Below are 57,671 nucleotides of genomic sequence, written 5' to 3'. Positions count from 1 at the left end.
GCGAGGAGGGATTCGAATTGCGATGGAAATCCTGCTCGTCGAGATCGACTACCGGGCCTGATTTCTTACCGCCCGGGGAGGACCGGTCGCCGTCGTAACGGTAGCGCGTGCTGCTGGACGTGCGGACCACCACGATGCGGCGGCCGATCAATGACCAGAGGCCCCCGCGCACGAATGGGATGAAGAGCGCCAGACCGATAATGTCGGTGATGAAGCCTGGCAGGAGGAGCAGGATGCCGGCAATCACGATCATCGCGCCGTCGATGAGGGTCCGGCCGGGCACCCGGCCTTCCCGGCCTTCCGTGGAAATCTCTCTTAGAATATGCATGCCCTGCCTGCGGAGCAGGAACGCGCCAAGTACCGCTGTGCCGATCACCAGGCCGAGCGTCGCCCATAGGCCGAGCGCACGCCCCACGAGCACAAAGCCGGCGATTTCTGCCAGAGGCCAAACGATAAGAAAGAGCGGCACGAGAAAGAAACGCATGTTGTTCCCAGTTCTTAATGGTCCTGCAGTATTTTGCGCTGACGTCTTCGCTATTTGAATGATTGGTGGATGCGGACTATATGAGAAGGTGCAACAAACATTTAAACGGCAATTGCGGGTTAAGATGGGCTCTAACGACTTTATAACACTCTTTTTCCTTGTCGCCGCTGTTCTGATCTTCCTGCAACTGCGCAGTGTGCTCGGCCGGCGGACAGGAAACGAGAAGCCGCCACTCGATCCCTATAGCTCCCGTGATGCTGCGAAGAATTCGAACGGCGACGACAGCAAGGTCGTGACCTTGCCGGGCCGCAATTCCGAGGTTGATGAGCAGCGTTATGCCGATATCGATGCCGTCGCCAAACCGGATACCCCGCTCAACACTGCGCTCAGGGAACTGCTGAGGGTTGATCCTTCCTTTCGTCCGCGCGACTTCCTGAATGGCGTCCGTATGGCATATGAGATGATTGTCATGGCCTTCGCGGATGGCGATCGGAAGACGTTGAAAGGTCTCCTCTCCAAAGAGGTTTATGATGGCTTCGACACCGCGATCTCTGAACGGGAAGCCAGGGGTGAAGTGGTGAAATCCACTTTTGTCGGAATCGACAAGGCGGATATCACGCATACGGCGGTCAAGGATTCCGAAGCGCAGGTCACGGTCCGTATCGTCAGCCAGTTGATCTCCGCCACCTACGACAAGGCCGGCACGCTGATCGAGGGCGATCAGGAAACGGTCGCCGAGGTCACCGACATCTGGACTTTCGCACGTGATATCCGCTCCCGCGATCCGAACTGGAAGCTGGTTGCCACCGAATCCGAACAATGACAGGCGTTTTTGCGGATTATACGCTCCGGCCGCTATCCTTTTCAGATCTGCCCGGATGGGAAGAGGACGATCCGACCTCGCTCTTTGCCGGCATGCGGGCCTGCCTCGATCATATCCGCAAGGTCAAACCCTATCGCACCGGCGCACTGGGCCTGACAGCCGATGATCTGGCGAGGTTTCTGGAAAAGGCCGGCGAAAGCCCGTCGGATGCCGCCTCCGCACGTGCTTTTTTCGAGACCCATTGCACTCCGTTCCTGATTTCCCGCCTGGATGGCCGGCGAGGATTCGTCACGGCTTTCTACGAGCCGGAAATCGAGGTCTCCGGCACTCGTGATGAAACCTGGGCCTATCCCTTCTATTACCGTCCCAGCGACCTGATCGATCTGGACGGCGCGAACCGCCCGCCGGAATTGGATCCCGGCTATGTATTCGGGCGGCGGACGGCGGACGGCATCGTGCCCTATCCGGATCGCGGCGAGATCGACCGCGGCTTTCTCGAGGGGCGCGGCTTGGAAATCGCTTATGCGAAATCGAAGGTCGACGTCTTCTTCGCTCATGTGCAGGGCGCGGCGCGGTTGAAATATCCGGGCGGAAGGGTCGAACGCATCACTTATGCCGCCAAGGCGGGCCATCCCTTCTCGCCGATCGGCAAGCTGCTGATCGATCGTGGCGAAATCGATCCCGCGGAAATTTCCATGCAGAGCATTCGAGCCTGGCTGGCTCGGAATCCGGCTAAGGTTGACGAGGTTCTCTGGCATAACCGCTCCTACATCTTCTTCCGGAAGGCGGAAGTGTCCGATCCGTCGCTGGGTCCGGTAGCCGCCGCCAAGGTGCCGCTGATCGCGGGACGATCGCTCGCGGTCGACAGGCAGATCCATACCTTCGGCTTTCCCTTCTTCATCCGCTCCGAAACGCTAACGCACATGGACGGCGGAAAGCCGTTCGCGCGGTTGATGTTGGCGCTCGATACCGGCTCGGCAATCGTCGGCCCGGCTCGCGGCGATATCTTCACCGGCTCGGGGTTTGAAGCCGGTGAACTGGCGGGAGCGGTGCGCAATGATGCGGATTTCTATATTCTCGTCCCGAAGGCGGCTTCTGTCAGGTTTGTTGAATGAAGGGCGGTCGGAAACTCGATCCGGAAGAACGGATTCTCTGGGGCAAGGTGGCGAAAACCGCCAACGCGCTGCCCGGCCGGATGAGGGAGATTCTCGAATTCGAAGAGGAGGAAGCGGCAAAGCTCGCCGTGGAGGAGACCGTCAGGCCGAAGCCTACGCCGGTGCCGGAAAACCAGGCTGTTGAGAGCGCCGCCGCGCGATCGAGAAGATCCAACATCCATCATCCTCTCGAAAAGCCGGTGAAGAAGAAGCTTGCCAAGGGCCGCCTGCCGATCGAGGCGCGTCTTGACCTCCACGGTCTTTTTCAGGACGAGGCGCATGACCTGCTGCTCGATTTCCTTCTGCGGGCGCATGAGCGGGGCCTCCGCCACGTCCTCGTCATCACCGGCAAGGGCCGCTCGATGGGAAGCGAAGGGGTACTCCGCCGTGCCGTGCCGCTGTGGTTTTCGAAAGCGGAATTCCGGTTCCTGATTTCGTCCTATGAATGGGCGGCGCGCCATCACGGCGGCGAAGGCGCCATGTATGTCCGGCTCTCGCGGGGCCGGGGGGCCTATGGAGGGGAGCGCGAATGACGCCCTTCGGCCAGGCATTGCGCGAACTGCGCCGGCGCAAGGGTGTCACCCAGCGTGACCTTGCTGAGGCGATCGGCGTGACGCCAGCCTACCTCTCGGCCCTGGAGCACGGTCGGCGCGGCAGACCGACCTTCGAGCTCCTGCAGCGGATTGCCGGCTACTTCAACGTTATCTGGGATGAAGCGGAGGAGCTTTTTTTGCTGGCAGAGGCCTCTCATCCGAAGGTCGTGCTGGATACGTCGGGCCTTCCGGCGCCCTATACGGCCTTTGCGAATCGCCTTGCGCAACAGATTCGCACTTTGCCGCCGGACGTGATAGAGAATATGGACACGCTGCTGAGGAAAACCCCCCGCCCGGATTGACTTCTGGCACGCATCCACGGCTTTCGTCCCTGCCAACCTTTAGAAACCGCCCCGATTTCCCTATATTTCAGGGTGGAAAGGCCGGTGATTCGCTCAACCGGCATCTCAAACGAACTGGAAGATATTTGATGACCGATACACCCGTCAGCGAGAATGGCGCGAGTGCCGAATATGGTGCCGATTCGATCAAGGTTCTCAAAGGCCTCGATGCCGTCCGCAAGCGTCCCGGCATGTATATCGGCGACACCGACGATGGCTCCGGCCTGCATCACATGGTCTATGAGGTCGTCGACAACGCGATCGACGAAGCGCTGGCCGGCCATGCGGATCTGGTGACCGTTACCCTCAATCCGGATGGTTCTGTCAGCGTGACCGACAACGGACGAGGCATCCCCACCGCCATCCATTCGGGGGAGGGCGTTTCCGCGGCCGAGGTCATCATGACCCAGCTCCATGCGGGTGGCAAGTTCGACCAGAATTCCTACAAGGTCTCCGGCGGCCTGCATGGCGTCGGCGTCTCGGTCGTGAACGCGCTTTCCACCTGGCTGAAGCTGCGCATCCGCCGCGACGGCAAGGTCCACGAGATTTCCTTCACCCATGGCGTCGCCGATGCGCCGCTCAAGGTCGTGGGGGAATATGAGGGCCGGCCCGGCACTGAGGTCACCTTCCTGGCAAGCCCCCGGACCTTCACGATGACCGAGTATGATTACAATACGCTCGAACATCGTCTGCGTGAACTGGCCTTCCTGAATTCGGGCGTCCGAATCCGGCTCACGGACAAGCGCAAGCCGGATATCAAGGAAGAGGAGATGATCTATGACGGCGGCCTCGAGGCTTTCGTCCGATATCTCGACCGCGCCAAGAAGCCACTCGTCGACAAACCCGTCGCCATCAAGGGCGAGAAGGACGGCATTACCGTCGAGGTCGCGATGTGGTGGAACGACAGCTACCACGAGAACGTGCTCTGCTTCACCAACAACATCCCGCAGCGGGATGGCGGCACCCATATGGCGGGGTTCCGCGGAGCCTTGACGCGTCAGGTGACGTCCTACGCGGATAGCTCCGGCATCACCAAGAAGGAAAAGGTGACGCTGCAGGGCGAAGATTGCCGCGAGGGCCTGACGGCGGTTCTTTCGGTCAAGGTGCCGGACCCGAAATTCTCGTCGCAGACCAAGGACAAGCTCGTTTCGTCGGAAGTCCGGCCGGTGGTCGAAAGCCTCGTCAACGAGGCACTGAGCACCTGGTTCGAGGAACATCCCACCGAAGCCAAGATCCTCGTCGGCAAGGTGGTCGAGGCGGCCGTCGCCCGCGAGGCGGCCCGCAAGGCGCGCGAACTCACCCGCCGCAAGGGCGTTCTCGACATTGCCTCTCTGCCCGGCAAGCTTGCCGACTGCTCGGAGCGCGATCCGGCCAAGTCCGAGGTTTTTCTCGTCGAGGGCGATTCCGCTGGTGGTTCCGCCAAGCAGGGGCGTTCGCGGGAAAATCAGGCGATCCTGCCGCTGCGCGGCAAGATTCTCAATGTCGAGCGCGCCCGCTTCGACAAGATGCTGTCGAGCCAGGAGATCGGCACGCTGATCACCGCGCTCGGCACCTCGATCGGCAAGGATGAGTTCAACGCCGACAAGCTGCGCTACCACAAGATCATCATCATGACGGACGCGGATGTCGACGGCGCCCATATCCGCACGCTGCTTCTGACCTTTTTCTTCCGCCAGATGCCGGAGTTGATCGAGCGCGGCCATATCTATATCGCCCAGCCGCCGCTCTATAAGGTGACCCGCGGCAAGTCGATCCAGTACCTGAAGGACGAAAAGGCTTTCGAGGAATATCTGATCGGCATGGGCCTGGAGGAAGCGACGCTGAAGCTCGGCTCGGGCGAGGTGCGCGCCGGCCAGGATCTGCGGGAAGTCATCCAGGATGCGCTCAGGCTGCGTTCGCTGACCGACGGCCTGCATTCACGCTACAATCGGTCGATCATCGAACAGGCGGCGATTGCCGGTGCATTGAACCCGGAACTCACCGACAACCGCGAGCGCGCCCGGCAGACTGCCGACGAGGTCGCCCGCAGGCTCGACATGATCGCCGAGGAAACCGAACGCGGCTGGTCCGGCCATGTGACGGATGAGGGCGGCCTGCGCTTCGAGCGCATGGTGCGCGGTGTAAGGGAGATAGCGGTCCTGGACGTGGCCCTGATCGGTTCGGCCGATGCCCGCCATATCGACCAGATGACGACGCGTCTGCAGGACATCTATCGCACGCCGCCGGTTCTCGGCCGCAAGGACGGTGAGCAGGAAATCTCCGGCCCGCGGGCGCTTCTCGACGCAATCTTCGCGGCGGGCCGCAAGGGCCTGTCGATGCAGCGCTACAAGGGGCTGGGCGAAATGAACGCCGAACAGCTCTGGGAAACCACGCTCGATCCGAACGTCCGCTCGCTGCTGCAGGTGAAGGTGAACGATGCGACCGATGCCGATGGCCTCTTCTCGCGCCTGATGGGCGACGAAGTGGAGCCGCGCCGCGAGTTCATCCAGGACAACGCGCTGAACGTCGCCAACCTCGATATCTGACCCATCCGGTGTCGCAATCAAAAAAGCGGCGGCCCCTGCGGTCTGCCGTTTTTTATTGTCCAGCCCGAAAATGTTTCACGTGAATCTTTCCTGTGGATAGGGGATTCACGTGAAACAAGGCGACGCTCTCCCTGGTCGCCGCGTCTCCGCCGTCATGGTTCTCCGGTAAATTTCCCCTCGAAGGCGATTTCGGAAACCGGCTTGCGCTTGCTCGGGAACTCCCGTTCGGCGAGATCGTCGGGCAGGGTGCTTCTGTCTGCCATCCGGCCGATCGCCGCGGCCGCTTCCACGCGGTACCCTTCCGGAATTCCAAGCACCTCGCCCGCCTTCTCTTTGTCGAAACCCTCCATGCCGTGGGCGTGATAGCCGAGCTTCATGGCCTGGCAGATGACCGAGAACCAAGCGGCGCCCGTGTCGTAGGAATGGGTATAGGCGAGCCGCCGCTCCCCATCCTTCGAGATCCGGTAGGTCTTCGAGATCACGATCATCAGCGCTGCGGCATTCTTCGCCCAGCGCTGGTTGCCGGGGCTCAGGATATCGACGAGGACCGGGAAGGAAGGCGTGCCGCGCAGAGCGTAGACGAAACGCCAGGGCTGGTTGTTGCCGGAAGACGGCGCCCAATGTGCAGCATCGAGGATCGTCAGCATCGTTTCCTGTGTGATCGTCTCGTCGGTGAAAGCGCGCGGCGACCAGCGGTCCAAGAAGAAGGCATCGATCGGAAATTCCGATTCGCGGGTATTGCTGCTGGTCATGGTATCCTCTGAATTTTCACAGTTGAGTTTGCGGTAAGGCAGAAAGAATAGGCCGATTGGCCTCGCTGGCAACCAGTTGTCGCGCCGCAAAACAGGGTGACAAGCCGCGCGACTTGATCCATAAAGCGGCTTGTCTGACAACCGGAGGAGATTCCTTGAAACTGATGCGCATTGGCGAGCCGGGCCATGAGAAGCCGGCAATTCTCGACAGCAAGGGCAAAATCCGCGATCTCTCCGGCCATGTTGCCGATATCGCCGGTGCGGCGATTTCCCCGGAAGGGCTGAAGAAAATTGCCGCGCTCGATCCCGAAAGCCTGCCGGAATTGCAGCCGGCCCGCATCGGCCCCTGCGTCGCCGGCACCGGCAAGTTCATCTGCATCGGCCTCAACTATTCCGACCATGCAGCCGAGACCGGCGCCACAGTCCCGCCGGAGCCGATCATCTTCATGAAGGCGACGTCGGCGATCTGCGGACCTAACGACGACGTGATCATCCCGCGTGGTTCGGTAAAGACCGATTGGGAAGTCGAGCTTGGCGTTGTCATCGGCAAGACCGCGAAATATGTCTCCGAGGCAGACGCGCTTGATTACGTAGCCGGCTACTGCCTGACGAACGACGTGTCCGAGCGGGCCTTTCAGGCCGAGCGCGCCGGCCAGTGGACGAAGGGCAAGTCCTGCGACACTTTTGGCCCGATCGGCCCCTGGCTTGTCACGAAGGACGAAGTCGCCGATCCGCAGAAGCTCGGCATGTGGCTGAAGGTCAACGGCGAAACCATGCAGAACGGTTCATCGAGGACGATGGTCTACGGCGTCCGTTATCTCGTCTCCTATCTGAGCCAGTTCATGTCGCTGCATCCCGGCGATATCATCTCCACCGGCACTCCGCCCGGCGTCGGTCTCGGAATGAAGCCGCCGCGTTTCCTCAAGGCCGGCGATGTCGTCGAGCTCGGGATCGATGGCCTCGGCACTCAGCGTCAGACCTTCGTCGCGGACGATTAAGTGATCGACGGACTCGTGTCATGGCGGACATGAGTCCTTTACCTGTCTTGGGAGGCGGAACCTTAAGGCTTACCTGTCATTATAGGTCATCAACGAGCAGTCCGCGGATGATCCGCGGTCCCGCTTTCCAATGGCAAAACCCGCCGGTATCCCTTCTTCATGTTGCACCGCGATAAAAAACCGTTAATTTGTCTCTGCCCTGCTGCTGAACCGATCGGTTCGATGTTTTTGCTGAACGCCGTCGAAAATCACGAGAGGTGGCACATCCATGTTCTATCAGTTTTATGAGATGAACCATGCCGCCATGGTACCGTTCCGCGCCGCGGCGGATGCCATGCGTTTCTTCTATTCCAACCCGCTCAACCCGCTTTCCCAGACGACGGTCGGACGGACGCTTTCCGCCAGCCTCGAAGTCTTCGAACGTGTGACCCGTCGATATGGCAAACCGGCATTCGGGCTTCCGCAAACGGTGGTGGACGGCCGAAAGGTTGCGGTGACCGAGGAGATCGTCTGGGAAAAACCCTTCTGCAATCTCTTGCATTTCCGCCGCGATCTGCCGGCAGATCGGCCGGAGGACCAGAAGATCCTCGTTGTCGCACCCATGTCCGGCCACTATGCGACGCTGTTGCGCGGCACGGTTGAGGCGCTTCTGCCGCATGCGGATATCTATATCACCGACTGGATCGACGCCCGCACGGTGCCGCTCACGGAAGGCCATTTCGATCTGGACGACTATATCGATTATGTCATCGAGATGCTGCATGCCATCGGGCCTGGCGCGCATGTCATCGGCGTCTGCCAGCCCTCGGTCCCGGTCCTGGCCGCCGTCGCAGTGATGGAATCGCAGCGGGATTCGATGCTGCCGGCGTCCATGACCCTGATGGGTGGTCCGATCGACACCCGCATCAACCCGACTGCCGTCAACAAGCTGGCGGAAGAGCACCCGATCGAATGGTTCCGCGACAACGTCATCATGAATGTGCCCTGGCCGCAGTCGGGCTTCATGCGCCGCGTCTACCCCGGCTTCCTGCAATTGTCGGGCTTCATGTCTATGAACCTCGACCGCCACCTGATCGCCCACAAGGAATTTTTCCAGCATCTCGTCAAGAACGACGGCGAATCGGCGGAAAGGCACCGCGATTTCTACGACGAATACCTGGCGGTCATGGATCTGACGGAGGAATTCTATCTCCAGACCGTCGACACCGTCTTCATCAGGCACTCGCTGCCGAAAGGCGAGATGATGCACCGGGTCACTCCGGTCGATACGAAAGCGATCCGTAATGTCGCGTTGCTGACCATCGAGGGCGAGAACGACGACATTTCCGGCCTCGGCCAGACGAAGGCGGCGCATGCGATCTGCCCGAACATTCCCGAAGACATGCGCATGCACTACATGCAGCCGGACGTTGGTCACTACGGCGTCTTCAACGGCTCGCGTTTCCGCCGCGAGATCGCGCCGCGCATCGTGGCTTTCGCGCAGAAACATGCAAGGGCGCCGGGAAAAAGGACGCCGGTAAAGCGGGTCATCCGGGGCGGCAAGGCGGTCTGAATTCGCTCCCTTCCGATTTCCCTCTTATATTTCAGCATCTTCTTGGATTTAATGTTCCGTCTTCTTGAAGGCGGATCATGGGCTCACCAAATCGGATTCAGTCGGGCTGGCATGTGGCCACCCGCTGAAACCATCAGGTGTGACCTATGAACCAGTCAGCATTGATTCGTCCGGATTGGACGCCGGCCACCATCGCTCTCATGGTGCTCGGTTTCGTGGTCTTCTGGCCTCTGGGCCTGGCCATGCTTGCCTACATCCTCTTCGGGGAAAGGCTGCGCGGTTTCAAGCGCGATGCGAATGACCGCGCTGACCGCATGTTCGCCGGCTGCCGTCGGGCGGGCCGTCGCTATAATACGCATTTTACCACCGGCAATGTCGCGTTCGACGACTGGCGCAAGGCCGAGCTTGAGCGGATCGAGGAAGAACGCCGCAAGCTGGACGAGATGCGCGAGGAATTCGACAATTATGTCCGCGAGCTTCGCCGCGCCAAGGACCAGGAGGAATTCGACCGCTTCATGCGCGAACGCAGGAACAATTCTTCCGGCCCCGGCCAGAATCCGGTAGTGGACCTCTGATCGCGCGGTTGGATTCACGTGAAACAGTCCAAGCTGCCACCCAAAAGGGTGCAGCAGTTTGCGGCAACGACATGCGATGAAACCAGGAACAGCCGGCGTCTCGCACGCCGGCTTTTTTATGCAAGGGAATCGGCTAGAACGTAAGAATGTTCGCGCTTCTGAAAAAACCTGTCCGTTTGAAGTCGAGACCGCTCGAAACGGTGAAGCGCACACTGCATGTCGGCGACCGGGCGATGCCGCTGACGATCCGGGAGAACCGGCGCGCCACCCGGATCACGCTCAGGATCGAGCCCGGTGGAAGGGCGCTCAATCTCACCGTGCCGGCCGGTTTGCGCAAGCACGAGATTGATGATTTCCTCGACCGGCATCAGGGCTGGCTGCTCACCAGGCTCGCCAAATTTTCGACCGAGAACCCCGTCCGTCATGGCGGCCGCATTTCCTTCCGCGGCGTTTCCCATCGCATCGAGCATACCGGAACCCTGCGCGGCCTCACTGAAGCCGTGACGGTCGATGGCGAGCCGATACTGAAGGTGAGTGGCCTGGAAGATCACATGGGCCGGCGGCTTTCTGCTTTCTTCAAGAAGGAGGCGCGCAAGGACATGGAAGTTCTGGTCGCCCGCCATGCGGCAGCGATCCGCAAACCGGTCAAATCGGTCAGCATGAAGGATACCCGCAGCCGTTGGGGATCCTGCTCCTGGGATGGAAACCTGAGCTTTTCCTGGCGCATCGTCATGGCGCCGCCGCTGGTCATCGATTACCTCGCAGCCCATGAAGTGGCGCATCTGAAGGAGATGAATCACGGGCCGAAATTCTGGGCGCTGTGCAAGGAGCTCTGCCCGCGCATGGAAGAGGCCCGCAAATGGCTGAAGCAGCACGGCTCGCAGCTCCACGCGATCGATTTCGAGTAGTGAGAAGCGGTCGGGCGTAGCCCGAGCAATCGATCCGGTGAATCGATTGTAGCGCCGAACGCACTGAGCCTTAGCGAAGGGCCGAAGCGGTTGCCTCGCCTTCCGGCCTCATCCAGCGCCTGCCGGGTAGAACGGTTTCTTGTTTGGGGAAGCCGGTGCGCTCCCCCCTTGAGGGGGAGATGCCCGGCAGGGCAGAGGGGGTATGGCGAGGCAAATCAAAACCTTGGCAAAAATCGACAGGAAAAATCACTCCCGTTCATCCCCGCCCTCGCGCCTTGTGCCTACAATCTTCGCGTTCCGTTTCGGCTACACCGGTTCAAGCATCGCCGGCGAGATGGGACCGGTGCCCTTTCGGTCTGCCGTTGATGCAGGCGGGTCGTCAGGGGCTGCGCAGAAAATGGTCCCCCTCTCGCCTCAAGGCGGGGCGTGCGTGTGTCGCACCCAACCCGGTATGGCATCTGCAAGGACGTAAGACCATATCGCCGCAGAGGAACCGGAGTTGCGCAGCACAAGAACACTGAACGGGACACGTCGCGTGTCATTTATAAAAACTCAAATCGAGGCACCCGACGTGTCCCGGCCGAACTTGAAATTCCAACCATCGCCAAGGGGGGAATCCGTCCCTTGTCATTCTTGTACCGGGCTAGACCCGATGAGAGACTCGAGAACCCGAAACGCTCGATTTGGCTCGACTCTTGACGCATTTCGTGTCACTCCGCGCATCATGAAACCTGATATCAAGATTTGCGGTCTGAAGACCCCGGAGGCTGTCGATCGTGCCGTGGCGCGGGGGGCGACCCATATCGGCTTCATCTTCTTTCGCAAGAGCCCGCGCAATATCGAGCCGGACATCGCCGGTGAGCTAGCCGACCGTGTCCGCGGCCGGGTGAAGATCGTCGCGGTTACGGTCGATGCCGATGACGAGGAACTGGACGACATCGTTTCGCTGCTGAGGCCTGATATCCTTCAGTTCCACGGCCATGAAAGCCCCGAACGTATCCTGCATGCGAAGGCCCTCTACGGCCTGCCGGTCATGAAGGTCTTTTCGGTGAGGGAAGCCGCCGATCTCGACAGGGTCGGACCGTTCATCGGCGTTGCCGACCGTTTTCTTTTCGATGCCAAGGCGCCTGCGGGCTCCGAACTGCCGGGCGGCAATGGCGTCTCCTTCGACTGGAGCCTGATGGCTTCCCTTGACGAGAGCGTGGATTACATGCTTTCGGGAGGTTTGAACAAGGATAATGTCGCTCTCGCGCTCGCCTCGACGCGGGCAAGCGGTATCGATGCTTCGTCCGGGGTGGAATGCGCGCCGGGCGTCAAGGATCCTGGAATGATTGATGCGTTTTTCGACGCCGTCGCGGAAGCCCGGCTTCAAAAGGCGCGCAGGGAGTAGAAAGTGAACCAGACGCCATTACCCAATTCGTTCCGATCCGGCCCCGATGAGGATGGCCGTTTCGGCATTTTCGGCGGACGATTCGTTGCCGAAACCCTGATGCCACTGATCCTGGACCTGCAGGGCGAATGGGAAAAGGCGAAGAACGATCCGGCCTTCCAGCAGGAACTGGCCGAACTTGGCGCCCATTATATCGGCCGTCCGAGTCCGCTCTATTTCGCCGAGCGCCTGACCGAGCATCTCGGCGGCGCGAAGATCTATTTCAAGCGCGAGGAGCTGAACCACACCGGTTCGCACAAGATCAACAACTGCATCGGACAGATCCTGCTTGCCAAGCGCATGGGCAAGACGCGCATCATTGCTGAGACTGGCGCCGGCCAGCACGGCGTGGCTTCTGCAACGGTCTGTGCGCGTTTCGGCTTTCCCTGCGTCGTCTATATGGGCGCCACCGACGTCGAACGCCAGGCGCCGAACGTCTTCCGCATGAAGCTTCTCGGCGCCGAGGTGAAGCCGGTGACTGCCGGACACGGCACGCTGAAGGACGCCATGAACGAGGCGCTGCGCGACTGGGTCACCAATGTGGAGGACACCTATTATCTGATCGGTACCGCAGCCGGCCCGCATCCCTATCCGGAAATGGTTCGCGATTTTCAGGCGGTCATCGGCAGGGAAGCCCGGGAGCAGATTCTCGAAGCCGAGGGCAGGCTGCCCGATCTTGTTGTCGCTGCCGTTGGCGGTGGTTCGAATGCGATCGGCATCTTCCATCCGTTCCTGGATGATGAAGGTGTCCAGATCGTCGGTGTGGAAGCCGGTGGCCGAGGTCTTGAAGGCGTCGAACATTGCGCTTCCATCACGGCCGGCAGCCCGGGCGTTCTGCATGGCAACCGGACCTATCTCCTGCAGAATGGCGACGGACAGATTCTCGAGGGTCATTCCATCTCGGCCGGGCTCGACTATCCGGGCATCGGTCCCGAGCATAGCTGGTTGCACGATATCGGCCGCGTCGAATATGTGCCGATCATGGACCAGGAAGCGCTCGATGCCTTCCAGGTGCTGACTCGCCTCGAAGGCATCATCCCGGCACTCGAACCGAGCCATGCGATCGCCGAAGTGATCAAGCGTGCGCCGAAGATGCGCAAGGACCAGATCATCGTCATGAATCTCTCCGGTCGCGGCGACAAGGACATCTTCACCGTCGGCAAGATCCTTGGCATGGAGCTTTGATATGACCGCTCGTATGGACAACCGTTTCGCGGCCCTCAAGGCTGAAGGCCGCCCCGCCCTGATCACCTATTTCATGGGCGGCGACCCGGATTTCGAAACCTCGCTCGCCATTATGAAGGCGCTGCCTGCCGCCGGCGCCGATATCATTGAGCTCGGCATGCCTTTTTCCGACCCGATGGCCGATGGTCCGGCGATCCAGATGGCCGGTCAGCGCGCGCTGAAGGGCGGACAGACGCTTGCCAAGACGCTCGATCTTGCGCGAAAGTTTCGCGAGGCCGATAATGAAACGCCGATCGTCATGATGGGCTATTATAACCCGATCTACGTCTACGGCGTTGACCGGTTCCTCGATGACGCGCTCGCCGCCGGCATCGATGGCCTGATCGTCGTCGATCTGCCGCCGGAGATGGATGATGAACTCTGCATCCCGGCGCTGAAAAAGGGTGTCAATTTCATCCGCCTTGCGACGCCGACCACCGACGACAAGCGTTTGCCGACGGTCCTGAAGAACACGTCCGGTTTCGTCTATTACGTGTCGATGACCGGCATCACGGGCTCGTCCCTGCCGGATCCGTCGCTGATCTCCGGTGCCGTGAACCGCATTAAGGCTCACACGAATCTGCCGGTCTGCGTCGGCTTCGGCGTCAAGACGGCCGATCATGCCAAGGCGATCGGTGCGGCAGCCGATGGCGTTGTCGTGGGTACGGCGATCGTGGCGCAGATCGCCGGTAGCCTTACCAAGGACGGCAAGGCCGGCCCGGATACCGTCGCCTCCGTCGCGACGCTGGTGCGGGGTCTTGCGACCGGCGTACGTGCAGCACGCCTTGTTGCTGCCGAATAATCCGCCCACATTAGGTTCGAATTCCAACAGGAGTACGCCCAAGTGAACTGGCTCACCAATTACGTCCGGCCGCGCATAAACTCCATGCTGGGCCGTCGCGAGGTTCCGGAAAATCTCTGGATCAAGTGCCCGGAAACCGGCGAGATGGTCTTTCACAAGGACCTGGAAGAAAACAAATGGGTTATTCCAGCCTCCGGCTTCCACATGAAGATGCCGGCCAAGGCGCGGCTCGCCGATCTTTTCGACGGCGGCATCTATGAATCGCTGCCGCAGCCGAAGGTTGCCCAGGATCCGCTGAAGTTCCGCGATTCGAAGAAATATGTCGATCGCCTGAAGGACAGCCGTCTGAAGACCGAGCAGGAAGACACGATCCTTGCCGGTGTCGGCCAGGTCCAGGGCCTGAAGCTGGTTGCCGTCGTGCACGAGTTCAATTTCATCGGCGGCTCGCTGGGCATGGCGGCCGGCGAGGCGATCGTCAAGGCCTGCGAGCGGGCTTTGGCGGAAAAGTGCCCGCTGGTCATCTTCCCTGCCTCGGGCGGCGCGCGCATGCAGGAAGGCATCCTGTCGCTGATGCAGCTTCCTCGCACCACGGTTGCCGTCGACATGCTGAAGGAAGCGGGCCTGCCTTATATCGTCGTGCTGACCAACCCGACCACGGGGGGGGTCACCGCCTCCTATGCCATGCTGGGCGATGTCCATATCGCTGAACCTGGCGCAGAGATCGGCTTTGCCGGAAAACGCGTCATCGAGCAGACGCTTCGTGAAAAGCTTCCCGAGGGTTTCCAGACGTCGGAATACCTGCTCGAACACGGCATGGTCGATATGGTGGTGAAACGCCACGATATCCCGGCAACGCTTGCCAAGCTTCTGAAGATGCTGACAAAACAGCCGGTCCAGGATGCGCGTCCGGTGCCCGTTGCGGTCAGCGCCTGATCGCCGGGGAATTGATCGGGACTATCGAAGGGCCGGAGCGGCGGTATGACTATCATGAACGAGGCCGCGGTGAGCGAAGCCGAAAAGGAAATCGAGCACTTGATGACCCTTCATCCGAAGGGTTTCGACATGTCGCTGGACCGGATCACCCGACTCTTGGAGGTTCTCGGTAATCCGCATCTCAAGCTGCCGCCGGTCATCCATATCGCCGGCACGAACGGCAAGGGGTCCGCGACGGCCTTCTGCCGGGCGCTGCTCGAAGCCGGTGGCTATTCGGTGCACGTCGATACGTCGCCGCATCTGGTCAACTGGCACGAGCGTTATCGGATCGGCGTGAAGGGCGGCCGGGGTCAGCTCGTGTCGGATGCTGATCTCGCCGATGCGCTGCGCCGTGTCGGAAAGGCGAATGCCGGCCAGCAGATCACCGTCTTCGAGATTCTGACGGCGGTGAGCTTTCTCCTCTTCTCCGAAAAGCCGGCTGATGCCGTTATCCTCGAAGTCGGCATGGGCGGGCGTTTCGACTCCACCAATGTCGTCCCGAACCCTGCCGTCTCGGTCATCATGCCGATTGCACTCGACCACCAGGCTTATCTTGGGGACAGAGTTGAATTGATCGCGGCGGAAAAGGCCGGCATCATGAAGCGTGGCCGGCCGGTCGTCGTCGGCTACCAGGAATTCGAGGCGGCGCGCGACGTTCTTGTGTCGACCGCTGAACGGCTCGGCTGTCCGGCTTCCGTCTACGGTCAGGATTTTACCGCCCACGAGGAGTTCGGCCGGCTGGTCTATCAGGACGAGTTCGGACTTGCCGACCTGCCTCTCCCGAAACTGCCCGGCCGGCATCAATATGCCAATGCGGCGGCGGCGATCCGTGCGGTCAAGGCGGCGGGCTTCACCGTTACCGATGCAATCATGGAAAAGGCCATGACCACCGTCGAATGGCCGGCTCGTCTGCAGAAGCTGACCGAAGGCGACCTGCTGCGGCATGCGCCTGAAGGATCGGAAATCTGGATCGACGGCGGCCACAATCCCTCTGGCGGCGAGGTGATCGCCGAGGCCATGGTGGCCTTCGAAGAGCGCCAGCCACGGCCGCTCTATATCATCGCCGGCATGATCAACACCAAGGACCCGGTGGGTTACTTCCGCGCCTTTACCGACATCGCCGAACATGTCTTCACGGCACGGATTCGCGGCAGCGATGCGGCTTTGGATCCGGTTGTTCTGGCGCATTCGGCCTATGATGCGGGCCTGGTCGCCGAGCCGGCCGGCTCGATCGTGGAAGCGCTGCAGGAGATCACCCGCCGCCAGGTGCCGGGCAGTCCGCCGCCGCGCATTCTGATCGGAGGTTCGCTTTATTTCGCCGGCAATGCATTGGCTGATAACGGCACGCCGCCGACCTGATCCCTCAGGGATAGGCAATAAAAAAAACCGGCTGCAGGGAGACAGCCGGTTTTTCATGAGGTCACTGCACTTTACAGCTTAAGCGGCGCTGGAAATCCAGGCCGAAAGGGCGGTTTTCGGAGCGGCGCCAACCTTGATGTCGGCGACTTCGCCACCCTTGAACATGGCGAGCGTCGGGATCGACCGCACGCCAAACTGGGCAGCCAGCTCAGGATTTTCATCGATATTCAGCTTGGCAACCTTGACCTTGCCGGCAAGCTCGGTGGCGATTTCCTCAAGGCTCGGGGCGATCATCTTGCACGGACCGCACCATTCGGCCCAGAAATCCACGATGACCGGCTCGGCAGAGTCAAGGACTTCGGCCTGGAAATTGCTGTTATCGACTTTCACGGTAGCCATAGGGCTCTCCTTCACGATTCTCTGTTGAACCAAATGTGAGACGCGCGCTCAAAATTTTCAATGGCCGTCATCTCACTTTGTTTTGAGTTCCGCAAGCGAGCGCGACAGAAGGTCCGGCGGCAGCGAGATCATCATAGCCGATTCGGTATAGACCAGCATGCATTCAAAGGTCTTGTCGGGATAAAGCGGTTTCAGGATCTCGCGGTAGATGGCAAGCTGGGCGCGGTGCGCAAGCGGCACCTCGTCCGGCCCTTTCGGCGGCACACGGTTGGTCTTGTAGTCCAGGATGATGACTTCGGTTTCAGTTACCACCAGCCGGTCGATCCGGCCGGAAATCGCGTAATCCTTCCCCTCGAGTGTCAGCGTTCCCATGATCGAGACTTCCGACTGGCTTCGTTCGGAAAAGATCGGTCCGAGTTCTTCATGCGCAAGCACGGACATGACGGAGGCGACGAGGCTCTCCCGTTCAGTCGCCGGCCAGAAGCGGGCGGCTCGCTCCGCATAGCTCCGTGCGGCCGACTCCCGCTCATGCCGAGGGAAATCCGTCAGCATCTGCAGCATGCGATGGACGAGTTTTCCTTTCTGCAGTGCAAGCCCGGCCTTTTCTCTCTCGCTGAACAGCGGCGACGTGACGATAAGGTCGTCCGCTTCGTCATCGATCATTGTACCGGCCCCGGACGGGCTCAAGGGCCTCGGCAGCATCTTTTGAGCCGGCACGGGGCGGAAGAGGATTGGCGGCAAAGGTTGCTTCTTGCCTGAACTGGTTTCCTTTTCCTCCGCCTTGGCGACGCGGCTGGCGGATGCGGGGAGCCGCCACTTGAAGCCGCTCCATTCCCCATCCGGGCCGGTAAATTGCGCGGGGCTGCAATGCTGCTCGTCAGCCGAAAGTGCCGTGGAGATCATCGACTGCCAGGTGCCCGGATTTTCCCGGCTGCCCCTGTAGCCGCAGACGATCAGCCGGTCGGCAGCCCGCGTCATACCCACATAAAGCAGCCGGCGATATTCCTCCTCCGTCGCTGTCCTGATCCGCTCGTCGTCGGCTGTCGTGAGGGAGTTGCTGATTGTTTTCCCCGGCACCCAGGCCGGCACCTCCCCATTGCCGGTCCGTAGCAGGCGAAATTTCGGCACGTGCGAGGAGATAAAGGCTTTCGAGCCGCTGTCCACCAGGAAGACGACAGGTGCTTCCAGCCCCTTGGAAGCATGCACGGTCATGATTCGTACTTCGTTGCGGCCGCCGTCCTGCTCGCGTTTTACCTCCGGAGATTCGAGTTCCAGCGTCGAGATGAAGGCTTGCAGGCCGGGCAGGCCACTGGTCTCGTGGTCAAGCGCGAAGGTCAGGAACTCGTCGAGGATATCGCCAGCCTCGGTGCCGAGCCGGCCAAGGAATTTCCGACGTCCGCCATATTGGCCGAGAATCCGGGCAAAGAGATCGTGCGGGCTGAGTTGCTGCGAAAGAGCAAGCAGATGACGCAGCCCGTCTGACGCTTCGCGAAAACGCAACGGTTGTTCATCGGCGAGCCGGTTGATCTGGTCCCACGCGCCAGTCCCGTCCGACCGAAGCGCTGCGACTTCAAAGACGTCTTCTTCCGAGAGATTGAAGAGCGGGCTTTTCAGGAGCGCGGCGAGCGAAAGGTCGTCCTGCGGCAGAAGCAGGAAACGTCCGAGCGCCAGCAGATCCTGCACGGCGATATGGCTGGTCAGCCGCAACCGGTCGGCACCAGCGACCGGAATGTTGTCACGGCGCTTCAGCGCCCGGGTCAGCGCATTGACGAAAGCATCGCGTTTGCGGACCAGAACGAGGATGTCGCCGGGCTCTACCGACCGTTCGACACCCTTTTCGATGATCGTCTCCCTGCCGATCATCTCACCGATCCGATTGGCGATCCGGCTTGCGAGAATCGCGGATGGCGCCTTGTCCGGTGTCGAATCAAAGGGAGCCGTCCAGTCTTCCTCCTGTTCGGAAACTTCCGGCACCACCACGTCCCAAAAATCCACCGCGCCGGGATGGCCGATGCGATTGGACCGGTGCTGCACTAGCTCGCCAAGCGCGCTGAGACCCTTGGCGTTTTCTTCCAGCGAGAACACCTGATCGACGGCGGCAAGCACATCGGCCGTGGAGCGAAAGGAGAGCGGCAGTCGAACCGAATGGAACGGTTGTCCGCTCGCCGTCACCCGGTTTTCCATTTCGCCGCGTTCTTCCGCAAATCGCTCCGGCCGCGCACCCTGGAACGAGTAGATCGACTGTTTTTCGTCGCCGACGGCAAAAATGGTGCGGCGTGTTTCCCGGGCACTTGCGCCCGAATAGAAGTCTTCCGCGAGCGACTTGATCACCGTCCACTGGATAGGACTTGTGTCCTGTGCCTCGTCGACGAGGATGTGGTCGATGCCCTGATCGAGCTTGTAATGCACCCAGGCGCCGACGCCGTCACGGGTGAGCAGGTCGGCAGTGCGAGCGATCAGGTCCTCGAAGTCGAGCAGGCTGCGTTGCTTTTTCAGATCCTCGTAATCGCCGTTCAGCCGCTCGGCCAGCGTCAGCGCCCCCTTGGTGGCGGAAAGCATGCGCGCGATTCGCAGCCGGTCGCGACAGGCCACGACATGGGTGCGGGCGCAGCCGATCGCGTCTGCAAGTTCCGGCGCGGTCGTCACCATCGCCTTTGCAACAAGCGAACTGTCCGCTTTCGGCTTGCCCTCGCGCGTCAGAAAGATCTGGTCGAGATATTGGACGCGTTTGAAGACGTCCGGCTCCCTGGTGGCCATCCGAAGGCCATAGGCGACCTCGGTCACTTTCTGACCGCCCTTCTGATCCGCGAGCGCCAGATAGAGGTCGAGTGTCAGGCCGGAAAGGCCGGGCAGCGGCCAGTAGCCGGCTGCGATGCTCTCCTCCGTATCGGCCGGATCGAGCCCGAAGGCGCGCTTCAGTTCGAGGCCGATGCCGCCCTGCCGTTCGGCTTGCGCTATGAAGCGGCGGATCGCCGTGCGGTTGGCGATGATGTCGGACAGCAGGGTTTCGAGGCCGAACTCATCGCCGAGATCGAGCACATGGGCGAAGGCCTCCGCCAGTTCCGGATCGTCTTCCGCGGATGTGGCAGTCAAAAGCGAACGTCGGGCTTCGGCGAGCAGGGCGGAGGCAGCACGATCGTCGAGAACGGAAAAATGCCCGGCGACATTGGCTTCCAGCGGAAACTGGTGCAGCAGCGCCTCGCAGAAGGCGTGGATTGTCTGAATCTTCAGGCCGCCCGGCGTCTCCAGCGCCTTGGCGAACAGCCGTCGCGCCTCGGCAAGCTTGAGCGAATCCGGCTCAATACCCTCAATGCCGGCGATCCTTTTTCCGAGCTCGTCGTCGGAGAGCACCGTCCATTCGGAAAGCCGCTGGAAGACACGGTTCGACATTTCTGACGCCGCGGCCTTGGTATAGGTGAGGCAGAGGATTGAGGAAGGGCGGCAGCCGGAGAGCAGCAGCCGGATGACACGCTGGGTCAGCACATGCGTCTTGCCGGAGCCGGCATTGGCGGAGACCCAGGCGGAGCTCACCGGATCGGATGCGAGCGATTGCTGCACCGTCGTCCAGTCGATCCATTTGATCGGATCGTCGTCTTCGGGGAGAAGGTCACTCATCCGTTTCTGCCTCCCCGTCATCGTCCGCCGTCGACCATTCCGCCACGCGCGCAAGATGATCATATTCCCCGCCGAAATCGCCCTGCATGAAGGGGATCAGGCGCGATGCGAAGCCGGCTTCGCCGTTCCGCAGCGTGATGACGAAACGGGTGAGCTGTTCGAGCGATTCCTGGGCAAGATCGAGCGCCGATTTTGGCTGGCGCCTGGCGTTCGCGGAGGAGTCCTCATTGTTGACCTTGTCCTCGCGGAACCGATCGCCGGGCCGAAGCCGGACGTAGAGCAGCCGGTCGGGCGTGAGCGGCCCGACATCCTTGAACGCACCGGCCTTCAGGGCCGCCGCTTCCAGCGCAAGTTGCGGATCGAGAAGCGCTCGGGCCTGTGAGACGGAGGGGCTGAGGCCGGTCTTGTAATCGACGAGATCGGCGAGGCCCGAGCCCTTGATGTCGATCCGGTCGGCTATGCCGGTGATGCGGATGCCGGCGGGCTCCAGCTCCCAGCCGGCGCCGGCCTCGGTCAGCGTCCTGCGGATATCCGGCGCGCGTTCTGCTTCCCAATCGAGGAAGGCTCGCGAGACTTCGAGGAAGCGCGGCCGCCAGACGCGGTCGATATGCGGCGGCAACTGTTCGGCATCGAAAAGTTCGTGGGCGATCCGCAGCATCGCCTCCCTTGCAGCCGGCGAACCGGGCCTGTGGCCTTCGCGCGTGTAGCGGTCGATGATCGCGTGATAGAGCGTGCCACGTTCCGAAGCGCCGGGGTCCCGGTTGAACGGGCCCAGCGGGTCGAGTTTCAGGATACGTCTGGCATAGACGGAATAGGGATCGCGGCGCAACCGCCCAACTTCGCTGAAGGAGTAGCGTTTCGGCTGCAGTTCGGCTGGCGGCCTCGGGGCGGGGCGCTTGGCGCCGGGCTGGTTCTCGCCCGCGTCGATCGCGGAGGCCCAGTGGCGGTAATCGTCGCCGCGCGCCTTCAATTCGTCGGCGAACGGCTTGCCGCCGAGCGCCAGCAGCCTTTGCAGCCAGCGCGAGGCGACGGTCGGTGTCGCGCCCTGCCGCGATGAGCGCGACAGGATGAGGTTCCGGGTTCCGCAGGCCATCTGGAAATCATGGGCGAGCTGGCCGATCCGCCGCTCGGGCGGTTCGAGGCCGATGTCGATTTTCATCGTGCGCGAGAGGAAGGGATTGTTGACTGTCTGGCCAGGCCAGGAGCCTTCGTTCAGTCCCCCGAGGATCATCGTGTCGACGCTCTGCAGCCGTGCTTCCAGCGTGCCGAAGATGAAGACGCGCGGATGACTGAGAGAACGGGGTTTCACCGCCTCGCCCGTCGTCAGTGCCATGACGATGTCGATCCACTGCGGACCGTCCGCCTCCATCTGCCCGTCAGTCTCGATGACTTCCGAAAGTAGCCCGGCCAGTCTTTCGCCGGCTTCACCGGACCAGAGGCCGGCCAGATTTTCGCGTTCGTCGATTGCGATCGCCTCAAGCGCACGGCCGGTTCTCGTTGCCCATTCGGCCAGTGCAAGCTTGGTGGTTAGGCCGCGGCCATCGGGCGGGCGGCGCACGAAGGCCGAGGCGAGCGGTTCGACGGCCTTTGCCAGCCGCCGGGCGAGATCGCGCGCCTTGTCCGCCGCGCCTTCCGGTAGCGACAGCCGCCAATGCGGCGGGTGCCTGTCGTTCCGTTGTTCCGCAAGCTGCTCTTCCAGGAGAGGTTCCAGTGCCGAGATATCCATGTCGCCGGTGCCGCCGCGTAGCGCCAGCATTTCCAGGGCCTCGATCGCCGAGCGCAATTCCTCGGCCGGAAAGCCGAGCCGGACGAGCGGATGCTTGATGAGCCCGACGATCGCAACTGGGTCGCCCGGCCTCAGCGCCGCTTCGAGGAGAAGCTGGATTAATGTGCCCTGCTGTGTGCCGGAAAGCGGAGAGCCCGCAGAATCATCGGCTATGATGCCGAACCGGGAAAGCTCGGCGGTGACGCGGCGGGCCAGCGCCCGGTCGGGCGTGATCAACGCTGCCTGGCTTTCACCGCCCTCCCGGCCCGGCTGTTCCAGCGCGAGGCGCAAAGCGATCGCGATCGCGACCGCTTCCTCGCGTTCGTTGGCCGCCTCGATCAGCGAAACGTCCGCAAAGGCTTCCCGCAAGAGAATCTGGTCGGTGGATTCCCGCCAGATGTTCCAGTGATCGGTGGCCTTGGCGGGCGCGAGTGCCTGGGAAATGGTCGTGGTCCGGAAATCGAGATCGTCCGGAATGTTGCCGAGGATGCCCACGTCCTCCCGTACCATGCCGAGCTTCTTCAGGAGCCGTGACAGGCCGAACTGTGGATGGCTTCGGCTTGCTGGTTCAATCTTTCCATCAGGAGCTTCCTCGCCGATCATCGCCCATTGGTTCGCCGGCATGGAAAGATCGAGCCCGGGCAGCACGACGGTACCGTTCGGCAGGCGGGAAATGGCGGCGATCAGGTCGGCCGCGGCCGGTACCGAACCGGTCGAGCCGGCAACGATCACCGGCCCCATGTGGTCCTTTTCCAGGATGCGGCGGGCCTCGCCGCGCAGGATTGCCGCCTGGTGTCTTGCCGGCGAGGAACGTTTGAGCTCTTCCAGCCGCGATGGCCAGAAGGCGCTCGCGATCGAAAGAAACTCGGCGGTGAGCTGCCACCAGAGCGCATGTTGGCCGGTGTCGAGCGTCTTGAGATCGGCCCAGTCGCGCTCCTCTGTCTCGATGGAATCGATGAGTTCGGCAAGCGCCCGGGCGAGCCAGATGGCATCCGCCGGGCTGGCAGGCGCGATGAGCGGCGATTGCGAATGCACGTCGAGAACGATCTTCGGCAACTGGTTGCGCCAGGCAAGGATCAGCCGGCCGAGTTCCAGGAGCCGTGCGGTGCCGCCGATCGGTAGGGCAAGGTCCATTTCTTCCGGAGCCACGAGATCGAAATAGCCGCTGTCGTCATCCGTTTCGCCGAGTGGCCGGATGACCGGCAGGATGGCCGAGTGGCCACCGAGCAGATCGACGAATTCCGAGCGTAGCACGCGGGCCGAACGGCGCGTCGGCACGAAGATCGTCACGTCGGCGAGTGAGAGCGGGTCGGAGGGATTATATCGAAAGCCGTCCGTCAGCCGACCGTCGCAAAGCGAGGCGGCGACGGTCTTCAGAAACGGCGCCGCGGGGGGGATCGTGAAGATGCGTGGCTGATGCCGCCCCGTCATGGTTACACCGACGCCCGGAATCGCCGGATCGTATCCTCCGCTTCGCCGATCGCCTCCGGCGTCCCGACCGTCAGCCAATGACCTTCGAGCATCATGCCGTAGAGCCTGCCGTGCGCGATCGCCTTGTCGAAATAGATGTTGATGTTGAACGCCTCGGTGGGCGCATCGTCAAGAAAGGACGGCTTCATGGCGAAAGCACCGGCATAGACGACCGGATTGGAAGGATCGTCGCGATAGCGCGTCAGCCTGCCGTCAGGGGCCATGCTGAAATCCCTGACGCCGTTGTGCCCGGTCGTGTCCTCGATGCGGACGCAGAGCATAGCCATATCCATACGGTCAGGATCGAAGAATCCGGCCAGGCGTTCGAGATTGGTCGGCATGCCCGGCTTCTCGCCGATCCAGAAGAGATCGGCATTCATGACGAAGATGGGTTCCCGATCAAGCAGCTTCAGACCTTTGACGATGCCTCCGCCATTGTTCATGAGCCCGCCGCGCTCGTCGGAGATGAGAATTTCGAGACCGTCATAGGATTTCAGATGGTCTTCCATCTGGTCGGCGAAATGATGAACGTTGACGACCGCGCGTTCGACGCCGGCGTCTCTGAGGGCGTCCAGCGCGTAATCGATCATCGGCTTGCCGTCGATCCTTACCAGCGGTTTCGGCATCGTATCGGTGACCGGGCGCATGCGGGTGCCGAGACCTGCGGCCAGAACCATCGCCTGCTTGATGGGGGCTTGTCTGATGGTCATCTCAAACCGTGTTTATGATTCGATGAGCTCTATTCCAGCCCGCCGGCACCAATCGCGCAAAGGAGCGAGCACTTCATGCTGCAACGCTGCCGAGAGATAACGAAGCGTCCGCGGCATATGCTTCAGATAGCCCGGCTTGCCATCCCGCTGCAAGAGCCGCACCCAAAGGCCGGCGAGTTTGCAGTTGCGTTGCGCCGCCATGATCGCCCAGGCTTTCAGGAAGGTCGGCTCGTCGAACGAGCCCTGCGACCGGCGCAGCGTCATATAGTCGAGCATCAACCGGTCGGCGAGCGGCTTTGGAACGTCCGAGCGCGCGTCCTGCACGATCGAGGCGAGGTCGTAGGCCGTCGGGCCGATCATCGCATCCTGGAAGTCGATGATGCCGACCCGCCGCACGCCGGGTTCCTGCGGGCGCCAGATGATGTTTGGCGAGTGGAAATCGCGCAGCAGCAGGTTCTTCTCCGCACTGGCGAGTTCACGGATCAATCCGTCCCAGATGGCGAGATAGTCCTCGCGTTCCGTATCGGTCGCCGGCGTGCCGCGCTTCCAGGGGAGATGCCAGTCGAGGAGGAGCCTCGCCTCCATCTTCATGGCGGTCGGATCGAAATCCGGGATGTGGTGGACGTGGGTCTTGTCGATCCGCAGGTCCTGCGGCATCCGGTGGCCGTGCAGGAAGGCGAGACAGGTAACGCTTTCCCGGTATCGTTCGGGTATCGGCCGGCCTTCGGCGTCGAGAACGCCTTCGTCGCCGAGGTTTTCAAGCAGCAGGATGCCCTGGTCGCAATCCGCATACAGCACTTCCGGTGCCGCGAGCCCGATCTTGCGAAGATAGCCGGCGATCGCCACGAAGGGATAGACGTCGGTGGCAAGGTGGGCCACCTTGGGATAGGGCTTGCCGTCGAGCACGGGCGGACCTTCCGGCGGCTTCGGCCAGTCCATCAGGACAAGCTTTTCGCCAGTTGCCGTTCCGATTGTCTCGTAAGCGCGCATGACCGAGGCGTCGCCAGTCAAGAATCGGCGGCGGGCGCGGGCATAACCGTGCTTATCGAGGAATTCCCGGATGGCCAGCACCCGGCGGATGCGATTCACCTGGGGTTCCGGACCGGTGATCGTCGCCCTCCGGCCGTCGCCTTGATGTTCCAGCCTCAGCATGACGCGGGTTTCCGGCAGCAGGTCATCGGCCATTTCCGGCCATTCCACCAGACAGATGCCGTCCGAGAGCGCTTCATCGAAACCAAGTTCATCGAGTTCAGAGGCGTCGCCGAGGCGATAGAGATCGAAATGCGAAACCGGAATCCGAAGCTCGTAACTCTGCACCAGCGTGAAGGTTGGGCTCGGCACTTCGAGCGTATCGTCATCGGCGAGCGCCCGTAGAAAGGCCCGGGCGAGCGTCGATTTGCCAGCGCCGAGATCACCGGAAAGGGCCAGGCAATCGCCCCTCTTCAAGGCAAGCGCCAGATCCTCGCCGAAACGGATCGTTTCGGCTTCGTCTGCAAGTGTCAAAGTGAGCGTGGCACCATCATTCATTCGGCAGCGACGGAATGCGTCTTCAAGGCACCGCTTGGGATGCGGCAGGTGACAGTTGTGCCCTGGCCCGGCTTGCTGTCGATCGTCACGTCACCGTTATGCAGCTGGACAAAGCTTTCGACGATCGAGAGACCGAGGCCCGCGCCGCTGCGCTTGCCGCCTTTGGAATTGGAGGAAAAGCGGTCGAATACGCTTTTCAGCATGTCTTTCTGGATGCCCGGGCCCCGGTCGGTCACCGAAAAGAAGATGTCGTTCTGCATCCGCCAGCAGTTGAGCTTGATGGTGGACCCTTCCGGCGCGAAATTTGTGGCGTTGGTGAGCAGCTTGATGAGGATCTGCTTCAGCCGCTGCTGGTCGGCGATGATCGTGCCCAATCCAGCCGGTGCGGTAATCGCGAGCGTCACGCCGTTCTCATGCAGCCGGTCGGCGATCTGCATGGCGACGTCATCGAGCAGGTCGTCGATTGCCATTTCCGAATAGTGCAGCTGCATGATGCCGGCATCGACGGTTGTAAGATCGAGGATGTCGTTGACGATCGTCAGGAGCACGGAGGAGGAGGTGGAAATATGGTCGATATATTCGGCTTGCCGCTCGTTGAGAGAGCCGACACCCGGCGTTTTCAGAAGATCGGTGAAGCCGATGATATTGGTGAGCGGCGAGCGAAGCTCGTAGGAAACGTGTTGAACGAAATCGTTCTTGATCTCGTCGGCCTTCTGCAGCGCCTCGTTCTTCTCCTTGAGCGCCCGTTCCGCCCTCGCGCTGGCCGTCATGTCGACGAAGGTGAACATGGTCTGCGCATTGGGCAGCGGGGTCACCGCATAATCGAGGATGAGACCGGAATAAAGCTCGAACGTGCCCTGCAATGATGGCCGTTCGTCATCGAAATTGGTGAGCATCTGGCCGAAGCGCCGCCAGCCATCCGGCTTGTCGTAGGATGGTCCGCAGGCCGCCCCGATCGCCTTGATGTGGGTGCCGGGCTTTGCTTCGTCTGCCGTAATGCCCCAAAGCGCCCGGAAAGCCGGGTTGGATAGTCGCATACGCCCGTCCGGTCCAAAGACTGCGACCCCCTCGGAAAGGTGGTCGATCGTTTCGCCTTGCACCTTCACCAGCGTGTTGTAGCGGGTTTCGAGGGCTACCTGTTCAGTGAGATTCTCGAAAACCCAGGTGGCGCCTCCTTGCGGATGCGCGGTTGCGATAACGCGGAGCGTCTGGCCGTTCGGCAAATGCCAGAGATCGGTCTGGGTATCGGGCGAGCGATAGACGGAAAGCGCCGTCTCTTTCCAGCTCCGCCAGTTGAGCTGTTCCGGCAGCTTGCCTTCGCTGCGCAGCCTGTCGAGCAGTTCGCTATTGTCCGGCCGCGAATCCAGGAAGGGAAGGGAGAACCCCCACAGCTGCACAAAGGCCTGATTGTAGAATTGCAGCCGCCGTTCGCCGTCGAAGATGGCAACGGGGGTCGCCAGGTGATCGAGGGTCTCGGCATGGCTTTTCAAAGTCCGCTTCAGCTCCTCGCGCACCGCTTCTGCTTCGGACACGTCGATCGCCATGCCGGCCGAGCCGCCGGGCGCCACGACATCAATGACATCGAATATCGTGCGATTGCCATGCACGACCGTGGAAATCCGGTCGTGGAACGGCGAGGCGGAGGTTGTCGTGGCCCTGATCTTTTCGCGGGCGATCGTGCCGAGGAATTCGCGTCCTTCATCAACGGCCTGGGCGGGTGCCGTCGTTTCGACCGCATCGCCATAGGCCTGGTTCACCCACGTGAGCCTGCCTTGCGCGTCCCGGTGCCAGACCGGCTGTTCGATTGCATCGAGCAGCGAATGGAAGAGGGCGATCGAACTTGCCAGCCGCTCGCGCTCGATCTTCAGTTCCGCTAGTTCCGCCCTCAGATTGTTGAGCGCGATGAAGCGGACGAAGGCCTTGCCGCCCGAGACGCGGCCCTGCACTTCGAGGATTTCATCACGGTTCGTCTCGACCACTATGTCGAAGGAGCGGGCCTCGTTGCGCAGGAGCTCGATCGATCTTTCCAGTTCGCCGGCGGATAGGCCGCGCAGCCACCGCCCGAAGGCCAGGAAATCAACGTCTTGCTGCGGAGCTCCGGTCTCCGGCGGGAGCTGGCCCAGGAGTTCCGGTCGCGACGCCCCGCCTTCCCAGATGACGATGCGCCGATTTTTGTCGGCAATGAGGGCTTCGTATTTCGAAATGCGCTGCTGCGCATCGGACAAAGCGCTGCGCATTTCCTGGGTCTCTACTTCCATGTTGCCGCGCTGGCGCACCAGCCAGACGGCGGAGAGCAGGGCGGCGCCGAGCGCACCCACGACCACCGAGGAAACGATGACTTCGGTGGAGGAAAAGAGCCGGACGGCTTCATTGCCCGATTGCTGCGCAAGCGCCGCGGTCGCAAGCCCGGAAAGGGCGGTGCCCGAAAGGAAGGCGCTGCCGAAGCGGGCGAGACGACGAAGCCCACCGGCCGTCGCGCCGCCATCCCGGGAGCCGGAAGCGGATAGCGAAGCCGGAGCGTCCACTCCGTCGCAAGAAGGATCGGCCTGCTTGAACAGGCTCATTATTTTTACCGACATACCCGGTCTGTCTCCGTCCAATTGCCGCTCATCGACAAGACATACCACTTCGTGCCTTGCCCGGAGCCGGACCGATTTTAGGTCTCGGCAAGCTCCTGGGCCTGCGCGAATCAAGTCCTAAAACAATACTTGCTTAGGGAATCGGCGGGAAGGGATGCGCCCAAAAAAGAAACCGCAGCCTTTGTCAAGGCTGCGGCCACTATATCTTGTGGATTGACCGGCTAGTGATTAGTACCGGTAGTGTTCTGCCTTGAACGGACCCTGCTGCGAGACACCGATATAGGCAGCCTGCTCTTCAGAAAGCTCCGTCAGCTTCACGCCGAGCTTGGCGAGATGCAGGCGGGCGACCTTCTCATCGAGGTGCTTCGGCAGGATATAGACCTCGTTCTTGTACTGGCCCTGCTTGGTGAAGAGCTCGATCTGCGCCAGCGTCTGGTTGGTGAAGGAGGCGGACATGACGAAGGACGGATGGCCGGTTGCGTTGCCGAGGTTGAGGAGGCGGCCTTCGGAGAGCAGGATGATGCGGTTGCCCTTCGGGAACTCGATCATGTCGACCTGCGGCTTGACATTGGTCCACTTGAGGTTCCGGAGCGCCGCAACCTGTATCTCGTTGTCGAAGTGGCCGATATTGCCGACGATCGCCATATCCTTCATCGCGCGCATGTGTTCGATGCGGATGACGTCCTTGTTGCCGGTGGTGGTGATGAAGATGTCGGCGGTCGAGACGACGTCTTCGAGAACGACCACCTCAAAGCCGTCCATGGCGGCCTGCAGCGCGCAGATCGGATCGACTTCAGTGACCTTGACGCGGGCGCCGGCTCCGGCGAGCGAAGCGGCCGAACCCTTGCCGACATCGCCGTAGCCGCAGACGACGGCGACCTTGCCGGCCATCATCACATCGGTGCCGCGGCGGATGCCATCGACCAGCGATTCCTTGCAGCCGTACTTGTTGTCGAACTTCGACTTGGTGACCGAATCGTTGACGTTGATCGCGGGGAAAGGCAGGAGGCCCTTCTTGGAAAGCTCGTAGAGACGGTGAACGCCGGTGGTTGTTTCCTCAGTAACGCCTTTGATGGCATCGCGCTGCTTGGTGAACCAGCCGGGCGAAGCCTGAAGACGCTTCTTGATCTGCGCGAAGAGGATTTCCTCTTCCTCCGAACCCGGATTGGAAAGCACATTCTCGCCGGCTTCGGCACGGGCGCCGAGCAGGATATACATGGTGGCGTCGCCGCCGTCATCGAGGATCATGTTGGAAAGGCCGCCGTCGGCCCACTGGAAGATCTTGTCGGTGTATTCCCAGTATTCGGTGAGCGACTCGCCCTTGACCGCAAAGACCGGGATGCCGGCAGCGGCGATCGCGGCAGCGGCGTGATCCTGCGTCGAGAAGATATTGCAGGAGGCCCAGCGGACTTCGGCGCCGAGTTCTTTCAGCGTCTCGATCAGCACGGCCGTCTGGATGGTCATGTGGAGCGAACCCGAGATGCGGGCGCCCTTCAGCGGCTTCGTTTCGCCGAATTCGGCGCGGCAGGACATCAGGCCCGGCATTTCGGTTTCCGCAATGTCGAGTTCCTTGCGGCCGTAGGCGGCAAGATTGATATCCGCGACGACGTAATCCTTCTCAGTGCTCATAAAGCTCTCCAGTGTTCGGTAGCGCCTGTGCCGACGGCGGACCGACGGACATGGCAGGACCCGCCTGTGGCCAAGCGGAAGCTGGCCAGCGGTTTAGCAGGCTTCCTGCAAGCTGGCAACGGGGACATAAAGAAGTCTTTATATGTTTATGTCTCGGCGACCTCGAAGGACCGCCGGCTCAGGCTTCTTCGCCGAATTTATTGGCGATCAATTGTTCCAGCGCCTCCAGCGCTTGCGCCGCCTGTTTCCCGCTCGCGGAAACCTCGATCGTGCATCCCGGGCTGGCGGCGAGCATCATCAGACCCATGATGGAAGTGCCGCCGACCGTCGTGCCGTCCCTGGAGACGGTGATTATGGCGTCGAAGCCCTCGACCATCTGGACGAATTTGGCCGATGCGCGTGCGTGAAGACCGCGCTTGTTGACGATCAGGAATTCGCGGGAGAGTGTGGATGGCATCCGGTGTTGGTTCTCATTTGCCGCTCAGGACGCGGCTTGCGACATTGATGTACTTGCGCCCGGCTTCAGAGGCTTCCGCGAGCGCTTTGTCCATATTGTTGTCGCTGCGCACGCCGGCAAGCTTGATCAGCATTGGCAGGTTCATGCCGGCGATGACCTCGGTCTTGCCGCTGTCCATGACCGAAATAGAGAGATTGGAGGGTGTACCGCCGAACATGTCGGTCAGAATGATGACGCCGTGCCCGTCGTCGGCTCGGGCAACCGCATCGACAATGTCTTGCCGACGTTGATCCATGTCGTCTTCGGGGCCGATCGATACGGTTTCGATGAATTTCTGAGGTCCAACAACGTGTTCGACCGCATGACGAAACTCTTCAGCCAGCTTGCCATGGGTGACAAGCACAAGTCCGATCATGAAAACTGCCCCCTGCTATCGAAACTCGCGGCCATTATCGCATTGCAACAAAGCCGTCTAGCGGTGGGAAGCCATCTTCTCCATGTAGAATTGAAGTTCAAGTCAAAAACAGGCTTCCGGATGATCAAAATGGCATTTCGCCGTGAAGTCCGGGCGAGAACGCTGCAAGAATCGCCAGAGGATCAGGCGCTCCCTGCCATATTCGCACCAGCGGAAGTTCACCCAGGCCGGCGATGGCAAAACGCTCGTTTTCGGGTGGAAGCCGGTCGCTTTCCGATAGCGCGACCACCTTGATGGCGACATCCAGCGCTGCTGCTGGAAGGCTTTCGACACGAGCGATGCCGCTGCCGCGCAACTCGATCAAACCGGCGATCGTCTCCGGCCTCGTGGCGACAAGGTAATCCCCATACCGCGAGACAAGCACCTGATCGTCGGCCACCAGGGCCGCAAAAGCGGCCTGTCTTTTGGCGGCAGCGATACAGGCAAAGGCAAGCATGGATTTGCCGCTGCCGGAAGCTCCGGTAAGCAGAATGCCCCTGGTGCCGATGACGATGGCAGTGGCGTGGATGTTGACCGGCCGGGGCCTCATTGGGTTTCGCCGGCCGGCAGCGACAGGATGAACCGGGCTCCCGTCAGGGCGCCGGTCTTGGGGTTTTGCAGATTTTCCGCCTTCAGCGTTCCGCCGTGAGCCTCGGCGATCTGCCGGCTGATCGACAGGCCAAGCCCGGAATTCTGGCCAAAACTCTCACCATCCGGCCGGTCGGTATAGAAGCGCTCGAAGATACGGTCGATATCTTCCGCCTGGATGCCGGGGCCGTTGTCTTCGACGGTCACCGTCACATGGTCCCTGACGCGCGAAAGGCGAATTGAAACGCGGCCGCTCTTCTCCGGAACGAAGGAACGGGCATTCTCGATGAGATTGGTAATGATCTGGCCAAGGCGAAGGTCATGGCCATTGACGAGGAAGGCCGACTTGTTGCCTCCCTTGTTGTCGACGACGAAATCAATCTCCACCGGTTTGCGGCCGGTGCGGATCTGGCGGGAGATATTGACAAGATTGCCGAGCAGGATCTCCATATTAACCGGTGAGGAAACGGAGCGGGCAAGCTCTGCATCGAGCCGGGAGGCATCGGAAATATCGCTGATCAGTCGGTCGAGGCGACGCACGTCGTGAAAGATGATCTCGGTCAGCCGCTGTTTTGATTCGTCCGATTTGGCGAGCGGCAGGGTTTCGACGGCGCTCCTGAGCGAGGTCAGCGGATTCTTGAGTTCATGGCTGACATCTGCCGCGAAACTCTCGATCGCATCGATCCGGTCGTAGAGGGCGTTGGTCATGTCGCGCAATGCAATGGAAAGATTGCCGATCTCGTCCTGGCGGTAGGCGAAGTCGGGGATTTCCTCGCGCTGCTTGGCGCCGCGCCGCACGCGTATTGCCGCCGCCGAAAGGCGGCGCAGCGGGTTGGCGATGGTCGAGGAAAGCAATAGCGAAAGCAGGATGTTGACCAGCGTCGCCACGCCGAAGACACGCATGATCGCCAGCCGTTCCGCATGCACGATCTTGTCGATGTCGCCGGCTTGGGTCGACAAGAGCAGCACGCCGAGCACGGCGCGGAAGCGCTGAATCGGTACCGCGACAGAAACGATCAACTCGCCGCGCTCCGTAACGCGCACCAGGGCGCCGCGCACCCCGGTCAATGCGTTCATGACCTCCGGATAGATCGAGCCGTCGCCGCCCGGCGCTTCCTTGTAGACCGGCAGATTGCCAGGCTGTAGAAGGCGATTGAAGAGCCCCGCGAACCAGTCGCTCCAGGTTTGCGATTCATCCTCCACCGGCGGTAGGTCGAAACGCAGAACCTGGCCGCGCGAATAAAGGTGGCGGGAATCAAGAAGCAGGTTGGCATCGGCATCGAAGATGCGGGCGCGGGTTCGAGTGGGCGAGATCAGACGGCGCAGGACCGGGGCCACGCGTTCTGGATCGATCGGGAAATCGAGATCCTCGTCGTTCGGCACCGGCGTGATGCTCTGCCCGGCCTGAAGTTCCAGGAGCTTCTGCGGATCGATGGTAATCGAATTGGTGTCGACCGAGGCGGATGCGGAAATCGCGCCCGCGATGATCTCGCCTTGAGTGAGAAGGCTTTCGACGCGAGCGTCGATCAATCCTTCGCGGAACTGGTTGAGGTAAAGGATGCCGGCGACGAGAACCACCGTCGCCGCAATGTTGAAGAACAGGATGCGGCGCGTGAGGCTCGAAAAGACCGCGTGACCGAAGACCCGGCGAATGAGCGTGAACGGTCGCGACCAGAACCGCCGCGGCGCACGACGTGTCTCGACCTTCTCTATTCCGGCCATCTCGCTGTCGAATGTCTGATCTGCCACTGCAGTCCTTCCACCGGATCAGTTTATCCCTGATCCGGCCGTGGCCTCAAGTTAAGCTTTAGCAAGCATTATGCCGCCTCGCGGAAGCGATAACCAACGCCGTAGAGCGTTTCGATCATGTCGAAATCGGTATCGACCATCTTGAACTTCTTGCGCAGCCGCTTGATGTGACTGTCGATGGTGCGGTCGTCCACATAGACCTGCTCGTCATAGGCGGCATCCATCAGGGCGTCGCGGCTTTTGACCACGCCCGGCCGCTGGGCCAGCGAGTGCAGGATCAGGAATTCGGTCACTGTCAGGGTAACCGGTTCGCCCTTCCAGGTGCAGGTATGGCGTTCCTGATCCATCAGAAGCTGACCGCGTTCCAGTGTACGTGCCGCCTGCTGGTCTGACGCGGTTCTTACGCCGCCGACCGCCTGGACGTCCCGATTGCCCGCCCGGCGCAGAATGGCTTTCACCCGCTCCACAAGCAGCCGCTGCGAGAAAGGCTTGGTGATGAAATCATCCGCGCCCATCTTGAGTCCGAACAGCTCATCGATCTCCTCATCCTTGGAGGTGAGGAAGATCACCGGCACGTCGGACTTCTGCCGCAGCCGGCGCAACAGCTCCATTCCGTCCATACGCGGCATCTTGATATCGAAAATTGCCAATTGCGGCGGACGGGCGATCAGCCCGTCAAGCGCGGAGGCGCCGTCCGTATAGGTTTCGACCTTATATCCTTCCGCTTCCAGTGCGATCGACACCGAAGTCAGGATATTGCGGTCGTCATCTACGAGCGCGATTGTTTGCATGCTCTCCGTCTCCGTGACCATTTATGCGCATCTCCTGGAATCAGCCCAGCCCAGGCGGCATCCGCCGACGCGCTTCTTGAGTATAAAGGTGGAACAAATTGTGGCAAAGTAAAAGAGGTGGCTTACAGTCGCGGTATTTCGCCTCGTCATTTGGAGTCGTGAAGAACGAGAATTAAAACGAGCCGTAAAACGATTTAAAGAGGAATAAAATTTTTTAAATCGATTAATTAATTGATATTGCTAAACAATTTAAAAGATCCCTCTTGCCCTTTTGGAAATCCCTCCCTAATTTCGCGCCACATTCAACAGCAACAGAAGGAAAGCGCGTATGGAGGAGTTCGGACTCTATAATCCCGCCAATGGGATAGCGACTCTTGGTTTTCATGATGTGTCGCGCGTCAACTACAACTTCTCCGAGACAGAGCTTTACGAAGAAGCCATCCGCCGCGAAGAAGCCGATCTCACTGCCGATGGGGCCTTGAGGGCGGTCACCGGCCAGCACACCGGCCGTTCCCCCAAGGACAAGTTCATCGTTCGCGACGGCAATACCGAGGACGTCATCTGGTGGGACAACAACAAGCCGATGTCCCCCGAGCGCTTCGAAGTCCTCTACAGGGATATGTTGGCCCATGCGGCGGGAAGGTCCCTGTTCGTCCAGGATCTCATCGGCGGCGCCGACCCGGACAACGCGCTTCCCACCCGCGTCGTGACCGAGCTGGCCTGGCACGCCCTGTTCATCCGCAACCTTCTCATCCGCCCGAGCCGCGCGTCTCTCGAGACCTTCGCCCAAAAGCTGACCATCATCAACATGCCGAGCTTCAAGGCTGATCCGGCCCGTCACGGTTGTCGCACGGAGACCGTCATCGCCTGCGATCTGACGAAAGGCATCGTCCTGATCGGCGGCACGTCCTATGCAGGCGAGAACAAGAAGTCCGTCTTCACGGTCTTGAATTACCTTCTGCCGGCCAAGCATGTCATGCCGATGCACTGCTCGGCAAATGTCGGTCCGGCAGGCGATTCCGCCGTTTTCTTCGGGCTTTCGGGGACCGGCAAGACGACCCTTTCGGCCGATCCGAGCCGTACCCTGATCGGCGACGACGAACATGGCTGGGGCGAAACCGGCATCTTCAATTTCGAAGGCGGCTGCTACGCCAAGGCCATCAAGCTGTCGGCCGAAGCAGAACCGGAAATCTATGCCGCGACCCGTCGTTTCGGTACCGTTCTGGAAAACGTCGTGCTTGACGAAAACCGTATTCCGGATTTCGACGATGTCTCTCTGACGGAGAATACGCGCAGCGCCTATCCGCTGCATTTCATTCCGAATGCGTCGGCGACCGGTATCGCGCCGCACCCGAAGACGATCATCATGTTGACCGCCGATGCGTTCGGCGTCATGCCGCCGATCGCCAGGCTGACGCCGGAACAGGCCATGTACCACTTCCTCTCCGGCTACACCGCCAAGGTCGCCGGCACGGAAAAGGGCGTGACCGAGCCGGAAGCCACTTTCTCGACCTGCTTCGGCGCTCCGTTCATGCCGCGTCATCCGGCCGAATACGGCAACCTGCTGCGTGATCTCATCGATCGCCACGGCGTCGATTGCTGGCTGGTCAATACCGGCTGGACCGGCGGCGCCTATGGCGTCGGACGGCGCATGCCGATCAAGGCGACGCGCGCGCTGCTGACGGCCGCGCTGAACGGCAGCCTCAAGAATGCCGAGTTCCGCATCGACCCGAATTTCGGCTTCGCCGTGCCGGTCGCGGTCGAAGGGGTGGAGCAGGGGATCCTCGACCCGCGCTCGACCTGGGCCGACGGCGTCGCCTATGATGCGCAGGCAGGCAAGCTGGTTTCAATGTTCGTCTCGAACTTTGAGAAGTTCGAGGATCATGTCGACAGCAAGGTGCGCAACGCCGCTCCGGGCATGCTTGCCGCAGCCGAATAAATTCGCGGATTGATTCACGTGGAACCGCCGGCTGAAAGCCGGCGGTTTTCTTTTTGCCGGCTTTATGGGAAACATGCGGCCAACACGGTAGACGGACGACCATGGCCAGCAATCCCCTTGTCATCAACACTCGTATCACCATCGCCGGATGGGAACTGACCGAGCAGTTCGTGCTGGCGGGCGGGCCGGGCGGCCAGAACGTCAACAAGGTCTCGACCGCGGTCCAGCTCTTCTTCGATATCGCCAATTCGCCCTCCCTGCCCGAGCGGGTAAAGACGAATGCCGTCAGGCTCGCGGGAAAACGGGTGTCGAAGGAGGGCGTCCTGATGATAGAGGCGAACCGCTTCCGCAGCCAGGAGCGCAACCGCGAGGAGGCGCGCGAGAGGCTGAAGGAGCTGATCCTCGAAGCAGCGAAACCGCCACCGCCGCCGCGCAAGGCGACAAAGCCGACAAAGGGTTCGATAGAGCGCAGGCTGAAGGAGAAATCCGGCCGCTCCGAGGTGAAGAAGATGCGCGGCCGCCCGACGGGAGATTGACGTGTCGACGCTGCTCAATGGCATCCGGCATCTGCCGGGCTATCTCGACCGTGCAGATCAGGAGCACCTGGTCGAGCTCATCCGCGGCGTAGTGGCGGAAGCCCCGCTCTATGTGCCGGAAATGCCGGGCACCGGCAAGCCGATGTCGGTGCGGATGACCAATTGCGGCCCGCTCGGTTGGGTGACGGATAGGGAAAGAGGCTATCGCTATCAGCCCTTTCATCCGGCGACGGGCAAACCCTGGCCCGCCATGCCACAGGAATTGCTGGGCCTGTGGGAGAAGCTTGCCGGTTATCCGAAGCTGCCGGAGGCCTGCCTCATCAACTTCTACTCCGACGATGCGAAAATGGGGCTGCATCAGGACAGGGACGAGACCGATCTCGAAGCACCCGTTCTTTCCGTCTCGCTCGGCAATAGCTGCCTTTTCCGCGTCGGCGGCCTGAATCGTAAGGACAAGACGGGCTCCTTCCGGCTTTCAAGCGGCGACGTCGTCATATTGGGTGGCGAAGGGCGTCTTGCCTTTCACGGCGTCGATCGCATCTATCCGGGCACATCGATGCTTCTGAATAACGGTGGCCGCATCAACCTGACGCTTCGCCGGGTCAACAGTTGAGGTTTGAATGCCGATAGCCGGCGATCGACCGCCTATAATTTTCTGAGCGAAACCGTCTCCACGAGATGATTGCGGCCCTTGCGCAGGACGAGGTCGGCGCGCGGCCTGGTGGGGACAATGTTCTGCCGCAGGTTCTTCAGGTTGATGTTCTCCCACAGGCTTTCCGCCACGGCGCGTGCTGCATCCGCGTCGATCGCCGCATATTTCTTGAAGTAGGAGGTTGGGTCGCGGAACGCGGTCTGGCGCAGCTTCATGAACCGCTGGACGTACCAGTTGTGAATCTGCTCCTCGTCGGCATCGATATAGATCGAGAAATCGAAGAAATCCGAGACGATCGGCACGATCTTGCCGTCCGCCGGCAGGGCCCTAGATTGCAGGACGTTGATGCCTTCGAAGATCAGGATGTCCGGCCGGTCGACCAGTGTGTATTCGTTCGGCAGCACGTCGTAGGTCAGATGCGAATAGCGGGGCGCCTTGACGTTCGGCTCGCCTGCCTTGATGGCCGATAGGAAGCGCAGGATGGCGCCGACATCATAGCTTTCCGGAAACCCCTTGCGGTCCATCATGTGCTCGCGTTCGAGCACGGCATTCGGATAGAGAAAGCCGTCGGTGGTGATGAGATCGACCTTCGGGCTCGAGGGCCAGCGGGCAAGCAACTCCTTCAGAATACGCGCGGTCGTCGACTTGCCGACGGCTACCGACCCGGCGATCCCGATAATGAAAGGTGTCTTGGTGACATCGGAAAGGCTCAGGAACCGGTTCCGCTGCTGGAAGAGGAGCTGGGAGGCCTCCACATGTGAGGAAAGCAGGCGCGAGAGCGAAAGATAGATTCGCCGCACCTCGTCGAGATCGATCGGATCGTCCAGCGACCGCAGCCGGGTCACCTCGTCGGCAGTGAGCGTCAAGGGCGTATCGGCGCGAAACTTCGCCCATTCTTCTGCCGTGAAGTGATGGTAGGGCGAATAATATTCCGCATAGGCCGAACCGGCGTCGGGCAGTTCGGCAGGTTGTGGTACGAGATTCATGGTGTCTGCCGGCCCGCCTTTTCCTGAAGGCCGGATTGGCCGGTCCTCCGCTGAAGTTCATCCATGACATCCTGTAGCGGGATGCCGGCAATATTCAATACGACCATAAGATGATAGAGCAGATCGGCGCTTTCGGACACCAGATCCGTTCGGTCTTGCGCCAATGCGGCAATGACCGTCTCGACCGCCTCTTCGCCGAGCTTCTTCGCCGCCTTCGTCTGCCCGGCCGCGACGAGCTTGGCCGTCCAGGACTCGTCCGGCGAGGCCTTGGCTCTGGCAGCGACGATCCGCTCCAGGTCACTCAGGGAAAACTCACTCACACTGTTCCTCCCGGTCAGTCGAGCCGCATGGCGATGCCATGTTCCGACATATAGTGTTTCGCCTGGCCGACCGTATAGGTGCCGAAGTGGAAAATCGAGGCGGCGAGAACGGCCGTCGCGTGACCCTCCCTGATACCCGCGACCATGTCGTCCAGCGTGCCGACACCGCCCGACGCGATCACCGGGGCCCGAATGCTGTCCGCCACGGCTCGGGTCAAGGCCACGTCATATCCGGCCTTGGTACCGTCGCGGTCCATGGATGTGAGCAGGATTTCGCCGGCACCGAGATCGACGACTTTCCTCGCGAATTCCACGACGTCGATACCGGTCGGCTGCCGACCGCCATGGGTAAAGACTTCCCAGCGATCGGTCTCGCCTTCGCCTGAAACCTTCTTGGCGTCGATGGCGACGACGATGCACTGATTGCCGAACTTGTCGGCCGCTTCCGCCACGAATTCCGGGTTCTTCACGGCCGCCGTATTGATGGACACCTTGTCGGCCCCGGCAAGCAGCAGCTTGCGGATATCGGCAATGCCTCGCACGCCGCCGCCGACGGTGAGCGGCATGAAGCAGTGTTCGGCGGTACGGGCGACGACGTCGAAGATCGTTTCGCGATTGTCGGATGAGGCGGTGATGTCGAGGAAGCAGAGTTCGTCGGCACCGGCTGCGTCATAGGCCTTTGCCGCTTCGACGGGGTCACCGGCATCGATCAGGTCAACGAAGTTGACACCCTTGACGACGCGACCGTCCTTGACATCCAGGCAGGGGATAACGCGGGCTTTGAGGGTCATAGGGCGGCCGCCTTTCTTGTTTGCGTGTCCTCGCCGCTGCGCGGCTGCGGGCAACGCGGGCGGTCCTTGACGTCCAGGCAGGGAATGACACGGGTTTTGAGGGTCATGCTGCACGTCCCTGTCCAGCGCGGATCAGCGCCAATGCTTCCTTCGGGTCGATCCGGCCGTCATAGAGCGCGCGGCCGGAGATCGCGCCTTCGAGCCGTGCCGCATCCGGCTCCAGCATGCGGTGGATGTCATCGAGCGAGGCGAGCCCGCCGGATGCGATGACCGGAATCGAGACTGCATTCGCAAGCTCCAGCGTCGAGGCCCAATTGATGCCGGTCAGAACGCCGTCGCGGTCGATATCGGTATAGATGATCGCCGAGACGCCGGCTCCCTCGAACTTCTTGGCAAGCTCGATGACGCCAAGCTCGGAGGCTTCCGCCCAGCCCTCGACCGCGACCTTGCCGCCCTTGGCATCGATGCCGACGGCGACCTTGCCGGGGAATTTTTTGCAGGCTTCGACGACAAGGGCCGGATCGCGGACAGCCACGGTGCCGAGGATGACGCGGGTGAGCCCGCGCGAAAGCCAGGATTCGATATGGTCGAGCGTGCGGATGCCGCCGCCGAGCTGGACGGGGTTTTTCGTGGCTTTCAGGATGGCATCGACGGCCGCACCGTTGACGCTCTCGCCAGCGAATGCGCCGTTGAGGTCCACCACATGCAGCCATTCGAAGCCCTGGTCTTCGAAGGCCTTCGCCTGCGAGGCGGGATCAGGATTGTAGACGGTCGCCTGCGCCATGTCGCCGAGCTTGAGGCGCACGCACTGGCCGTCCTTGAGGTCGATTGCGGGAAATAGGATCACTTTACTTCAAATCCTTGATGATCCGCGGGAGCTCAAGGCTTCCAGCGCAGGAAATTGGCGATCAGAGCGAGGCCCAGCGTCTGGCTCTTTTCCGGGTGAAACTGGGAGCCCGCCATGTTGTTGCGCCCGACAAAGGCGGTCACCGACCCGCCGTAGGCGGTGGTGGCGATCACGTCTTGTCGGTGTTTTGCAGCCAGGGGATAGGAATGCACGAAATAAGCGTGCAGACCATCGGGACCCGTCGGAATGCCCTCGAAGAGCGGGTGGGGATGGATGACGTCGAGCGTATTCCAGCCGATCTGCGGGATCTTCAGGCTGGAATCATTCGGCGTCATTTCCACGACATCGCCCTCGATCCAGCCGAAACCCTCCGTGATCGTCTTTTCGAGCCCGCGCGACGACATGAGCTGCATGCCGACGCAGATGCCGAGGAAGGGACGGCCCTTATGCTCGACGACCTCGATGATTGCTTCCCGCATGCCTGGAACGGCATCGAGGCCGGCGCGGCAATCGGCATAGGCGCCGACGCCCGGCAGCACGATCCGGTCGGCGGTGGCGACGGCATCCGCCTTGTCGGTGAGGTCGATGACGGCGTCGATGCCGGATTCGCGGGCGGCCCGCTCGAAGGCCTTGGTGGCCGACCTGAGATTGCCGGACCCGTAGTCGATGATTGCGACGCGCATCAGCGTCCTCCTTGATAGTCGAAAAGGCCAAAATCTGGCCCTCGCCAGCCGGCGACGGGCGGCTTCGCTTGTTTCGCCCACTCGGCCGAGGCCGGCAGTTGTTTCTCTTCGGGTTGCGGCAGGCCGGAAAAATAGATTTCCTCAGCCGACTGAATATCGGGTGCGGCAATGACCGTTTCCAGCGTCCATCTGCTGCGGATCAGGACTTCGGAGCGATAATGTCGACCTTCGAGCGCGATCAGCAGGCTGAAGGCAAAACCCGCGAGGAAACCGGCCGTGCCGAATCCCGGGATATCCATCAGGAGCCCGATACCGATTTGCGTCAGCAGGGCTGCAATGCCTGCGATCCAGAGCCGGTTCCAGAACAGCCAGAGCCACGGAAAGAAGAACGCGAGCCAGGAAAACCCGTCCTGCATAACGAGCGTGGAACGATGATCTCTGTCAGGCCCACCGGGAGGTGTCAGAACGAGGTAGCTTCTCAAGGAGGTTCTCCCAGAAGCGGCTAGACCAGCATGCCCTTGGTCGAAGGAACGCGATTGGCCTGCCGCGGATCGATTTCGGTTGCCGCGCGAAGCGTACGCGCCACGGCTTTAAAGCAGGTCTCTGCGATATGATGGTTGTTGGCGCCGTAATGGTTGAGCACATGCAGGGTAATGCCGGCGTTCTGGGCGAAGGCCTGGAAGAATTCACGCACCAGTTCGGTGTCGAACGTGCCGATCTTCGGCGCGCTGAAGGAAACGTTCCAGACGAGGAAAGGCCGGCCGGAGACGTCGATCGCCGCCTTGGTCATGGTTTCGTCCATGGCAAGATCGAGCGAGGCGTAACGAGCGATGCCGCGACGGTCGCCGAGCGCCTTGGAAATTGCCTGGCCGAGTGCAATGCCGGTATCCTCCACCGTGTGGTGGTCGTCGATGTGGAGATCGCCCTTCACATCGATATTCATGTCGATGAGCGAGTGCCGCGAAAGCTGGTCCAGCATATGGTCGAAGAAGCCGACGCCCGTGGAAATCTTCGCGGCGCCGGTACCGTCGAGATTGACGGAAACGGAAACGGAAGTTTCGTTGGTTTTGCGGGAAATGCTTCCCGAGCGCGCGACGGGTGTTTCGCCCATAAGGGTATGCTCCATGCTGGGGGCCAGGTTCCGGCCCCTGATCAGGGCTCCTTATCAGGCTGCCCGGCAAATATCCAGCAAAAGCAGGACATTTTGCCCAGCGGGCTGTCAGGAGATTGCATTCGGCTAAGCCCCACTTACATAGGGTTCAACGAGGCGGTTTCGAGCCTCCAACAATGCCCCGGTGGGGCCAGACAGGTGCTGAATGACAACGATTATTACTGTGCGGAAGGGCGGCAAGGTCATCATGGCTGGCGACGGCCAGGTGAGCCTTGGCCAGACCGTGATGAAGGGCAACGCGCGCAAGGTGCGCCGTATCGGCAAGGGCGAGGTGATCGCCGGTTTTGCCGGCGCGACGGCCGATGCCTTCACGCTGCTCGATCGGCTTGAAAAGAAACTCGAACAATATCCGGGCCAGCTCATGCGCGCGGCCGTGGAGCTCGCCAAGGACTGGCGCACGGACAAGTATCTGCGCAACCTCGAAGCCATGATGCTCGTCGCTGACAAGTCGACGACATTGGCCGTCACCGGCAACGGCGATGTGCTGGAACCCGAGCATGGCGTGACGGCAATCGGCTCCGGCGGCAATTTCGCCTATGCCGCAGCCCGCGCCATGATGGACACGGACAAGTCGGCCGAGGAAATTGCAAGGCAGGCTCTCGATATTGCAGCCGATATCTGCGTTTATACCAACCACAACATCGTCATCGAAACGTTGGACGCCGATGGCTGACGGCCCGCCTCGCTACCAATTTCGCGATGTTGCCTGTGAGGACTTTCCCTTGCTCGCAAAATGGCTCGCCGAGCCGCATATCGCGAAATGGTGGGGCGAGGTTGATGAGGAGCTGGCGAGCATCGAAGAGTCGATGACGAGCGTCGAAACCCGGCCGATGATCGTGGAGTGGGAAGGAAAGCCGATCGCTTATCTCCAATACTATGATCCGCATCTTGAAGAGGGCCATCCCTATCAGGACCAGCCGAAGGGAACGCTTGGAATTGATATCTCGATCGGCAGTCCGGAACTCGTCGGCAAAGGCCATGGCAGCGCCATCATCCGCCAGTTTGCGGCCGAACTCCTCGCCGGCGGCGCGATAAGGATCGTCATCGATCCCGATCCAGAAAACGTCGCGGCGATCCGCGCTTACGAGAAGGCCGGTTTCCGCTACATCGACACCAGGACTTCCATCTACGGTCCGGCCTATTTCATGGCGTTGGACGCACCAGAAGAAACGGATTTGAAATGACTACTTTTTCACCCAGGGAAATCGTCTCGGAGCTCGACCGCTACATCATCGGCCAGCATGAGGCGAAACGCGCCGTGGCGATTGCGCTCCGTAACCGCTGGCGCCGCCAGCAACTCGACGAGAGCCTGCGCGACGAAGTGATGCCGAAGAACATCCTGATGATCGGCCCGACCGGCGTCGGCAAGACGGAAATTTCCCGTCGTCTGGCAAAGCTCGCCGGGGCGCCCTTCATCAAGGTCGAGGCGACCAAGTTCACCGAGGTCGGCTATGTCGGCCGCGATGTTGAGCAGATCGTCCGCGATCTCGTCGAGGTCGGCATCGGCCTCGTGCGTGAGAAGAAACGCGCCGAGGTGCAGGCGAAGGCGCACATGAGCGCCGAGGAACGCGTGCTCGACGCGCTGGTCGGCTCGACCGCATCGCCGGCGACCCGCGAAAGCTTCCGCAAGAAACTCAGGAACGGCGAGATGGACGACAAGGAGATCGAGATCGAAGTCGCCGATACCGGTTCGGGCATGCCCGGCTTCGAGATTCCCGGCATGCCCGGCGCCAATATTGGCGTGCTGAACCTGTCGGAAATGTTCGGCAAGGCGCTCGGCGGCCGCACCAAGAAGGTCCGCACCACGGTTTCGAAGTCCTATTCCGAGCTCATCCGCGATGAATCGGACAAGCTGATCGATAACGAGGTCATCCAGCGCGAGGCCGTGCGTGCAGTCGAGAACGATGGCATCGTCTTTCTGGATGAGATCGACAAGATCGCCGCCCGCGACGGCGGGCTCGGCGCCGGCGTTTCCCGCGAAGGCGTGCAGCGGGACCTGCTGCCGCTCGTCGAAGGCACGACGGTTTCGACCAAGTATGGGCCGGTGAAGACCGATCACATCCTTTTCATCGCTTCGGGCGCCTTCCATGTCGCCAAGCCCTCGGATCTCCTGCCGGAGCTTCAGGGCCGCCTGCCGATCCGCGTCGAGCTGAAACCGCTGACGAAAGAGGACTTCCGTCGTATCCTGACGGAAACCGAAGCAAGCCTCATCCGCCAGTACAAGGCGCTGATGGGTACCGAGGAGCTGGCGCTCGATTTCACCGAGGATGCGATCGACGCGCTGGCGGATGTTGCGGTTCACCTCAATTCTTCGGTCGAGAACATCGGCGCGCGCCGCCTGCAGACCGTGATGGAAAGGGTGCTGGACGAGATTTCGTTCAATGCGCCGGATCGTGGCGGTTCGTCCGTCATGATCGATGCAGAATATGTGCGCAGGCACGTGGGCGATCTGGCTGCCGACACGGACCTGTCGCGCTATATTCTCTAAGCAGGACAACGTGGCAGCCGGGCAACGTCCGGCTGCCATATGTCGGCTTCTGACGGGATTTTGAACATCCGCGTCTCGACGGTTGCTTATGCTTCACGTAAGGGACACGCGTTTTCATGGTGGCCGCCTCTTGAGAGTTGAGTCGGCTGGAATAGCTTTCAGCATCCGGCGCCGTAGACCGGCGCAGACAAAGTCCTGGGACAAGCAAATCTTGAAACGCATACTCCTGGCATTCCTCCTCGTCACGGCCACATTCGCGGCTCCCTCCGCGTTGGCGGGGGGACTCGTCGTGGTGCCGGAGGGTAACCGTCATGTGGAACAGCCAAAGGTTCCAGGCGCTTCGATGCGCCGCACGCGTGCCGGCAAAACGACATTCGACGAAAAATACGAGAAGATTCGCGATCTGCTTGCAACCGACCGGAAGCTGATCGCCAAGATCAAGGCGACAGCCGCCGCCTATGGTATCGACCCGATCCATATGATCGGCGCGATCGTCGGCGAGCATACCTACAATGTCGATGCCTATGATCGGTTGCAGACCTATTACGTCAAGGCGGCCGCCTATGCCGGAAACAACTTCCGGTTCGGTTACGGAGACGAGTCCATCGAGGACTTTCTCGGCCGGCCGGAATTCGGCCAGTGCAGCGGTTACTCCGACTCCTACAAGCTCTGGACCTGCCGCGAGAACATCTGGGAAAAGAATTTCAGGGGCCGAATAGTAGGCGGCAAGTCTTATCCGGACAATCGCTTCAGCGCCGTATTCTTCCAGCCCTTTTATGCGGGCCAGACATTCGGCCTCGGCCAGATCAATCCGCTGACGGCGCTGATGTTCTCGGACACGGTGGCAAGGATTTCAGGCTATCCCAAGCTCGACGAGAACAAGGCCGCGGATGTCTATGACGCGATCATGGATCCCGACAGGTCGCTTGCCTATATGGCCGCCAATATCCGCCGGGCGATTGACGATTACAAAACGATCGCGGGCGTGGATATCTCTCGCAATCCCGGCATTACGGCGACGCTCTATAATACAGGCGATTCAGCGGGGCGTGCCGCAGCACTCAAGGCGAGGGGCGGCCTGCCGGAGGAGAATTATTACGGCTGGCTCGTCAACGACAAGCTTTCGGAGTTGAGATCCCTTCTTTAGGGTCCCGGCTCCGGTTGAAATCCTGCCTGCGAAGCCTGATATTCCCTACGTAGGAACCCCCGAGGAGGGCCGTCGATGGACATGCGCCCCGAACCCTTCGTCCCGCCGGCCCCGATGCCGAGGACCGTTCCGCCGACACGCCTTCAGATCATATGGACAGTCATGCACAACCCGCTTGAACTGTGGGGCCGGCCTTCCTTCACGCTTCCCTGGATCGAAACGAAATTCTTCAAGGAACGGACGCTGATCGTCAACGATCCGGGCCTGATCCGCCATGTGCTGGTGGACAATGCGGCCAATTACGAGATGTCGGAGATTCGCCAGCTCATCCTCAGGCCGATCCTGCGCGATGGCCTGCTGACGGCGGAAGGGCCGGTATGGAAGCGGTCCCGCAAGGCGATGGCACCGGTTTTCACGCCGAAGCATGCGAGAGGTTTTGCCGGGCAGATGCTGGCGAAGGCGGAGGAATATGCCGCCAGATATGCGGATGCGGGACCGGACGGCAAGATCTTCGACATATCGGTCGACATGACCGAGTTGACGTTCGCCATCCTCTCGGAGACGCTTTTCTCCGGCGAGATCGTCACGGCGAGCGAGAGTTTTTCCGACGATGTCGACCGGTTGCTGCATCGCATGGGCCGTGTGGACCCCATGGATCTCCTGCGTGCCCCGCCCTGGGTGCCGCGGTTGACGCGTATCGGCGGCAGCCGGGTACTCGGCAAGTTCCGCAAAATTGTCGCGGATACGATGGCCTTGCGACGGCAACGGATGGCCGCGAACCCAGATGATACGCCGCAGGATTTCCTGACCCTGCTGCTCCAGCTCGAAGGCCCCGACGGCCTGACGCCGGACGAGATAGAGGATAATATTCTCACCTTCATCGGCGCCGGCCACGAGACGACCGCGCGGGCGCTCGCCTGGACGCTTTATTGCGTGGCGCAATCGCCGCATGTGCGCGAGCGCATGGAGGAGGAGATCGACCATGTTCTGGCAACCGGTGCCGAACCGGTGGAGTGGCTCGACCTGATGCCCTGGACACGGGCGGCCTTCGAGGAAGCGCTCAGGCTTTACCCCCCAGCGCCGTCGATCAATCGCGCCGCGATCGCCGATGACCATTGGGTCAGCCCGAGCGGCGAGACGGTCAGGATCGATGCCGGCGTCACCGTGCTGGTCATGCCCTGGACGCTGCATCGCCACGAACTCTACTGGGAAAAGCCGCGGGCTTTCATGCCGGAGCGTTTCCTACCCGAAAACCGCGGCGCGATCGGCCGCTTTCAATATCTGCCGTTTGGCGCGGGCCCACGCATTTGCATCGGTGCGACCTTTGCCATGCAGGAGGCGGTGATCGCACTTGCAGTGCTGATGCATCGCTATCGATTCGACGTCACGCCGGAAACGAAAGTCTGGCCGGTGCAGAAGCTGACGACGCAGCCCCGCGACGGCATACCGATGCGGGTCAGTCTGCGTTAAGGCGGGAGCCTGGAGTTTATTTGCGATTTGGCTATAATAGCTAGGCAGTTATTCCAGTAAGGAACAAATTCTCCGTGATCACCAATCTCGGCGACTTGGAAATCTTCATCAAGGTCGCAGTCACTGGAAATATGTCGGCCGCCGCAAGAAGCCTGGGTATTTCCCCGGCCGTGGTCTCCAAGCGCATCAAACGGCTGGAAGAGCAGCTCGGAACGCGTCTCTTGCAGCGCACGACGCGCCAGATCGGTTTGACGGACGCCGGCAGGGGATTTTACGACCGGGTTGCGAATGTCCTGACCGGCATCGAGGAGGCGGAGCAGTTCGTCTCGGGAAAATCGACTGAAATCGTGGGAACTCTGCGCATCTCCGCTCCGACATCCTTCGGGCGATTGCACATTGCGCCGCATCTTACGACATTCATGCGGGCGCATCCGCTTCTCTCGATCGAACTGATGCTGTCGGACGACTTCACCGACATTATTGCCGAAGGCTATGACGTGGCGATCCGTATATCCGAGCTGAAGGATTCGAGCCTCGTCGCACGAAAATTGGTTCAGGTTCGACGGATCCTCTGTGCATCGCCGTCCTACATCGACCGTTTCGGCATCCCGGAGAAGATAGAAGACCTGGCGAACCATCATTGTCTGGCTCCGCATAACGGCGAACCCTGGAGGCTGGAAGGACCCAGGGGCCCCTTTGTCTATCGTCCCGCGGGAAGGCTGAAGACCAATTCGAGCGAGGTGGTTCGCGAAGCGGTGATAGCAGGTCTTGGTATAGCGTTGAGATCGACCTGGGATATCGGCAACGAGCTGAAGGAGGGACGCCTAGTGAGAGTGATGCCGGAATATGAAGGCTCAAGGAATGTGTCGGTTTCGGCCGTTTATCCGAGCCGGCAACATCTTCCCCCAAAGATCCGGGTATTTATCGAATATCTCGTCGAACTATATGGATCGGTACCTTATTGGGAGCGGCATGGCCAAACCTCCAGCGAAGCTTGGCAAGATTATTGATCAGCGCTGGGATTGTTTCCAATATTGCACAAGTCATTTGAAATTTATGCCATTGCAATTTCCTTCGGCGCAAATGAGACTCATCCGCATATCGTGGAGTTCGGAGGAGCCGATGGCTCGCGTTCAGAAAAATGGTCTCGCAATCGACGAGAAGCTTTATGATTTCCTGGTGAAGGAAGCGCTACCGGGCACCGGCGTGGGTGCCGACCGGTTCTTTTCCGAATTTTCGAAGATCGTTCATGATCTTGCGCCCAGGAACCGCCAACTGCTCGCCAAGCGCGATGCCTTTCAGGGAAAGCTCGATGACTGGTACCGCCGGAACGGCGCGCCGACCGATCTTTCGGCCTACGAGGTTTTCCTGCGCGAGATCGGTTATCTCCTGCCGGAAGGGCCGGACTTCAGGATTTCCACAGAGAATGTCGACCCGGAGATCGCCGAGATCGCCGGGCCGCAGCTCGTCGTGCCGGTCATGAATGCCCGTTACGCCCTGAACGCCGCCAATGCCCGCTGGGGTTCGCTTTACGACGCACTCTACGGCACGGATGTCATTCCTGAGATGTATGGGGCGGAAAAGGGCAAGGGCTACAATCCCGTCCGCGGCGCCAAGGTCATCGCCTGGGCCCGCGATTTTCTCGATCAATCGGCGCCCTTCACCGGCGCAAGCTGGACTGAGGTGACCTCCTTCACTGTCACCGGCGGTAAGCTGACGGCTGCCGCCCAAGACGGCAAGACCGTAAGTCTTGCCGACCTGAAGCAGTTTGCCGGCTATCTTGGCGAACCGGCTTCACCCACGCACCTGCTGCTCACGAAGAACGGCCTGCATATCGAGATCCTGATCGACGCGACGACCCCGATCGGCAAGGCCGATCCGGCGAAGATCTCCGATGTGTGGCTGGAATCGGCGATCACCACGATCATGGACTGCGAGGATTCCGTTGCCGCCGTCGATGCCGAGGACAAGGTCGTCGCCTATGGCAATTGGCTCGGCCTGATGAAGGGGGATCTCACCGAGGAAGTTGCCAAGGGTGGCAAGACATTCATCCGCCGCCTCAATCCGGATACGGACTACAAGGCGCCGGATGGCTCGAATTTTGCCCTGAAGCGCCGATCGCTGATGCTTGTCCGCAACGTCGGGCACCTGATGACCAACCCGGCGGTGCTGGACAGCGACGGCAACGAGGTGCCGGAAGGCATCATGGATGCCATGGTAACCGCGCTGATCGCCATTCACGACATCGGCCCGAATGGTCGCCGGCAGAACTCCCGGACCGGCTCCATGTATGTGGTGAAGCCGAAGATGCACGGGCCGGAGGAAGTTGCCTTCGCCTGCGAAATCTTCTCGCGTGTCGAACAGGCGCTCGGCCTGCCGACGAACACCATGAAGATGGGCATCATGGATGAGGAACGCCGCACGACCGTCAATCTTAAGGAATGCATCCGCCAGGCGCGCGAGCGCGTCGTCTTCATCAATACCGGCTTCCTCGACCGCACCGGTGACGAGATCCATACCTCGATGGAGGCCGGTCCGATGATCCGCAAGGGCGATATGAAGCAGGCGGCCTGGATCGGCGCTTACGAGAACTGGAATGTCGATATCGGGCTCGAATGCGGCCTTTCCGGCCACGCGCAGATCGGCAAGGGCATGTGGGCTATGCCGGACATGATGGCGGCGATGCTGGAGCAGAAGATTGCCCATCCGAAGGCCGGCGCCAATACTGCCTGGGTGCCGTCGCCGACCGCCGCCACGCTGCACGCCACGCATTATCACAAGATCGACGTCGCCGCCGTTCAGGCGGGCTTCAAAAGCCGGCCGCGCGCAAAACTCTTCGACATTCTGTCCGTTCCGGTCGCGTCGCGGCCGAACTGGACGCCGGAGGAAATCCAGCGCGAGCTCGACAACAATGCGCAGGGTATTCTGGGTTATGTTGTGCGCTGGATCGACCAGGGTGTCGGTTGCTCCAAGGTGCCGGACATCAACAATGTGGCGCTGATGGAAGATCGCGCGACGCTGCGCATCTCGTCCCAGCACATGGCCAACTGGCTCCACCACAAGCTGGTGAGCAAGGAGCAGATCGTCGAGACCATGAAGCGCATGGCTGCCGTCGTCGATGGCCAGAACGCCGACGATCCGCTCTACGTGCCGATGGCCAGGGATTTCGACGGCTCGGTTGCCTTTCAGGCGGCGCTCGATCTGGTCTTGAAAGGCCGCGAACAGCCGAACGGTTACACGGAGCCGGTCCTGCACCGCCGCCGGCTGGAACTGAAAGCCAAACTCGCCGGGTGACCGGTAGACAGATCACAAAAACAAAGGCCGCCGTGAGAAATCTCGGCGGCCTTTCTGTTCTTGCCGATATCAGGTTACTGAATCACGACGACCTTGGTGTTGCGGCCCGGGCGGACGCGGCTGTAGAGGTCGATGATGTCCTGGTTCATCAGGCGGATGCAGCCGGACGAGGCTGCGGTGCCGATAGAGGCCCACTCCGGCGTGCCGTGGAGGCGGAAGAGCGTGTCCTGGCCTTTTTCGTTGAAGAGATACATGGCGCGGGCACCAAGCGGGTTGCCGAGGCCCGGCCCCATGCCGTCTTCGACATACTTGGCGACGTCCGGACGGCGGGCGGCCATTTCTTTCGGCGGGTGCCAGTTCGGCCATTCCTGCTTCCAGGCAACGTAGGCTGTGCCCGACCACGCAAAGCCCTGCTTGCCGACGCCGATACCGTAACGCACCGCCCGGCCGTTCGGCAGGATATAGTAAAGAAAGCGCTCCCGCGTGTTGACGATGATCGTGCCCGGCCGTTCGGTGGTGGAATAGCTGACGATCTGCCGATGGAATTTCTTGTCCACACGGCTGATCGGGATCGCCGGCAAGGTATAACCGGCGTCTTTTATCGAACCGTAGGAATCGGTGAAGATCTGCGAGGTCGTGACGGTTGCGACCTCGGTACCGCCGGAAGTCGTCGTGGAGCATCCGGCCAAGGCGGCAGTTGCCAACAGGCCGAATGCGAGCATGCTGTTGCGAAAGCGCATGGAAATCTCTTGGAAGAAACGAATCGATTGCGACAGGTGTGCGAGCACCTTTGATGACGGGTTATTTTCGATTACATTGCACTTGGCAAGCCGCTGCAGCGCACCAGAAGAGAGCCGGCGCACAAATAAAAATGCCATTGCGTTTTTGCAACATTTACCGGCAGCGGCACGGGAAACCATGACTATACTCAACGTTGTCAGCAACAATCCGCTCATCGATGGGCGCCAGTCCGCGCGCGCCATGATGGTGCGCAAGGGCGTGCAGATCCTGCTGCATGACATGCGGCATGCACTTATTCCGGAACTCGTGCTGACAAGCGGAAGACGCGCCGATCTCGTCACGATCTCCGAAAAGGGCGAGATCTGGATCATCGAGATCAAGACTTCGGTCGAGGATTTTCGCGTCGACCGCAAATGGCCCGAATACCGCGCCTATTGCGACCGGCTGTTCTTTGCCACCCATAAGGATGTGCCGCTTGAGATCTTCCCGGAAGATTGCGGCCTTTTCCTTTCCGACGGCTATGGCGGGCATCTGTTGCGCGACGCCCCGGAGCACAAGCTACCGCCTGCGACCCGCAAGGCGATGACGCTGAACTTTTCCCGGACCGCCGCCCAGCGCCTGATGCTGGCAGAATGGGCGAACGGCAAGAGCTTTGACGAGCTGTGATTATTTCGGCGCGCGCTTCGCAAGAATGCGCTGCAGCGTCCGGCGGTGCATGTTGAGCCGGCGAGCCGTCTCGGAGACATTGCGTTCGCACATCTCGTAGACCCGCTGGATATGTTCCCAGCGCACGCGATCGGCCGACATGGGGTTTTCCGGCACGTCCGCCTTTTCGCCCGGCCGCTGGGTGAGCGCATTGAAGATGTCGTCCGCATCCGCCGGCTTGGAGAGGTAATCGACCGCGCCGAGCTTCACGGCCGTAACGGCGGTGGCGATGTTGCCGTAACCGGTCAGCACGATCGCCTTGGTATCCTCGCGGTTCTGGCGGATCGCCTCGATCACGTCGAGCCCGTTGCCATCGCCGAGACGAAGGTCGACGACCGCATATTTGGGCGGGCGGGCTTTCGACTTGGCGATCCCCTCGGCCACCGATTCTGCTGTGTCCACCACGAAGCCGCGGCTTTCCATGGCGCGCGCCAGCCGGCGCAGGAACGGGCCGTCGTCATCGACGATCAACAGCGAAGGATCGGGGCCGAGCTCGTGGTCAGTGGTCTTTTCCAGATGCGTATCCATGTGTTCGTTTCTCCGCGGCTTTCGGTTTTTGCGAAGGCCCGCCTTTCCTTTTCATTATGTCCCGTCGGGCCACCATCGCAAAGTCATTTCGAATCTCGTACTTCCATCACCGAACGCGGCCATTCGATATGGATGTGGGCACCCGCTTCACCGTTATCGCGGTTGCCGAAGTGGATCGATGCGCCGGACCTTTCGAGCAGCGTCTTGGCGATGAAAAGGCCGAGCCCGAGCCCGCCCGCCCGTTCGTCCTCCCTGGGTCTCTTCGTCATATAGGGTTCGCCGATCCGCGAAAGAATATCCGGCGCATAACCCTGGCCATCGTCTTCGATGGTGATCGCCACCCATTCCGCATTGTGCTCGACCATCACCGTTACCTTGCTCTTGGCGTAGTCGACGGCGTTTTCGATGAGGTTGCCAAGGCCGTAGATGATGCCGGCGTTGCGGTTGCCGACCGGCTCCGCCGTTCGGTCACCCTTCTCGATGAGTTCGATCGCTATGCCGAACTGCCGGTGCGGCGCCACGACTTCCTCGATCATCGAGGAGAGCGGCAGACGGCGCATATGCTCTTCGTTCTCGGCCGAGAGCGAGGTGAGCCGCCGAAGGATATCGCGGCAGCGCTCGCTCTGGCTTCGCAAGAGCTGCACGTCTTCACGGAAGCGGTCGTCGTCGGAAAGCTCGCGCTCCATTTCCTTGGCGACGACGCTGATCGTGGCGAGCGGCGTGCCGAGTTCGTGGGCGGCCGCGGCCGCAAGTCCGTCGAGCTGCGAAAGATGTTTTTCCCGCTCCAGAACCAGTTCCGTTGCCGCAAGCGCGTCCGCAAGCAGGGTCGCTTCGTGGCTGACGCGATAGGCGTAGAAAGCCGCGAACATCATCATCGAGGCGATCGCGCACCAGACGCCGAGCTGCATGATCGGCTGGATGCGCAATTCTTCTCCCGGATACCAGGGAACAGCATAGGGCGAGAAAGCAAGCACAGTTGTGCAGACGAGAGCGAAGACGATCAGTACGAGTGAATGGCGTAGCGGTTGGGACGCAAAGGCGATGATGACCGGAACGCAGATCAGCGGTGCAAAGGGATTGGCAAGCCCTCCGGTGATGAACAGCAGTGCCGCCATCTGCAGCAGGTCGAAACTGAGCAGGGCGAGCGCCGATTTCGGCCCGAGCCGGTAAGTGGTCGGAAACCAGACCGAAAGCATGAGATTGGCGGCGGCAAGCGCGCCGACCAGGACGGCGGCTTCCCGCAGCGGAAGCGGAAACCTGAGTAGCAGTCCGACGACGAGAACGGTGATCGTCTGGCCCGCGACGGCAAGCCAGCGCAGCCGCACCAATGTCTGAAGCCGGATGCGGCGGCTCGAAGGGCTGAATTGCGCAGAACGCAGCGATGGATTGTCAGCGATCACAAATTTGTCTCTTGCTGCCGCGGCCATTCATGATTGAGCCGGCTTCATAAACCGGCTGGACTTCCGGTCGCAGGCGGCATTCTGTCACGTCCCGCGCGGTTTGGCACGCGTCGTCGGAAGCGCTTCGGCAGGATCCTCCGGCCAGGGATGCCTGGGATAACGCCCGCGCATCTCGGCCCGCACGTCCTTCCAGGAGCCGGTCCAGAAGCCCGGCAGGTCGCGGGTCGTCTGGATCGGCCGATGCGCCGGCGAGGTCAGTTCGAGAAGCAGCGGCAGCTTGCCTCCCGCCACCGACGGATGTTTCTTCAATCCGAACAATTCCTGCACACGAATGGAAAGCGTTGGTTCCTCGGCGTCGTAGCGGATCGGATGCCGCTGGCCGGTAGGCGCTTCGAAATGCGTCGGCGCCAGCCTGTTGAGATCCGGCGCCACCGAAGGAGGGATCAGCGACCGCAGCCCTTCCGAAAGACTGCCGGGCTCGATGGAATCGAGACCCGAAGTATTTCCCTGGAACGGCACGAACCAATCGTCGAGCCTGGTGAGCAGCGCTTCATCGCTGACATCCGGCCAGGGTTCGCCGAGCGATCGGCGCAGGAAACCGATCCTTTCTCGCAATTGCATTCCATCCTTGGAGAATGGCAGAGCCTGGAGCCCAAGTTCACGCACGCCCTCCGCCAGGGCTTTTGCCGCCTGTTCACCGGCAGGCCGGGGTAGCGGCTTTTCTTCGAAAATGATGGCGCCGAGGCGCCTTACCTTGCGGGCGCGGACCTGGCGGCTTGTCCGGTCGAAGAAACATTCATCCTTCTGCTGGATCGCCCCGGCAAGTTCCGCCTCTACGTCTGCGCGGCTGATTTCCGCCGCAGCAAGAATTCTTGCCTGTGCCGCCCGGCCGGTAAGGTCTGCTATGACCAGCATTTGTGATGCGGCAAGCCGCTCGGTCTCCGGCAGTTCAGCTCCGCGGCCGTTTGCCATGACGAAGCGTCCCCGCCCGCCGCGCTGTAGCGCGATCCGGTCGGGATATGCATGCACCAGGAGCCGGCCTGCGGTCACCGGCTCGCTGGACTGTGACGTCTTCGGCAGGTTGGAGGCGATTCGCTCGGCAAGCCTGCGGGCCGATTCGGCACGGTCGCCGCGTTCGTTGCGAAACCGGCGCAGCCGCTCATCGAGATCGATGTCGCTGCCGCCGAGGCCCTGTTCGGTCAGAAGAACGGCAAGCAGGCAGGCCTCCCGGCCAAAGCCCTCTTCATTTGCGAAGATCGCCATCGCCGAAAGGCGGGGCGGAAGCGCAAGCTCCCGCATAAGCCGGCCGTGTTCAGTAAGGCTACCCTGGGGATCGAGCGCGCCGAGCTGCGTGAGCAGACCCCTTGCTTCGCTGAAAGCCGGTCCAGGCGGCGGATCCAGAAAGGCAAGCGTCTTCGGATCCTGCACGCCCCAATGGGCAAGGTCGAGCGCCAGGCCGGAAAGATCGCTGGCGAGGATCTGCGGCGGGGTGAAGGGTTGAAGCGCCGCCGTCTGCCCCGGATGCCAGAGTCGGACGGCGATGCCCGGTTCGGTACGGCCGGCGCGGCCCGCCCGCTGGTCGGCCGATGCGCGCGAGACCCGCACCGTCTCCAGCCGCGTGATCCCCGTCGCCGGCTCGAAGACCGGCAGGCGTTGCAAGCCGCTGTCGACGACGATCCGCACGCCGTCGATGGTGATCGATGTCTCGGCGATCGACGTGGCAAGCACGATCTTGCGCTGCCCGGTCGGCGCCGGCTTGATTGCCAGATCCTGCTCCTTCTGGGAAAGATTGCCGTAAAGCGGCACGATCACGGTTTCAGGTGCGAACTTGCCCTCCAGCCGTTCCGCCGTCCTGAGGATCTCCGCCTGTCCCGGCAGGAAGGCGAGGATGGAACCGGTTTCGTTCGCATGTGCTTCGACGATGGCGCGCGTCACGGAGTCCTCGATCCGTTCGTTCGGTGCCCGGTCTCGATGCCGGATATCGACCGGAAAGCTCCGCCCTTCGCTCTTGATCACCGGCGGATCATCCAGCAGGCCCGCGACCCGATCGACATCGAGCGTCGCCGACATGACGAGAACACGCAGGTCGTCGCGCAACGCGGACTGCACGTCGAGTGCGAGCGCCAGGCCGAAATCCGCATCGAGCGACCGCTCGTGAAATTCATCGAAGATCACCGCGGAAATGCCGGTGAGCTCCGGATCGTCGAGGATCATCCTGGCAAAGACCCCCTCGGTCACCACTTCGATCCGGGTTCTGGCTGAAATCCGATTGTCGAGCCGCATCCGGTAACCGATCCTTTCGCCGACGGTCTCGCCGATGAGGGACGCCATCCGCGAGGCTGCCGCTCGTGCTGCCAGCCGCCGCGGTTCCAGCAGGATGATCCTGCCCGAACACCAGTCCTGATCGAGTAGCGCGAGCGGCACCAGCGTTGTCTTGCCGGCGCCCGGCGGAGCGGAGAGCACCGCCCGCGTGCCACGGGCCAGGGCCTCGGTGACTTCCCAGAGAACGTCGGTGATCGGCAGTTTCGGCAGGTTTCCGGCGATCGGTCCAGCCTTATAGGAAACAGCCATCAGCCGGATACCTGTCCGGAGGCATGCTGATAGGCGAGAATAGCACCGGCGAGATCCTCGAGCGCCGCGCCGACCGACTTGAAAAGCGTGATCTCGTCGACTCTGGTTCGGCCTGGATGCTTGCCGCGTGCCAATTCGGCAAGCTCGGCTTTTATATCTTCCATTGCCAGGATGCCGCTTGCGAGCGGCTGGACGATATCGCCTCCTTCCTGTGCGGCGCCCGCACGCGTGTCCACGAAGACGAAAGAGCGCCGCACCGCTTCATCATCGCTTTCGCGCATGCTTGGCTTGAAGGCGCCGACAAGATCGAGATGGGTGCCGGGCTTAAGCCACTCGCCGCGAATCAGCGGTTGGCTCGATAGCGTAGCGCAGGAAATGATATCCGCTTGGCAGGCTGCCGCACCAAGATCGTCGACGGCAACCGCGTCGAAGCCGAGTCCCCTTGCTTCCTTGGCCGTCTCTTCTGCTTTTTCGTAGCCGCGTCCCCAGACAAGGAACCGCTTCAGCGGCCGCGTGACCGCATGGGCCTGTATCAGATTGAGCGAGAGGCGGCCCGTGCCGACCATCAGCATCGTCTCGGATTCTTCCCGTGCCAGATACCTTGCGGCAAGCGCTGACGTTGCAGCTGTGCGCCGCGCGGTAAGCTCCCCACCCTCGACGATCGCCAGCATCTCGCCGGTCTTGCCGGAGGAGAGAAGATAACTGCCGATGATCGTCGGAAGCGCGCGCAAATGATTATCGGGAAAGAGGTTGAGAATCTTTACGCCGATATGGTCGCCCGGCACCCAGGCCGGCATGAGCAGCATCACGGCGCTTGCTTCGCCCGGCACTTCCATCTCGTGATGATGACGGACCGGCATTACGCAATTGCTGCGGAACATCCGTTCAATCGCGTCGATCAGCTCCTTAAACGGCAACGCCTTGCGCGTCTCTTCCTCGCTCAATACCAGCATGCTCTTTCTCCGCAGTCAAAATGCTCCTCACCTTAGCAATCGGGAATGAGGCGGGAAAAGCGGTTTTGCGTTGGAAAGAGTGCCTTTTCATTAATCTCCGCCCATTTCCTGCGCTGTTCTGACGGCGATTTCGGGGACGCGAGAGAAAAATGACATTTTTTTAAAAACGCCTGTTGACTTCATCTTGGGTGAGCTTCTATAAGCCGTGTCACTGACGAGGGCGGC

The 57,671-nt window shown here is 61.2% G+C and carries 51 protein-coding genes (1 of these 51 running past the window's edge); 25 read left to right on the top strand and 26 right to left on the bottom strand.

Going from position 1 to position 57,671, the window contains the following annotated elements; genetic code table 11:
- Positions 1-484, bottom strand: the 5' portion of a protein-coding gene (locus JL39_RS18690; protein ID WP_037154003.1) for an FxsA family protein. It extends 32 nt beyond the left edge of the window; the window shows 484 of its 516 coding nt (coding positions 1-484); it begins with the start codon at positions 482-484; its stop codon lies off the left edge, out of view.
- 124 nt (positions 485-608) lie between these two features.
- Between JL39_RS18690 and JL39_RS18685 the strand changes: the two genes are divergently transcribed.
- The 5 genes from JL39_RS18685 to gyrB all read left to right on the top strand — a co-directional run bounded on the left by JL39_RS18685 (position 609) and on the right by gyrB (position 5,920).
- Complete coding sequence (locus tag JL39_RS18685; protein ID WP_037154000.1) at positions 609-1,307, top strand: Tim44/TimA family putative adaptor protein; 699 nt, start codon at positions 609-611, stop codon at positions 1,305-1,307.
- On the top strand, positions 1,304-2,422 hold the full coding sequence (locus JL39_RS18680; protein ID WP_037153997.1) for a murein transglycosylase A: 1,119 nt from the start codon (positions 1,304-1,306) through the stop codon (positions 2,420-2,422). The genes JL39_RS18685 and JL39_RS18680 overlap by 4 nt, the downstream gene beginning before the upstream one ends.
- Positions 2,419-2,994 (top strand): Smr/MutS family protein, encoded by a 576-nt coding sequence (locus JL39_RS18675; protein ID WP_037153994.1) that lies wholly within the window; start codon positions 2,419-2,421, stop codon positions 2,992-2,994. Before JL39_RS18680 ends, JL39_RS18675 begins: the two co-directional genes overlap by 4 nt.
- Complete coding sequence (locus JL39_RS18670) at positions 2,991-3,356, top strand: helix-turn-helix transcriptional regulator (protein ID WP_037153992.1); 366 nt, start codon at positions 2,991-2,993, stop codon at positions 3,354-3,356. Before JL39_RS18675 ends, JL39_RS18670 begins: the two co-directional genes overlap by 4 nt.
- 128 nt (positions 3,357-3,484) lie before the next feature.
- Positions 3,485-5,920: a DNA topoisomerase (ATP-hydrolyzing) subunit B gene (gene gyrB / locus JL39_RS18665; RefSeq protein WP_037153989.1), complete on the top strand. Its 2,436-nt coding sequence runs from the start codon at positions 3,485-3,487 to the stop codon at positions 5,918-5,920.
- A 152-nt stretch (positions 5,921-6,072) separates the two neighbouring features.
- Here the strand turns inward: gyrB and JL39_RS18660 are convergent, their stop codons facing one another.
- The gene (locus JL39_RS18660; protein WP_037153986.1) at positions 6,073-6,672 is read right to left on the bottom strand and encodes a nitroreductase family protein; all 600 of its coding nucleotides are present in this window, start codon (positions 6,670-6,672) and stop codon (positions 6,073-6,075) included.
- 155 nt (positions 6,673-6,827) lie between these two features.
- Between JL39_RS18660 and JL39_RS18655 the strand changes: the two genes are divergently transcribed.
- The 9 genes from JL39_RS18655 to JL39_RS18615 all read left to right on the top strand — a co-directional run bounded on the left by JL39_RS18655 (position 6,828) and on the right by JL39_RS18615 (position 16,491).
- Positions 6,828-7,670, top strand: a complete 843-nt coding sequence (locus JL39_RS18655; protein ID WP_037153984.1) for a fumarylacetoacetate hydrolase family protein — start codon at positions 6,828-6,830, stop codon at positions 7,668-7,670.
- Between the two features lie 268 nt (positions 7,671-7,938).
- Complete coding sequence (locus tag JL39_RS18650) at positions 7,939-9,222, top strand: polyhydroxyalkanoate depolymerase (RefSeq protein ID WP_037153980.1); 1,284 nt, start codon at positions 7,939-7,941, stop codon at positions 9,220-9,222.
- 146 nt (positions 9,223-9,368) lie between these two features.
- On the top strand, positions 9,369-9,797 hold the full coding sequence (locus JL39_RS18645; RefSeq protein ID WP_037153976.1) for a DUF2852 domain-containing protein: 429 nt from the start codon (positions 9,369-9,371) through the stop codon (positions 9,795-9,797).
- 146 nt (positions 9,798-9,943) lie between these two features.
- A complete protein-coding gene (locus JL39_RS18640) occupies positions 9,944-10,705 on the top strand; it encodes a M48 family metallopeptidase (RefSeq protein ID WP_037153972.1) in 762 nt (253 codons plus the stop codon).
- Between the two features lie 724 nt (positions 10,706-11,429).
- Entirely contained in the window at positions 11,430-12,095 is a 666-nt protein-coding gene (locus tag JL39_RS18635) for a phosphoribosylanthranilate isomerase (protein WP_037153969.1), read from the top strand.
- Between the two features lie 3 nt (positions 12,096-12,098).
- Complete coding sequence (gene trpB, locus JL39_RS18630) at positions 12,099-13,319, top strand: tryptophan synthase subunit beta (RefSeq protein WP_037153966.1); 1,221 nt, start codon at positions 12,099-12,101, stop codon at positions 13,317-13,319.
- A gap of 1 nt (position 13,320) precedes the next feature.
- Entirely contained in the window at positions 13,321-14,160 is an 840-nt protein-coding gene (trpA, locus tag JL39_RS18625; protein ID WP_037153963.1) for a tryptophan synthase subunit alpha, read from the top strand.
- Positions 14,161-14,202: 42 nt separating this feature from the next.
- Positions 14,203-15,093 (top strand): acetyl-CoA carboxylase, carboxyltransferase subunit beta, encoded by an 891-nt coding sequence (accD, locus tag JL39_RS18620; RefSeq protein WP_037153960.1) that lies wholly within the window; start codon positions 14,203-14,205, stop codon positions 15,091-15,093.
- A 45-nt stretch (positions 15,094-15,138) separates the two neighbouring features.
- Positions 15,139-16,491, top strand: coding sequence for a folylpolyglutamate synthase/dihydrofolate synthase family protein (locus JL39_RS18615; RefSeq protein ID WP_037153957.1), 1,353 nt, complete (start codon positions 15,139-15,141; stop codon positions 16,489-16,491).
- A 78-nt stretch (positions 16,492-16,569) separates the two neighbouring features.
- On the opposite strand, the gene trxA is transcribed toward JL39_RS18615, so the two are convergent.
- The 12 genes from trxA to JL39_RS18555 form a co-directional block, all read right to left on the bottom strand.
- Entirely contained in the window at positions 16,570-16,890 is a 321-nt protein-coding gene (trxA, locus tag JL39_RS18610) for a thioredoxin (RefSeq protein ID WP_037153955.1), read from the bottom strand.
- Positions 16,891-16,962: 72 nt separating this feature from the next.
- Positions 16,963-20,505, bottom strand: coding sequence for a double-strand break repair helicase AddA (gene addA, locus JL39_RS18605; protein WP_037153952.1), 3,543 nt, complete (start codon positions 20,503-20,505; stop codon positions 16,963-16,965).
- On the bottom strand, positions 20,498-23,701 hold the full coding sequence (gene addB, locus JL39_RS18600) for a double-strand break repair protein AddB (protein WP_037153950.1): 3,204 nt from the start codon (positions 23,699-23,701) through the stop codon (positions 20,498-20,500). Before addB ends, addA begins: the two co-directional genes overlap by 8 nt.
- A 2-nt stretch (positions 23,702-23,703) precedes the next feature.
- Complete coding sequence (locus JL39_RS18595; RefSeq protein ID WP_037153947.1) at positions 23,704-24,450, bottom strand: nucleotidyltransferase family protein; 747 nt, start codon at positions 24,448-24,450, stop codon at positions 23,704-23,706.
- 12 nt (positions 24,451-24,462) lie between these two features.
- On the bottom strand, positions 24,463-25,977 hold the full coding sequence (gene tsaE, locus JL39_RS18590; RefSeq protein ID WP_037153944.1) for a tRNA (adenosine(37)-N6)-threonylcarbamoyltransferase complex ATPase subunit type 1 TsaE: 1,515 nt from the start codon (positions 25,975-25,977) through the stop codon (positions 24,463-24,465).
- Positions 25,974-28,556, bottom strand: a complete 2,583-nt coding sequence (locus JL39_RS18585) for a PAS domain-containing sensor histidine kinase (RefSeq protein ID WP_052182981.1) — start codon at positions 28,554-28,556, stop codon at positions 25,974-25,976. The genes tsaE and JL39_RS18585 overlap by 4 nt, the downstream gene beginning before the upstream one ends.
- Positions 28,557-28,784: 228 nt before the next feature.
- The gene (ahcY, locus tag JL39_RS18580; RefSeq protein WP_037153941.1) at positions 28,785-30,185 is read right to left on the bottom strand and encodes an adenosylhomocysteinase; all 1,401 of its coding nucleotides are present in this window, start codon (positions 30,183-30,185) and stop codon (positions 28,785-28,787) included.
- Between the two features lie 178 nt (positions 30,186-30,363).
- Positions 30,364-30,642, bottom strand: coding sequence for an HPr family phosphocarrier protein (locus tag JL39_RS18575; RefSeq protein ID WP_037153939.1), 279 nt, complete (start codon positions 30,640-30,642; stop codon positions 30,364-30,366).
- 13 nt (positions 30,643-30,655) lie between these two features.
- Positions 30,656-31,057 carry a PTS sugar transporter subunit IIA gene (locus JL39_RS18570; protein ID WP_037153937.1) on the bottom strand — a complete coding sequence of 134 codons (402 nt, stop codon included), beginning with the start codon at positions 31,055-31,057 and terminating at the stop codon, positions 30,656-30,658.
- 124 nt (positions 31,058-31,181) lie between these two features.
- On the bottom strand, positions 31,182-31,646 hold the full coding sequence (locus JL39_RS18565) for a serine kinase (RefSeq protein WP_037153934.1): 465 nt from the start codon (positions 31,644-31,646) through the stop codon (positions 31,182-31,184).
- Complete coding sequence (locus JL39_RS18560) at positions 31,643-33,406, bottom strand: sensor histidine kinase (protein WP_037154355.1); 1,764 nt, start codon at positions 33,404-33,406, stop codon at positions 31,643-31,645. The genes JL39_RS18565 and JL39_RS18560 overlap by 4 nt, the downstream gene beginning before the upstream one ends.
- Before the next feature lie 95 nt (positions 33,407-33,501).
- On the bottom strand, positions 33,502-34,224 hold the full coding sequence (locus tag JL39_RS18555; RefSeq protein WP_152601181.1) for a response regulator transcription factor: 723 nt from the start codon (positions 34,222-34,224) through the stop codon (positions 33,502-33,504).
- Between the two features lie 328 nt (positions 34,225-34,552).
- Here JL39_RS18555 and JL39_RS18550 point away from each other — a divergent pair, with 328 nt between their 5' ends.
- The 3 genes from JL39_RS18550 (at position 34,553) to JL39_RS18540 (ending at position 37,312) form a co-directional block, all read left to right on the top strand.
- Entirely contained in the window at positions 34,553-36,163 is a 1,611-nt protein-coding gene (locus tag JL39_RS18550) for a phosphoenolpyruvate carboxykinase (protein ID WP_037153929.1), read from the top strand.
- Between the two features lie 101 nt (positions 36,164-36,264).
- A complete protein-coding gene (arfB, locus tag JL39_RS18545) occupies positions 36,265-36,699 on the top strand; it encodes an alternative ribosome rescue aminoacyl-tRNA hydrolase ArfB (RefSeq protein WP_037153927.1) in 435 nt (144 codons plus the stop codon).
- Between the two features lies 1 nt (position 36,700).
- Positions 36,701-37,312 carry an alpha-ketoglutarate-dependent dioxygenase AlkB gene (locus JL39_RS18540; RefSeq protein ID WP_037153925.1) on the top strand — a complete coding sequence of 204 codons (612 nt, stop codon included), beginning with the start codon at positions 36,701-36,703 and terminating at the stop codon, positions 37,310-37,312.
- Positions 37,313-37,344: 32 nt separating this feature from the next.
- Here the strand turns inward: JL39_RS18540 and coaA are convergent, their stop codons facing one another.
- From coaA to hisB, 7 genes are all read right to left on the bottom strand, one after another.
- Entirely contained in the window at positions 37,345-38,337 is a 993-nt protein-coding gene (coaA, locus tag JL39_RS18535) for a type I pantothenate kinase (RefSeq protein WP_037153922.1), read from the bottom strand.
- Positions 38,334-38,657: a phosphoribosyl-ATP diphosphatase gene (locus tag JL39_RS18530; RefSeq protein WP_037153920.1), complete on the bottom strand. Its 324-nt coding sequence runs from the start codon at positions 38,655-38,657 to the stop codon at positions 38,334-38,336. Before JL39_RS18530 ends, coaA begins: the two co-directional genes overlap by 4 nt.
- 14 nt (positions 38,658-38,671) lie before the next feature.
- Positions 38,672-39,448, bottom strand: coding sequence for an imidazole glycerol phosphate synthase subunit HisF (gene hisF, locus JL39_RS18525; RefSeq protein ID WP_037153917.1), 777 nt, complete (start codon positions 39,446-39,448; stop codon positions 38,672-38,674).
- Between the two features lie 103 nt (positions 39,449-39,551).
- Complete coding sequence (gene hisA / locus JL39_RS18520; protein WP_037153915.1) at positions 39,552-40,295, bottom strand: 1-(5-phosphoribosyl)-5-[(5-phosphoribosylamino)methylideneamino]imidazole-4-carboxamide isomerase; 744 nt, start codon at positions 40,293-40,295, stop codon at positions 39,552-39,554.
- 32 nt (positions 40,296-40,327) lie between these two features.
- Complete coding sequence (gene hisH / locus JL39_RS18515) at positions 40,328-40,978, bottom strand: imidazole glycerol phosphate synthase subunit HisH (protein WP_037153913.1); 651 nt, start codon at positions 40,976-40,978, stop codon at positions 40,328-40,330.
- Positions 40,978-41,460 (bottom strand): DUF2628 domain-containing protein, encoded by a 483-nt coding sequence (locus JL39_RS18510; protein WP_152601180.1) that lies wholly within the window; start codon positions 41,458-41,460, stop codon positions 40,978-40,980. The genes hisH and JL39_RS18510 overlap by 1 nt, the downstream gene beginning before the upstream one ends.
- Positions 41,461-41,480: 20 nt before the next feature.
- Positions 41,481-42,089 carry an imidazoleglycerol-phosphate dehydratase HisB gene (gene hisB / locus JL39_RS18505; RefSeq protein ID WP_037153912.1) on the bottom strand — a complete coding sequence of 203 codons (609 nt, stop codon included), beginning with the start codon at positions 42,087-42,089 and terminating at the stop codon, positions 41,481-41,483.
- A 205-nt stretch (positions 42,090-42,294) separates the two neighbouring features.
- Here hisB and hslV point away from each other — a divergent pair, with 205 nt between their 5' ends.
- From hslV to JL39_RS18470, 7 genes are all read left to right on the top strand, one after another.
- On the top strand, positions 42,295-42,822 hold the full coding sequence (gene hslV / locus JL39_RS18500) for an ATP-dependent protease subunit HslV (protein WP_037153910.1): 528 nt from the start codon (positions 42,295-42,297) through the stop codon (positions 42,820-42,822).
- Complete coding sequence (locus JL39_RS18495) at positions 42,815-43,333, top strand: GNAT family N-acetyltransferase (protein WP_037153908.1); 519 nt, start codon at positions 42,815-42,817, stop codon at positions 43,331-43,333. The genes hslV and JL39_RS18495 overlap by 8 nt, the downstream gene beginning before the upstream one ends.
- Positions 43,330-44,637, top strand: coding sequence for an ATP-dependent protease ATPase subunit HslU (gene hslU / locus JL39_RS18490; RefSeq protein ID WP_037153907.1), 1,308 nt, complete (start codon positions 43,330-43,332; stop codon positions 44,635-44,637). The genes JL39_RS18495 and hslU overlap by 4 nt, the downstream gene beginning before the upstream one ends.
- 271 nt (positions 44,638-44,908) lie before the next feature.
- Entirely contained in the window at positions 44,909-45,784 is an 876-nt protein-coding gene (locus tag JL39_RS18485; RefSeq protein ID WP_244446921.1) for a DUF1402 family protein, read from the top strand.
- Between the two features lie 75 nt (positions 45,785-45,859).
- Positions 45,860-47,254: a cytochrome P450 gene (locus JL39_RS18480; protein WP_037153903.1), complete on the top strand. Its 1,395-nt coding sequence runs from the start codon at positions 45,860-45,862 to the stop codon at positions 47,252-47,254.
- Between the two features lie 77 nt (positions 47,255-47,331).
- Entirely contained in the window at positions 47,332-48,264 is a 933-nt protein-coding gene (locus tag JL39_RS18475) for a LysR family transcriptional regulator (protein ID WP_052182995.1), read from the top strand.
- 112 nt (positions 48,265-48,376) lie between these two features.
- A complete protein-coding gene (locus tag JL39_RS18470) occupies positions 48,377-50,548 on the top strand; it encodes a malate synthase G (RefSeq protein WP_037153900.1) in 2,172 nt (723 codons plus the stop codon).
- A gap of 74 nt (positions 50,549-50,622) precedes the next feature.
- Here the strand turns inward: JL39_RS18470 and JL39_RS18465 are convergent, their stop codons facing one another.
- The gene (locus JL39_RS18465; RefSeq protein ID WP_037154347.1) at positions 50,623-51,288 is read right to left on the bottom strand and encodes a L,D-transpeptidase; all 666 of its coding nucleotides are present in this window, start codon (positions 51,286-51,288) and stop codon (positions 50,623-50,625) included.
- A gap of 178 nt (positions 51,289-51,466) precedes the next feature.
- Between JL39_RS18465 and JL39_RS18460 the strand changes: the two genes are divergently transcribed.
- A complete protein-coding gene (locus JL39_RS18460; protein WP_037153898.1) occupies positions 51,467-51,955 on the top strand; it encodes an MmcB family DNA repair protein in 489 nt (162 codons plus the stop codon).
- Here the strand turns inward: JL39_RS18460 and JL39_RS18455 are convergent, their stop codons facing one another.
- The 4 genes from JL39_RS18455 to JL39_RS18440 form a co-directional block, all read right to left on the bottom strand.
- Entirely contained in the window at positions 51,956-52,522 is a 567-nt protein-coding gene (locus JL39_RS18455; RefSeq protein ID WP_052182979.1) for an ActR/PrrA/RegA family redox response regulator transcription factor, read from the bottom strand.
- Between the two features lie 83 nt (positions 52,523-52,605).
- Positions 52,606-53,919, bottom strand: coding sequence for an ActS/PrrB/RegB family redox-sensitive histidine kinase (locus JL39_RS18450; protein WP_052182994.1), 1,314 nt, complete (start codon positions 53,917-53,919; stop codon positions 52,606-52,608).
- Between the two features lie 87 nt (positions 53,920-54,006).
- Positions 54,007-56,493, bottom strand: coding sequence for an ATP-dependent helicase HrpB (hrpB, locus tag JL39_RS18445; RefSeq protein WP_037153897.1), 2,487 nt, complete (start codon positions 56,491-56,493; stop codon positions 54,007-54,009).
- Entirely contained in the window at positions 56,493-57,446 is a 954-nt protein-coding gene (locus JL39_RS18440) for an ornithine cyclodeaminase family protein (RefSeq protein WP_037153896.1), read from the bottom strand. The genes hrpB and JL39_RS18440 overlap by 1 nt, the downstream gene beginning before the upstream one ends.
- Positions 57,447-57,671: the final 225 nt, after the last annotated feature.

It is taken from the genome of Rhizobium sp. YS-1r, from assembly GCF_000757525.1.
In the GTDB taxonomy this organism is placed as follows: Bacteria; Pseudomonadota; Alphaproteobacteria; order Rhizobiales; family Rhizobiaceae; genus Neorhizobium; species Neorhizobium petrolearium.
This window is presented reverse-complemented; position numbering and strand designations above follow the sequence as displayed.

What these genes read in the sequence shown, in the direction of transcription:
- JL39_RS18685 (WP_037154000.1), top strand. Translation starts at nt 609, where the DNA reads ATGGGCTCTAACGACTTTATAACACTCTTTTTCCTTGTCGCCGCTGTT.
- JL39_RS18680 (WP_037153997.1), top strand. Translation starts at nt 1,304, where the DNA reads ATGACAGGCGTTTTTGCGGATTATACGCTCCGGCCGCTATCCTTTTCA.
- JL39_RS18675 (WP_037153994.1), top strand. Translation starts at nt 2,419, where the DNA reads ATGAAGGGCGGTCGGAAACTCGATCCGGAAGAACGGATTCTCTGGGGC.
- JL39_RS18670 (WP_037153992.1), top strand. Translation starts at nt 2,991, where the DNA reads ATGACGCCCTTCGGCCAGGCATTGCGCGAACTGCGCCGGCGCAAGGGT.
- gyrB (WP_037153989.1), top strand. Translation starts at nt 3,485, where the DNA reads ATGACCGATACACCCGTCAGCGAGAATGGCGCGAGTGCCGAATATGGT.
- JL39_RS18660 (WP_037153986.1), bottom strand. Translation starts at nt 6,672, where the DNA reads ATGACCAGCAGCAATACCCGCGAATCGGAATTTCCGATCGATGCCTTC.
- JL39_RS18650 (WP_037153980.1), top strand. Translation starts at nt 7,939, where the DNA reads ATGTTCTATCAGTTTTATGAGATGAACCATGCCGCCATGGTACCGTTC.
- JL39_RS18645 (WP_037153976.1), top strand. Translation starts at nt 9,369, where the DNA reads ATGAACCAGTCAGCATTGATTCGTCCGGATTGGACGCCGGCCACCATC.
- JL39_RS18640 (WP_037153972.1), top strand. Translation starts at nt 9,944, where the DNA reads ATGTTCGCGCTTCTGAAAAAACCTGTCCGTTTGAAGTCGAGACCGCTC.
- JL39_RS18635 (WP_037153969.1), top strand. Translation starts at nt 11,430, where the DNA reads ATGAAACCTGATATCAAGATTTGCGGTCTGAAGACCCCGGAGGCTGTC.
- trpA (WP_037153963.1), top strand. Translation starts at nt 13,321, where the DNA reads ATGACCGCTCGTATGGACAACCGTTTCGCGGCCCTCAAGGCTGAAGGC.
- JL39_RS18615 (WP_037153957.1), top strand. Translation starts at nt 15,139, where the DNA reads ATGACTATCATGAACGAGGCCGCGGTGAGCGAAGCCGAAAAGGAAATC.
- trxA (WP_037153955.1), bottom strand. Translation starts at nt 16,890, where the DNA reads ATGGCTACCGTGAAAGTCGATAACAGCAATTTCCAGGCCGAAGTCCTT.
- addA (WP_037153952.1), bottom strand. Translation starts at nt 20,505, where the DNA reads ATGAGTGACCTTCTCCCCGAAGACGACGATCCGATCAAATGGATCGAC.
- addB (WP_037153950.1), bottom strand. Translation starts at nt 23,701, where the DNA reads ATGACGGGGCGGCATCAGCCACGCATCTTCACGATCCCCCCCGCGGCG.
- JL39_RS18595 (WP_037153947.1), bottom strand. Translation starts at nt 24,450, where the DNA reads ATGACCATCAGACAAGCCCCCATCAAGCAGGCGATGGTTCTGGCCGCA.
- tsaE (WP_037153944.1), bottom strand. Translation starts at nt 25,977, where the DNA reads ATGAATGATGGTGCCACGCTCACTTTGACACTTGCAGACGAAGCCGAA.
- JL39_RS18585 (WP_052182981.1), bottom strand. Translation starts at nt 28,556, where the DNA reads ATGTCGGTAAAAATAATGAGCCTGTTCAAGCAGGCCGATCCTTCTTGC.
- ahcY (WP_037153941.1), bottom strand. Translation starts at nt 30,185, where the DNA reads ATGAGCACTGAGAAGGATTACGTCGTCGCGGATATCAATCTTGCCGCC.
- JL39_RS18575 (WP_037153939.1), bottom strand. Translation starts at nt 30,642, where the DNA reads ATGCCATCCACACTCTCCCGCGAATTCCTGATCGTCAACAAGCGCGGT.
- JL39_RS18570 (WP_037153937.1), bottom strand. Translation starts at nt 31,057, where the DNA reads ATGATCGGACTTGTGCTTGTCACCCATGGCAAGCTGGCTGAAGAGTTT.
- JL39_RS18565 (WP_037153934.1), bottom strand. Translation starts at nt 31,646, where the DNA reads ATGAGGCCCCGGCCGGTCAACATCCACGCCACTGCCATCGTCATCGGC.
- JL39_RS18560 (WP_037154355.1), bottom strand. Translation starts at nt 33,406, where the DNA reads ATGGCCGGAATAGAGAAGGTCGAGACACGTCGTGCGCCGCGGCGGTTC.
- JL39_RS18555 (WP_152601181.1), bottom strand. Translation starts at nt 34,224, where the DNA reads ATGCAAACAATCGCGCTCGTAGATGACGACCGCAATATCCTGACTTCG.
- JL39_RS18550 (WP_037153929.1), top strand. Translation starts at nt 34,553, where the DNA reads ATGGAGGAGTTCGGACTCTATAATCCCGCCAATGGGATAGCGACTCTT.
- arfB (WP_037153927.1), top strand. Translation starts at nt 36,265, where the DNA reads ATGGCCAGCAATCCCCTTGTCATCAACACTCGTATCACCATCGCCGGA.
- coaA (WP_037153922.1), bottom strand. Translation starts at nt 38,337, where the DNA reads ATGAATCTCGTACCACAACCTGCCGAACTGCCCGACGCCGGTTCGGCC.
- hisF (WP_037153917.1), bottom strand. Translation starts at nt 39,448, where the DNA reads ATGACCCTCAAAGCCCGCGTTATCCCCTGCCTGGATGTCAAGGACGGT.
- hisH (WP_037153913.1), bottom strand. Translation starts at nt 40,978, where the DNA reads ATGCGCGTCGCAATCATCGACTACGGGTCCGGCAATCTCAGGTCGGCC.
- hisB (WP_037153912.1), bottom strand. Translation starts at nt 42,089, where the DNA reads ATGGGCGAAACACCCGTCGCGCGCTCGGGAAGCATTTCCCGCAAAACC.
- hslV (WP_037153910.1), top strand. Translation starts at nt 42,295, where the DNA reads ATGACAACGATTATTACTGTGCGGAAGGGCGGCAAGGTCATCATGGCT.
- JL39_RS18495 (WP_037153908.1), top strand. Translation starts at nt 42,815, where the DNA reads ATGGCTGACGGCCCGCCTCGCTACCAATTTCGCGATGTTGCCTGTGAG.
- hslU (WP_037153907.1), top strand. Translation starts at nt 43,330, where the DNA reads ATGACTACTTTTTCACCCAGGGAAATCGTCTCGGAGCTCGACCGCTAC.
- JL39_RS18480 (WP_037153903.1), top strand. Translation starts at nt 45,860, where the DNA reads ATGGACATGCGCCCCGAACCCTTCGTCCCGCCGGCCCCGATGCCGAGG.
- JL39_RS18470 (WP_037153900.1), top strand. Translation starts at nt 48,377, where the DNA reads ATGGCTCGCGTTCAGAAAAATGGTCTCGCAATCGACGAGAAGCTTTAT.
- JL39_RS18465 (WP_037154347.1), bottom strand. Translation starts at nt 51,288, where the DNA reads ATGCGCTTTCGCAACAGCATGCTCGCATTCGGCCTGTTGGCAACTGCC.
- JL39_RS18460 (WP_037153898.1), top strand. Translation starts at nt 51,467, where the DNA reads ATGACTATACTCAACGTTGTCAGCAACAATCCGCTCATCGATGGGCGC.
- JL39_RS18455 (WP_052182979.1), bottom strand. Translation starts at nt 52,522, where the DNA reads ATGGATACGCATCTGGAAAAGACCACTGACCACGAGCTCGGCCCCGAT.
- hrpB (WP_037153897.1), bottom strand. Translation starts at nt 56,493, where the DNA reads ATGGCTGTTTCCTATAAGGCTGGACCGATCGCCGGAAACCTGCCGAAA.
- JL39_RS18440 (WP_037153896.1), bottom strand. Translation starts at nt 57,446, where the DNA reads ATGCTGGTATTGAGCGAGGAAGAGACGCGCAAGGCGTTGCCGTTTAAG.